General features: G+C 69.8%; 56 protein-coding genes and 3 pseudogenes (1 of these 59 cut by a window edge). 29 read left to right on the top strand and 30 right to left on the bottom strand.

The genetic code is table 11. From position 1 onward, the window contains the following. The 4 genes and pseudogenes from LNK82_RS36355 to LNK82_RS36340 all read left to right on the top strand — a co-directional run. A pseudogene (locus LNK82_RS36355) lies at positions 1-62 on the top strand (response regulator transcription factor); its annotated part reaches 121 nt to the left of the window's first position; the annotation flags it as partial. A 343-nt stretch (positions 63-405) separates the two neighbouring features. Next, positions 406-1512, top strand: coding sequence for a DUF3103 family protein (locus tag LNK82_RS36350; RefSeq protein ID WP_230571469.1), 1107 nt, complete (start codon positions 406-408; stop codon positions 1510-1512). Between the two features lie 584 nt (positions 1513-2096). Beyond that, on the top strand, positions 2097-2273 hold the full coding sequence (locus LNK82_RS36345) for a SpoIIE family protein phosphatase (RefSeq protein WP_372470741.1): 177 nt from the start codon (positions 2097-2099) through the stop codon (positions 2271-2273). A gap of 322 nt (positions 2274-2595) precedes the next feature. Further along, entirely contained in the window at positions 2596-2841 is a 246-nt protein-coding gene (locus LNK82_RS36340) for a hypothetical protein (protein ID WP_230571467.1), read from the top strand. Positions 2842-3001: 160 nt separating this feature from the next. On the opposite strand, the gene LNK82_RS36335 is transcribed toward LNK82_RS36340, so the two are convergent. Continuing rightward, positions 3002-3541, bottom strand: a complete 540-nt coding sequence (locus LNK82_RS36335) for a pyridoxamine 5'-phosphate oxidase family protein (RefSeq protein ID WP_230571532.1) — start codon at positions 3539-3541, stop codon at positions 3002-3004. A 70-nt stretch (positions 3542-3611) separates the two neighbouring features. Between LNK82_RS36335 and LNK82_RS36330 the strand changes: the two genes are divergently transcribed. Then, entirely contained in the window at positions 3612-4391 is a 780-nt protein-coding gene (locus LNK82_RS36330) for a hypothetical protein (protein WP_230571466.1), read from the top strand. Between the two features lie 113 nt (positions 4392-4504). Here the strand turns inward: LNK82_RS36330 and LNK82_RS36325 are convergent, their stop codons facing one another. After that, positions 4505-5017, bottom strand: a complete 513-nt coding sequence (locus LNK82_RS36325; protein ID WP_230571465.1) for a hypothetical protein — start codon at positions 5015-5017, stop codon at positions 4505-4507. Further along, entirely contained in the window at positions 4959-5216 is a 258-nt protein-coding gene (locus LNK82_RS36320; RefSeq protein ID WP_230571464.1) for a hypothetical protein, read from the bottom strand. The genes LNK82_RS36325 and LNK82_RS36320 overlap by 59 nt, the downstream gene beginning before the upstream one ends. A 456-nt stretch (positions 5217-5672) precedes the next feature. On the opposite strand from LNK82_RS36320, the gene LNK82_RS36315 reads away from it, so the two are divergent. Next, positions 5673-6062: a hypothetical protein gene (locus LNK82_RS36315; protein ID WP_230571463.1), complete on the top strand. Its 390-nt coding sequence runs from the start codon at positions 5673-5675 to the stop codon at positions 6060-6062. 224 nt (positions 6063-6286) lie between these two features. On the opposite strand, the gene LNK82_RS36305 is transcribed toward LNK82_RS36315, so the two are convergent. The 5 genes from LNK82_RS36305 to LNK82_RS36285 all read right to left on the bottom strand — a co-directional run bounded on the left by LNK82_RS36305 (position 6287) and on the right by LNK82_RS36285 (position 12844). Beyond that, entirely contained in the window at positions 6287-7408 is a 1122-nt protein-coding gene (locus LNK82_RS36305; RefSeq protein ID WP_230571462.1) for an alpha/beta fold hydrolase, read from the bottom strand. Positions 7409-7416: 8 nt separating this feature from the next. Continuing rightward, positions 7417-8040 carry a DUF1345 domain-containing protein gene (locus LNK82_RS36300; RefSeq protein WP_230571461.1) on the bottom strand — a complete coding sequence of 208 codons (624 nt, stop codon included), beginning with the start codon at positions 8038-8040 and terminating at the stop codon, positions 7417-7419. Between the two features lie 327 nt (positions 8041-8367). Continuing rightward, positions 8368-9099 carry an alpha/beta fold hydrolase gene (locus tag LNK82_RS36295; protein ID WP_230571531.1) on the bottom strand — a complete coding sequence of 244 codons (732 nt, stop codon included), beginning with the start codon at positions 9097-9099 and terminating at the stop codon, positions 8368-8370. Positions 9100-9183: 84 nt separating this feature from the next. Further along, positions 9184-10017 (bottom strand): alpha/beta fold hydrolase, encoded by an 834-nt coding sequence (locus tag LNK82_RS36290; protein WP_230571460.1) that lies wholly within the window; start codon positions 10015-10017, stop codon positions 9184-9186. A gap of 79 nt (positions 10018-10096) precedes the next feature. Further along, positions 10097-12844, bottom strand: coding sequence for an ATP-binding protein (locus tag LNK82_RS36285; RefSeq protein ID WP_230571459.1), 2748 nt, complete (start codon positions 12842-12844; stop codon positions 10097-10099). A gap of 262 nt (positions 12845-13106) precedes the next feature. On the opposite strand from LNK82_RS36285, the gene LNK82_RS36280 reads away from it, so the two are divergent. After that, complete coding sequence (locus LNK82_RS36280; RefSeq protein ID WP_230571458.1) at positions 13107-13331, top strand: hypothetical protein; 225 nt, start codon at positions 13107-13109, stop codon at positions 13329-13331. Positions 13332-13364: 33 nt separating this feature from the next. Here LNK82_RS36280 and LNK82_RS48445 read toward each other — a convergent pair whose 3' ends face one another. Beyond that, on the bottom strand, positions 13365-13748 hold the full coding sequence (locus tag LNK82_RS48445) for a transposase (RefSeq protein ID WP_372470740.1): 384 nt from the start codon (positions 13746-13748) through the stop codon (positions 13365-13367). A gap of 651 nt (positions 13749-14399) precedes the next feature. On the opposite strand from LNK82_RS48445, the gene LNK82_RS36275 reads away from it, so the two are divergent. Continuing rightward, the gene (locus LNK82_RS36275; RefSeq protein ID WP_230571457.1) at positions 14400-14822 is read left to right on the top strand and encodes a site-specific integrase; all 423 of its coding nucleotides are present in this window, start codon (positions 14400-14402) and stop codon (positions 14820-14822) included. Positions 14823-15106: 284 nt separating this feature from the next. On the opposite strand, the gene LNK82_RS36270 is transcribed toward LNK82_RS36275, so the two are convergent. Together LNK82_RS36270 and LNK82_RS36265 are read right to left on the bottom strand one after the other, a co-directional pair. Then, entirely contained in the window at positions 15107-15382 is a 276-nt protein-coding gene (locus tag LNK82_RS36270) for a hypothetical protein (protein ID WP_230571456.1), read from the bottom strand. 34 nt (positions 15383-15416) lie between these two features. Next, a complete protein-coding gene (locus LNK82_RS36265) occupies positions 15417-15812 on the bottom strand; it encodes a DUF6247 family protein (protein ID WP_230571455.1) in 396 nt (131 codons plus the stop codon). Positions 15813-16087: 275 nt separating this feature from the next. On the opposite strand from LNK82_RS36265, the pseudogene LNK82_RS36260 reads away from it, so the two are divergent. Beyond that, positions 16088-16738: pseudogene (locus tag LNK82_RS36260) on the top strand (IS701 family transposase); the annotation flags it as partial. A 193-nt stretch (positions 16739-16931) separates the two neighbouring features. Here LNK82_RS36260 and LNK82_RS36255 read toward each other — a convergent pair. Beyond that, complete coding sequence (locus tag LNK82_RS36255) at positions 16932-17396, bottom strand: S1 domain-containing protein (RefSeq protein ID WP_230571454.1); 465 nt, start codon at positions 17394-17396, stop codon at positions 16932-16934. Positions 17397-17407: 11 nt separating this feature from the next. Beyond that, the gene (locus LNK82_RS36250) at positions 17408-17830 is read right to left on the bottom strand and encodes a hypothetical protein (RefSeq protein ID WP_230571453.1); all 423 of its coding nucleotides are present in this window, start codon (positions 17828-17830) and stop codon (positions 17408-17410) included. A gap of 147 nt (positions 17831-17977) precedes the next feature. On the opposite strand from LNK82_RS36250, the gene LNK82_RS48655 reads away from it, so the two are divergent. Then, positions 17978-19390: an integrase core domain-containing protein gene (locus LNK82_RS48655; RefSeq protein ID WP_443706271.1), complete on the top strand. Its 1413-nt coding sequence runs from the start codon at positions 17978-17980 to the stop codon at positions 19388-19390. Positions 19391-19590: 200 nt separating this feature from the next. Here the strand turns inward: LNK82_RS48655 and LNK82_RS36235 are convergent, their stop codons facing one another. Both LNK82_RS36235 and LNK82_RS36230 read right to left on the bottom strand, forming a co-directional pair. After that, positions 19591-20331, bottom strand: coding sequence for a response regulator transcription factor (locus tag LNK82_RS36235; protein WP_230571452.1), 741 nt, complete (start codon positions 20329-20331; stop codon positions 19591-19593). Further along, positions 20328-21533: a sensor histidine kinase gene (locus LNK82_RS36230; RefSeq protein ID WP_230571451.1), complete on the bottom strand. Its 1206-nt coding sequence runs from the start codon at positions 21531-21533 to the stop codon at positions 20328-20330. Before LNK82_RS36230 ends, LNK82_RS36235 begins: the two co-directional genes overlap by 4 nt. Positions 21534-21736: 203 nt before the next feature. On the opposite strand from LNK82_RS36230, the gene LNK82_RS36225 reads away from it, so the two are divergent. Next, entirely contained in the window at positions 21737-22534 is a 798-nt protein-coding gene (locus tag LNK82_RS36225) for an ABC transporter ATP-binding protein (RefSeq protein ID WP_230571450.1), read from the top strand. Next, positions 22534-24786, top strand: a complete 2253-nt coding sequence (locus LNK82_RS36220) for an ABC transporter permease (RefSeq protein WP_230571449.1) — start codon at positions 22534-22536, stop codon at positions 24784-24786. The genes LNK82_RS36225 and LNK82_RS36220 overlap by 1 nt, the downstream gene beginning before the upstream one ends. 541 nt (positions 24787-25327) lie before the next feature. On the opposite strand, the gene LNK82_RS36215 is transcribed toward LNK82_RS36220, so the two are convergent. Continuing rightward, the gene (locus LNK82_RS36215; RefSeq protein ID WP_230571448.1) at positions 25328-26062 is read right to left on the bottom strand and encodes an SDR family oxidoreductase; all 735 of its coding nucleotides are present in this window, start codon (positions 26060-26062) and stop codon (positions 25328-25330) included. Between the two features lie 114 nt (positions 26063-26176). On the opposite strand from LNK82_RS36215, the gene LNK82_RS36210 reads away from it, so the two are divergent. Together LNK82_RS36210 and LNK82_RS36205 are read left to right on the top strand one after the other, a co-directional pair. After that, on the top strand, positions 26177-26851 hold the full coding sequence (locus LNK82_RS36210) for a TetR/AcrR family transcriptional regulator (RefSeq protein WP_230571447.1): 675 nt from the start codon (positions 26177-26179) through the stop codon (positions 26849-26851). A gap of 921 nt (positions 26852-27772) precedes the next feature. Then, positions 27773-29188 (top strand): MFS transporter, encoded by a 1416-nt coding sequence (locus tag LNK82_RS36205; protein WP_230571446.1) that lies wholly within the window; start codon positions 27773-27775, stop codon positions 29186-29188. Between the two features lies 1 nt (position 29189). Here the strand turns inward: LNK82_RS36205 and LNK82_RS36200 are convergent, their stop codons facing one another. Beyond that, positions 29190-29828: a TetR/AcrR family transcriptional regulator C-terminal domain-containing protein gene (locus LNK82_RS36200; RefSeq protein WP_230571445.1), complete on the bottom strand. Its 639-nt coding sequence runs from the start codon at positions 29826-29828 to the stop codon at positions 29190-29192. A gap of 66 nt (positions 29829-29894) precedes the next feature. Between LNK82_RS36200 and LNK82_RS36195 the strand changes: the two genes are divergently transcribed. Genes LNK82_RS36195 through LNK82_RS36185 form a run of 3 tightly spaced genes read left to right on the top strand, consistent with a single transcriptional unit; the run spans position 29895 to position 33308 of the window. Beyond that, positions 29895-30854 (top strand): quinone oxidoreductase family protein, encoded by a 960-nt coding sequence (locus LNK82_RS36195; protein ID WP_230571444.1) that lies wholly within the window; start codon positions 29895-29897, stop codon positions 30852-30854. 40 nt (positions 30855-30894) lie between these two features. Then, positions 30895-32106: an FAD-dependent monooxygenase gene (locus LNK82_RS36190; RefSeq protein ID WP_230571443.1), complete on the top strand. Its 1212-nt coding sequence runs from the start codon at positions 30895-30897 to the stop codon at positions 32104-32106. Continuing rightward, on the top strand, positions 32076-33308 hold the full coding sequence (locus LNK82_RS36185) for an FAD-dependent monooxygenase (protein WP_230571442.1): 1233 nt from the start codon (positions 32076-32078) through the stop codon (positions 33306-33308). The genes LNK82_RS36190 and LNK82_RS36185 overlap by 31 nt, the downstream gene beginning before the upstream one ends. Before the next feature lie 471 nt (positions 33309-33779). On the opposite strand, the gene LNK82_RS36180 is transcribed toward LNK82_RS36185, so the two are convergent. After that, positions 33780-34628, bottom strand: a complete 849-nt coding sequence (locus LNK82_RS36180) for an NAD(P)H-binding protein (protein ID WP_230571441.1) — start codon at positions 34626-34628, stop codon at positions 33780-33782. Next, on the bottom strand, positions 34625-35068 hold the full coding sequence (locus tag LNK82_RS36175; protein WP_230571440.1) for a nuclear transport factor 2 family protein: 444 nt from the start codon (positions 35066-35068) through the stop codon (positions 34625-34627). The genes LNK82_RS36180 and LNK82_RS36175 overlap by 4 nt, the downstream gene beginning before the upstream one ends. Before the next feature lie 129 nt (positions 35069-35197). On the opposite strand from LNK82_RS36175, the gene LNK82_RS36170 reads away from it, so the two are divergent. After that, the gene (locus LNK82_RS36170; protein WP_230571439.1) at positions 35198-36019 is read left to right on the top strand and encodes a helix-turn-helix transcriptional regulator; all 822 of its coding nucleotides are present in this window, start codon (positions 35198-35200) and stop codon (positions 36017-36019) included. Between the two features lie 268 nt (positions 36020-36287). On the opposite strand, the gene LNK82_RS36165 is transcribed toward LNK82_RS36170, so the two are convergent. Continuing rightward, positions 36288-37199 (bottom strand): helix-turn-helix domain-containing protein, encoded by a 912-nt coding sequence (locus LNK82_RS36165; RefSeq protein ID WP_230571438.1) that lies wholly within the window; start codon positions 37197-37199, stop codon positions 36288-36290. A gap of 138 nt (positions 37200-37337) precedes the next feature. On the opposite strand from LNK82_RS36165, the gene LNK82_RS36160 reads away from it, so the two are divergent. Together LNK82_RS36160 and LNK82_RS36155 are read left to right on the top strand one after the other, a co-directional pair. Next, complete coding sequence (locus LNK82_RS36160; protein WP_230571437.1) at positions 37338-38243, top strand: MBL fold metallo-hydrolase; 906 nt, start codon at positions 37338-37340, stop codon at positions 38241-38243. A gap of 53 nt (positions 38244-38296) precedes the next feature. Continuing rightward, positions 38297-39736: a carboxylesterase/lipase family protein gene (locus LNK82_RS36155; RefSeq protein ID WP_230571436.1), complete on the top strand. Its 1440-nt coding sequence runs from the start codon at positions 38297-38299 to the stop codon at positions 39734-39736. A gap of 375 nt (positions 39737-40111) precedes the next feature. Here LNK82_RS36155 and LNK82_RS36150 read toward each other — a convergent pair whose 3' ends face one another. The 3 genes and pseudogenes from LNK82_RS36150 to LNK82_RS36140 form a co-directional block, all read right to left on the bottom strand. After that, positions 40112-41344, bottom strand: a complete 1233-nt coding sequence (locus LNK82_RS36150) for an FAD-dependent monooxygenase (RefSeq protein WP_230571435.1) — start codon at positions 41342-41344, stop codon at positions 40112-40114. Then, positions 41341-42738, bottom strand: a complete 1398-nt coding sequence (locus tag LNK82_RS36145) for an MFS transporter (RefSeq protein ID WP_230571434.1) — start codon at positions 42736-42738, stop codon at positions 41341-41343. Before LNK82_RS36145 ends, LNK82_RS36150 begins: the two co-directional genes overlap by 4 nt. A gap of 47 nt (positions 42739-42785) precedes the next feature. Next, positions 42786-42971, bottom strand: a pseudogene (locus tag LNK82_RS36140) (ATP-binding cassette domain-containing protein); the annotation flags it as partial. A gap of 376 nt (positions 42972-43347) precedes the next feature. On the opposite strand from LNK82_RS36140, the gene LNK82_RS48440 reads away from it, so the two are divergent. Further along, positions 43348-43446 carry a hypothetical protein gene (locus LNK82_RS48440; RefSeq protein ID WP_372470735.1) on the top strand — a complete coding sequence of 33 codons (99 nt, stop codon included), beginning with the start codon at positions 43348-43350 and terminating at the stop codon, positions 43444-43446. Positions 43447-43477: 31 nt separating this feature from the next. Here LNK82_RS48440 and LNK82_RS36130 read toward each other — a convergent pair whose 3' ends face one another. Next, positions 43478-44452: an AraC family transcriptional regulator gene (locus LNK82_RS36130; protein WP_230571433.1), complete on the bottom strand. Its 975-nt coding sequence runs from the start codon at positions 44450-44452 to the stop codon at positions 43478-43480. Between the two features lie 144 nt (positions 44453-44596). Between LNK82_RS36130 and LNK82_RS36125 the strand changes: the two genes are divergently transcribed. Continuing rightward, the gene (locus LNK82_RS36125) at positions 44597-45487 is read left to right on the top strand and encodes an enoyl-CoA hydratase/isomerase family protein (protein WP_230571432.1); all 891 of its coding nucleotides are present in this window, start codon (positions 44597-44599) and stop codon (positions 45485-45487) included. 255 nt (positions 45488-45742) lie between these two features. Here the strand turns inward: LNK82_RS36125 and LNK82_RS36120 are convergent, their stop codons facing one another. Continuing rightward, positions 45743-46600 (bottom strand): helix-turn-helix transcriptional regulator, encoded by an 858-nt coding sequence (locus LNK82_RS36120; protein ID WP_230571431.1) that lies wholly within the window; start codon positions 46598-46600, stop codon positions 45743-45745. An 86-nt stretch (positions 46601-46686) separates the two neighbouring features. On the opposite strand from LNK82_RS36120, the gene LNK82_RS36115 reads away from it, so the two are divergent. Then, positions 46687-47436 (top strand): SDR family oxidoreductase, encoded by a 750-nt coding sequence (locus LNK82_RS36115; RefSeq protein WP_230571430.1) that lies wholly within the window; start codon positions 46687-46689, stop codon positions 47434-47436. A gap of 32 nt (positions 47437-47468) precedes the next feature. Continuing rightward, positions 47469-47678 carry a 4-oxalocrotonate tautomerase family protein gene (locus LNK82_RS36110; protein ID WP_230571429.1) on the top strand — a complete coding sequence of 70 codons (210 nt, stop codon included), beginning with the start codon at positions 47469-47471 and terminating at the stop codon, positions 47676-47678. A 119-nt stretch (positions 47679-47797) separates the two neighbouring features. On the opposite strand, the gene LNK82_RS36105 is transcribed toward LNK82_RS36110, so the two are convergent. Continuing rightward, positions 47798-47944, bottom strand: a complete 147-nt coding sequence (locus LNK82_RS36105) for a hypothetical protein (protein ID WP_230571428.1) — start codon at positions 47942-47944, stop codon at positions 47798-47800. A 105-nt stretch (positions 47945-48049) separates the two neighbouring features. On the opposite strand from LNK82_RS36105, the gene LNK82_RS36100 reads away from it, so the two are divergent. From LNK82_RS36100 to LNK82_RS36090, 3 genes are all read left to right on the top strand, one after another. Then, positions 48050-48232, top strand: a complete 183-nt coding sequence (locus LNK82_RS36100; RefSeq protein WP_230571427.1) for a site-specific integrase — start codon at positions 48050-48052, stop codon at positions 48230-48232. 91 nt (positions 48233-48323) lie between these two features. Beyond that, positions 48324-48656, top strand: coding sequence for a hypothetical protein (locus tag LNK82_RS36095; RefSeq protein ID WP_230571426.1), 333 nt, complete (start codon positions 48324-48326; stop codon positions 48654-48656). An 882-nt stretch (positions 48657-49538) separates the two neighbouring features. Further along, the gene (locus LNK82_RS36090; RefSeq protein WP_230571425.1) at positions 49539-50291 is read left to right on the top strand and encodes an integrase core domain-containing protein; all 753 of its coding nucleotides are present in this window, start codon (positions 49539-49541) and stop codon (positions 50289-50291) included. Between the two features lie 217 nt (positions 50292-50508). Here LNK82_RS36090 and LNK82_RS36085 read toward each other — a convergent pair whose 3' ends face one another. The 3 genes from LNK82_RS36085 to LNK82_RS36075 all read right to left on the bottom strand — a co-directional run bounded on the left by LNK82_RS36085 (position 50509) and on the right by LNK82_RS36075 (position 54544). Beyond that, positions 50509-53184 (bottom strand): M48 family metalloprotease, encoded by a 2676-nt coding sequence (locus LNK82_RS36085; protein WP_230571424.1) that lies wholly within the window; start codon positions 53182-53184, stop codon positions 50509-50511. Between the two features lie 68 nt (positions 53185-53252). Beyond that, a complete protein-coding gene (locus LNK82_RS36080) occupies positions 53253-53681 on the bottom strand; it encodes a hypothetical protein (RefSeq protein WP_230571423.1) in 429 nt (142 codons plus the stop codon). A 113-nt stretch (positions 53682-53794) separates the two neighbouring features. Next, on the bottom strand, positions 53795-54544 hold the full coding sequence (locus tag LNK82_RS36075) for a hypothetical protein (RefSeq protein WP_230571422.1): 750 nt from the start codon (positions 54542-54544) through the stop codon (positions 53795-53797). A 146-nt stretch (positions 54545-54690) separates the two neighbouring features. Between LNK82_RS36075 and LNK82_RS36070 the strand changes: the two genes are divergently transcribed. Next, the gene (locus LNK82_RS36070; RefSeq protein WP_230571421.1) at positions 54691-55761 is read left to right on the top strand and encodes an integrase core domain-containing protein; all 1071 of its coding nucleotides are present in this window, start codon (positions 54691-54693) and stop codon (positions 55759-55761) included. Positions 55762-55770: 9 nt separating this feature from the next. Continuing rightward, entirely contained in the window at positions 55771-55965 is a 195-nt protein-coding gene (locus LNK82_RS36065; protein ID WP_230571420.1) for a hypothetical protein, read from the top strand. A gap of 843 nt (positions 55966-56808) precedes the next feature. Here LNK82_RS36065 and LNK82_RS47180 read toward each other — a convergent pair. Then, on the bottom strand, positions 56809-57307 hold a 499-nt coding region (locus tag LNK82_RS47180), incomplete at its 5' end, for a transposase (protein ID WP_268997671.1).

Genomic DNA, 57307 nt, shown 5'->3' with positions numbered 1-57307 from the left:
ACGACCGGGCAGCCGCCGTGGCCGCCGCGTTCTCCCGGGGCTACCTGGCACCGCGGGACTGACGGCGGCGGCCCCGAACAGGACCCCGTCACCAAGACCGGGGATGTCGACCGCGCCGGCGACGTCGCGGCGGTCCTCGCCATCGCCGCCCGCACCGCCGCCGCGTCGGGATGCACGTGACCGTCACCTTGGGCGACAGCGCCTGTCTCGCGCACCTCACGCGGACGGGGGTGCTCGACTCGATCGCGGGTCGGCTCCGCGCACTCTTCCGATGCCGCACTGCCTACGTGCGGGCGGTGCGGCATCGGGTTTCCCATTGACAACCGACGACGGACATACGTGTAATTCTTTCAGATGTCACTCTGCCCACCCACCCCTGCACGCAGAGTAAAGGCAGGTACGACCGTGTCGTTGTCGCACCCCACCCGATTACTGGCCTCGACGGTCGGCGCCCTCGCGATCACCGCCGGCCTGGTGGTCGTCCCGGCGCACGCCGCGCCGGCCACGACCACCGTCCCGGCGGGCTCCGTCGCCGCGGTCACCGACCGGATCGCCGCCCGGCTGGCGGGCGAGTTCGCCGACGAGGCCCGGCGGTCCGGTTTGCTCTCGGCCACCTCGACCGATCCCGTGCTCCTGACTCGTGCCGCCGAAGGTACCGAGCTCGGCCGGGCCGTGCGTGACGCCGACCGGGATGTCCTCGCGGCCAAGGCGCTGCCGCAGGACGGCACGTCCCTGCTCACCATCCGCCTCGCGCACGCCGACATGACCGCCGCGCTGCGCCGCGGCGCCTCGCCACTGATCGCGTCCTCCCCCGCCGACGACACGCCGACGACCGTGACGGCCTACGACCGCACGGGCCGGCGGATCGCGCTGGCCGCCGACCGCGTGCCGTCTCGCCCGGTGTACCTGGTCGAGGTCGACACCGCGACCGCGCTGGCCAAGGGCACGGAGGTGCTGCGCTCGACCCTGGCGCAGCGCGGCCTGTCCCCGGCCGCCGCACGCGCCGCCGTCACCCCCGCCTCGGGCTACTGGGCCACGCAGGTCACGTCGATCCGCCTGAACGACGACCATGAGCCGTGGCACAAGGGCGACGCGGAGATCTTCACGATCAGCGCCGGGTTCGGCCTGGACGGCAAGGTCAAGGTCGACACCACCCAGCTCCCCTACCTCGACGACGACGGCAAGACCTACTACCCCAACCAGCTCCTGGTCCACTTCTCCGACTACAAGTACAACCTCGCCGACATCGTCATGATGGAGGAGGACGGCGGCACCAACTACCGCGACCTCGCCCTCGCACTGACCCAGGCGTTGCTCACCATCATCGATGGCGGCGCGTACATCCCGCTGGTCACCGCGATCATCAACGCCCTGCCGGACGACTGGTGGACCGACGACCCGGACTACGTCGAATCCTGGTACACCCTGTCGACCGCCACCAGCGGCACCCTGCACGGAGCGGCGGGCAACGGCACGATGACCGTCACCCCGTACTGGGTCGCCCCGCTGTAGCGCGCCTGCCCGGAGAACCGCGGTCGACCCGGCCACGCACGTCCTGCCCTGGTCTCACCGCAGTTCCGAGCGCTCCACGTCGGGAGGGGCGGAACGACGTGCCGGCCCGTAGCTCGGACCGCCGACCGCCCCTTCCCACGTGACGACGTCGAACCGCTCCCCGCCTTCGACGATCCCGACCCGGACCGTCCAAAGTAGACGAAACGCTCGTCGCCGACGTCATTGCCGGAGATTCTTCGCATGACGGCATGGGTGGGATCGGCAAGACCGCCCTGGCCGGCCCTGCTACCTGGGACACCGGGTTGCGTCGTCGTGGTCACCAGCCGCGACAGCCTGACAGGCCTGGTCATCACCGACGGCGACCCTGCCCTACTCGATCACGCTGGAGAAGCGGCTGGCTCTCACCGGCGCACGGCAGGGCCACCAGTCGGCTGATGAACTGTCAGCGCCCTCCTGAACCCACCGCACAGAGGATGGCTCGGCCACGGGCGGAAGGTCCCGCACGCGGTCGATCACCGAACTGCTGGAGCGCATGCTGAACTGGAACCAAACCCGCCTCCGGTACGCACAACGCTCCTTCGTCGATCTGCTTGGCGCCGGGCGAGACCGGCCTGCTGTACACCGACGGGATCACCGAGTCGGTCGGCGGGCCGGTCGGCGGCGGCGAGATGCTCGGCGAGGACCGGCTGCACCGGGTGCTCGCGGCGTGCGCGGGGATGCCCTCCGACGCGGTCGTCGAGCACGTGCACATGGTCGTGTAGCAGTGGATCGGCGCAGGCGGCCACGACGACATCGCACTGCTGGCGATCACCGCGCCGCGGGGCAGGCACCTGACCTCGGTGGCCGACACGGGACAGGGGGCCGCATGATCACGACCCCCGAGCCCTCGACGTCGGGTTACGTGCACTCGAGCTGTACGAGCTCCCCGGCGACGACACCGGGACCGCCAGTACCGCCAGCCTGCTCGGCCAGGCGTGCCGAGCCCTGCGCGAGCCGGTCGAGGCCAAGCGCTACCACCAGCACGCCGAAGAGCTGTACACCCGGTCGGGCAACCTCTACGGGCTGGCGCACGTCGCCGACTCGATGGCGGACCTGGAGTCGGACGCCGGCCGAGTCGGCCCGGCCGGGACGCACCTCAAGCGGGCGATCGAACTACACCACGAAGTGGGCAACCTGAACTACGCGGCCAAGTCGTGCCGGCAACTGCGCGCGCTGCTGCCCGACTCGGACCCGCTGGCGCAACTGCTGTCCGCAGCGATCGCCGCGCTCGAGGACAACCGCACGGCGGCCGCATCCGCGCTCGTGCAGGCGATTGTTCGGTCCGGTTGACCGACTCGGAAAGCGCGCGGACACCGGATCTGCGCTGCCAAGAAGTCATCTCGGCCGGTACGGCGTGGACTCATGTGGTTCGGCGGCGCACGGCCACCCGACGATGGCAACCTCGGCTGGCCCCGGAGTGACGGCCTGAGCTGGACCCGCTCGAGGTCTTTCAGGCCGGCGGTTGTTGTTCGAGGAGCCCGACGGGGTCGGTGCTGTAGGCGACCATCCAGGTGGGGTCGATGCGATACCAGACGTTCTCGTCCCAGAACGGGTCGTCGCCGTCCCCGTCGTAGTGGTCCACGAGGTAGTCGCGGATCGTCGGCCACGTCGGGTCGCTGCTCGTCCCCTCCGGGTTCAGCGGAACGGCGTGTCCATGCGTGAAGATGCCGAGCAGCTCACCGCGCATGAAGGTCGCGCTGATCCCGGGCCGCGCCGCGAGATGACGGGCTTTGGCGGCCTGACGGTCGGTGCCCACGATCCAACGACCGTGCAGGAAATGCCCGTCGGCGCCGCTGATGCGCGGCTCACCGCTCCGCGTGACCGTGGCGATGGCCAGGGTGCACATACCTTGGCAGACCCGGACGACCTGCTCGGCGTCCAAGGTGCTCTCACCTGGCCGGATGATCGACCTGAGATGGCTGCTGGAGCCGGCCAACGACGTGTCGAGCAGGACCTGGAGACTGCGGAGCTCGTCGGAAGTTTCGAACACCCGGCCAGTCAACCAGCTCCCCCCGACAGTGCCGGCCCAGCGCGCCGTACGAGGTGATCTCGGGCTCACGTTGTCGAGCGGGTCGGCGCCCCGGTGTTCCCGGCCGGTTGCCCGCGGCGGGCACGATGGTGGCGTGCCCCGGACATGGATCTGCGTACGACAGGTTCTGCTGACCTTCGGATACCTGCTCGCCATCGTGGTGACCAGCGGCGGAGTGGCTTTCAGCTACAGCTTCGGCTTCACCTGGCTCACCGTCCTGGTCTCGTTGCCCCTGCTGGCCGGCGTGTTCGCCGGCGGGATGGTGTGGTTCATCGGCGAGCATTCGCTGGATGTCGAACCGAAGTGGATCGTGCCGGTGGCGATCGCCTCGGTCTGCCTGTTCTTCTACGCCCCGATCGGTCTGTCGCTCGCCTATCTGCACACGGCCGCGGATCGGGTGGCCGTCGTGGTCGTCGACGACGTCTACGGCGACTCCGCTCCGGACACCGATCAGAAGATCCGGGTCGCGGACGCCGGCACCGGCGCGGACCTCGGCGAGCTTGCCTACCACGCCGACCGGGACCTGCGGGTCGGCGACCGACTGGAGGTCCTGGTCGATCCGCGGGGCTGGCTGCCGACGGAGGGCCCGGGGATGTCTCCCGCGATGCGCACGATGACCTACCTGTTCGCCGGCACCGGGTTCGGCGTCATGTTCCTGATCACCGGGTTGCGCATGCGCCGGGATCTGCGCCGCTATCGGCTCACCGGCTCCCGCCTGCCGTTCGCGGCGCCGGCGGACGCTGTACCTGGCGACGACATCGTCCATGCAGGTGAGAAGCGTGAGCAGGACAAGGGTTCGGACAGCCCGTAGGGGTGCTCGTGATCCTGTGCCACTCGAAAGTCATCATCGCTGGTGGAGCGAGGGCGGCACCTGGGGGCCTGATCTTCGTCCGGGTCGTCGGCTGGTTGGTTCTGCTCGGTCGGCTACGACACCACCGGCCGGTGACGCCGGGCACCGTCCTGCGGTGGCAACAGCGACTGCTCACAAAGAAGTGGACCTCCGGAGACGGTGCTGCGGTGGCACCGAGACGTCATCGCACGCCGTTGATCGCGCAGCTCGGAGTCGACGGTGACGAGCACCGCTTCGGGGGTGATCATGGCGAAGGTGCGGGCCTTGGCCGCGACGTCCTCGGCGACCTTGACCTGGCCGATCATCTCCACCAGGCGGTCGTCGGTCTCGGGCGCCGCGGTGACGGTGTCGTTGAGCACGGCGCGGGCGGAGGTCGGGCCGGCGCCGGAGGAGCCGGCCTCCTCGATGCCGAACACGAGCCGCTCGGCGCCGAACCCGGCCGCCCAGTCGAGCAGTTGTCGGTAGCCGTCCTGGTCAGCGGTGAAGGAACGGGTGTCGAGGCGTCCGCCGATGTCGTCCAGGTGTTCGTCAGCCCGCGAACGGTCGGTTGAACACGGGTGGGACGTAGGCGACGTAACGGCCGTCACCCGCGAGCCCGTTCATGGCGCGAGGCGAGAGGTCTGGCCAGGCGCCCGTCCGCAACCGCTGCCACATCCGGTCGATCGCGGCGACCTGCTCATCGACGGTGAACGTGCAGTGCCCCGCCGTCCGCACGTACGTCTGACGCACGAGCCGGCCGCTGCCCTCGCGGTGGGCCAGCGCCTCGTAGGACTGCTGCTGTGCCACGGTGGAGATCTGGTCGCCGCGGCCGACGCGAGTTGCCGGCCGTAGTCAACCCCCGTGTTCCAAGACGGGTTCCCGCCGGACATCTGCTCGATGGCGCGCCTGCTGCTCATCGCCTGCCCGATGTAGGGCAGCGGACCTCCGGCCAACGCCTGGTACATGCCGTGCTCGATACCCGCCGCGTCCCACCACTGCCCGGAGAGGAACCCGACGGTGCCCGGCCGCGCAGTCGACCGCGGCCGTGACCGCCACGGCGCCGGGCCCGGCCCCGGGGTCGGGTCGGCCAATTCGGATGCTGTTCCACCTGCCCTGATACACGATCGTGGACGGGGATTCGGCATGCGATCACCGGGACTACGGTGATCCTGCTCTGATCGAGTGTTCCCGGTTCCGCGCGCCCCTGACGCGAGCGATCCTTGCTCCGACCGCGGCTCTGCGGATTCGGAAGGATGGGATTCAGTGTCGAGAACCGTTCAGCGGGTGGCAGTGGTGGTGTTCGCGGTCCTGGCGTTGGCCGGGATGGGCGTGGCGAGCGCGCAGGCATCGGTGGCGTTGGTCGAACGGGAGGTGACGACCCTGCCGGTGCCGCCCCTCCAGCCCGCCGAGGGGAAGATCCAGACTTCGTCGATCAACTGCGTCTGGACGTACACCCCCGGCCGGAACTCGTCGGTCTGGGTCAACTGCTACCAGATCGGCGGTGGCGCGTCCGGCTACTCGGTCTCGGTGTCGTGCAGTGACGGCAGCGTCCACGAAAGCACGGTGGTCCGGTTCGGCGGTTTCGGTTCCGCGACGGCCTTCTGCCCCGGGGCGACGAGGATGCTCAGCTTCACCGTCTGGGCCCACTACTGAGCACCGCGCGACAGCGGTCCGCGCGGCCCGGTGGTCGTGCGGACCGCTGTCCGCGTCGGGGCCGTCCCACCACCCTTCGGACGGGCCTTGAACTCCGGGATCAACGGCTCTGCCAGTGTCCAGAGCGCGTCGGGCACCAACCGCAGCGGCACAGGTCGCACTTGTGGAGTGACCGAGTTCGACAGCAATGAAGCCTTCATCCTCCACCTCCGCGCATCGGAATCCTATTCAGTTTCGATCAAGTCTGTACGGTATTCACGCCGCACATCCTCGACGAAACGCCTCGCCCCGCTCTTCACCATGCCTCGAGCCCACCAGAATTCGTTCGGAATCCCAGGGAAAACATCCGGGATCAGAAGCGCGCGAAACCTGGCATCAATCTCCTCCACGCTTTCGCGCAGCCGTGACATCTCCGGGAATATCTGCAACTCCGCAGAAGTCAGAGCCCGCTCCAACGCATCTCTCGAGGTGAGATCGTTGGCGTAATCTCCGGCGTCGCGCGGATAGCCCTGCTCACACTCGTCAACGAACCTCGACCATCGCCCCAGGAGCGCCTCCGGAGTAGGGTCCCGCCAACGTCCCGACGACTTGGTGAATCTAGAGAATTCCTCATCGAAGGTCAGCAGGACCTGGGTGCCGGAGTGGAGTCGGCCTGCGGCGGTCGGCGGGTGGACCCGGTCGTTGCTGAGGACGAAACGTCGGCCCGGCCCGTAGAACAGCGCTTGGAAGAACTGGACGAAGACGGGCAGCAGACCGGTGGGGTCGAACGGTTCGTTCGCGCGCAGGGCACTGACGGCGCGATCCACGCCCTGGTCGTTGACCAGTTGCTGTTCCGGGGAAATCTGCCCGGCGCGCGCGGCGGCGGCCAGTCGGGCGTGCGGTTGCAGTGCGATCAGGTCCAGCAACCTGACCGCCTGCGGTTGCAGCAGTACCAGGCTGGCCGGGCGCGGGAGGACTTCCTCGGCCAGCAAGAGCCCGGTGAGCGCGCCTTCGCTGTGGCCGGCGACGAACAGGGCACGCGGGTCGGTGACGGGTTCGGCGCGCAGCAGCCGGTAGGCCGCCGCGGCTTGGCGGACGAACGCCGGGTGGTCGAGGTCCTCGGGACGGCCCTCGTAGGCGCCCAGGCCGGTACGACCGCTGCCGTACTGGTCGAAACGCAGGGTGACGACCCCCTGCCGGTCCGGCGCGGCGGAGAGGTGGGACAGGGTGTGGGGCGTGGTCGCGGGCGGCTGGTTCCCGTCGCGTCGGTCGGGCCGCTGCCGGGCAGCAGGAGCGCGGCGGGCAGTCGCCGTCCACGGCGGTGTCGGGTCCCGCGGGCGGGTCGTCGACCGTGACCCCGCGGCCACGCGGGTGGTCAGCCGCTGATCACGCCGATGGCGATGCCGAGCATCGCGGTGTTGTAGATGAACGAGAGCACTCCGTGCGCGAGGACCCGCAGCCGCATCACGGAGGTGCGTGACTCGACGTCGGAGACCGCGAACGTGGTGCCGACGGTGAACGAGAAGTACGCGAAGTCGATGAACGTCGGGTGCTCGGTGCCGGGAAACACCAGCAGCTTCTCGGGCAGGGCGCTGTAGTAGGCCTGCGCGTAGCGGTCGGCGTAGCCGAAGTGCAGGATCGCCCAGGCCAGCAACACGGCGAGCACACCCACGGCCTTGCCGAGCACCGCCGCCTGGGTGCCTTCCTCGATGAGCACGATGGTCAGGCCGGACGTGATCCCGACGAGGCTGGTGAACAGGGTGAACAGGGTGCCGCTACGGCGGCCCAGGGCGCTCTTGACCCACGCGCCCCGGTCGGCGCCCGCCCGCTTTCCGCGACCGAGGCGGATGACGCGGATCGCGAGGTAGACGACGGCGATGAGGTCCCACAACGCGATCCATCTGGTGTCGTCCACGTCCGCAAGGAAGATGGGGACGCCGAGCAGGGCGAGCGTGCCCTCGATGATCCGGGACAGCACGGTTGACGGGCTGAAGCGCATGTCTTTCCTTCATCGGAACGGCAGGGGTGTCGCCCACCTCGTGCGGATGACGACGGTCATTCCGCGGGGAGCGACGTCGGGAGAGGTTGTGGGCCGCACGCGGCCGAAGCGGCTTCGCGGACTTTCGTCACCGCGGCACGCCTCACAGAACGACCCGGAATCACCGACACCGGTGTGCGGGTCGAGTCGCGACACCGACGCACCATCACAGACGAACCGACCCGTCGCAGCGGACAGTCGAGCGATCACCAGTGGCTCCGAGGTCGCCCGCAGAAGCGGCGACCGCCCTGGCTCCGCGGGCCTCCTGCCCGCGGAGCCAGCGGAGGGTCAGCCCGCAGCGCGGGAGATGAGTTCGGCGACCGTGTTCGGACGCGAGACAGCCACGGCGTGCGAGGCTCCCTCGACGGTCACGGTGGCCCGTGAGCCGGCCCGGTCGGCCATGAACTCCTGTGCCCGCAAGGGGATGTTCTTGTCGGCGCCCGCCAGCAGGAACCACGAGGGGATGTGCGTCCAGGCGGGCGTGCCGGACGCCTCGTTCAGCGCAGCGTCGCGGATGGGGCGCTGGGTGCTGGCCATGAGGGCGGCCTGTCGCGCCGGGACGTCGGCTGCGAACTGCTGCCGGAAGAGCGAGGGCTTGATGTAGAGGTCCGTCGAGCCGTCGGGCAGCGACACCGGTTCAAGCGTCTCCCCCAGTGTGCTGCCCGGGTACCTCGCGGCGAGCTGTGCTGCGGCCTCACCCTCGGCGGGGGCGAAGGCGGCGACGTACACCAGCGCCTTCACCTTCGGGGAACGTGCCTTCACGTTCGTGATGACGGCACCGCCGTAGGAGTGGCCGACGAGCACCACGGGGCCGTCGATGGCGGCGAGACGCGTGTCGAGGGCCTCGGCGTCGGAGTGGACTCCGCGCAGGGGGTTGGCCACGGCGACGGCGGTGAAGCCGCGTCGCTGCAGCCGTTCGATGACGGGGTTCCAGCTCGCACCGTCCGCGAACGCGCCGTGGACGAGGACGATCGTGGGCTTCTGCCCGGTCGCCGGGTGGGCGGCCACCGCGTTCGACATGCCGAAAAGGGCGAGCCCGCTGACAGCCGCGAGCACGGCCAGCAGAGCGGTGACGCGGTTCGTGAGCGTGTGCATGTCCGGTTCTCAGTCTGTGAGGAAGGTGATCAGGGCGGCGTTGACCTCGGCCGCGTGGGTGAGCAGCAGGCCGTGCGGGGCACCGTCGATCTCGACGTAACGCGCGTCGGGCAGGCGGCGGCGGAACTCGCGGGCGGTGGCGTCGATCGGCAGGATGCGGTCGGCGGTGCCGTGCAGGATCAGCGACGGCACGTCGATGCGCTCCACGTCGGCGCGGAAGTCCGTCAGCCACGCCGGGACGCACGCGTAGGCCGCTACGGGCGCCGAAGCGATGGCGGTGGCCCAGTTCGCCCGGAGCGCGGCATCGCTGAGACGGGACCCGAGCGTCTCGTCGGTGTTGAAGAAGTCGACGAAGAAGTTCTCGTACCAGGCGTAGCGGTCGGCCTCGGCCTGCTCGGCGATGCCGTCGAACACCGACTGCGGCACGCCGGCGGGGTTGTCCTCCGTCTGGAGCAGGAACGGCTGGAGCGCGCCGAGGAAGGCCGCCTTCGCCACCCGCCGCGAGCCGTAGGTGCCGAGGTAGCGAGCCACCTCGCCCGAGCCCATCGAGAAGCCGACGAGGACGACGTCACGCAGGTCGAGCTGGGTCAGCACCTTGTCCAGGTCCCCGGCGAAGGTGTCGTAGTCGTAGCCGGTCATGGTCTTGCTCGACCGGCCGAAGCCCCGGCGGTCGTAGGTGATGACGCGGTAACCGGCCTTGACCAGCGCGTCGGTCTGCTTCTCCCACGACTGCCCGTCCAGCGGGTAGCCGTGGATCAGGACGACCGGCTGGCCCGAGCCGTGGTCCTCGTAGTACAGCTCGATGTCGGTCGAGCCCTCGGTGCCGACGGTGATGGTTCCCATGGTGCCTTCCCGCCCGTCCGCCGTGTGCGGGACCGGGCATGGCACGAACCTAGGGAGCGAGCAGGGCCGGTCGCGTCCGTCAGACGACGTCTTCGGCGTACGTCATCGTGCCGCGCAGCACCGCGGCGAGCTCGCCGCGCGACGTCACGCCCAGCTTGGGGAACATCCGCTGGAGGTGGGTGCTCACCGTTCTGGGCGAGACGTACAGCCGCTCGCCGATCTCCCGGTTGGTCAGCCCTTGCGCGGCGAGCTGGGCGACGTGCAGCTCGGTCGACGTGAGCCGGTCGACGGCGGCCGGGTCCCGGCGCGGGGAGGACGTCCCCGCGGCGCGCAGCTCCTGACGTGCCCGTTCCGCCCAGGCCGATGCGCCCAGCGCGTCGAAGACCTCGCACGCGGCCTGCAGGACGACGCGGGACTCGGCGGGCCGCCGGTGCCGCCGCAGCCACGCGCCCAGGGCGAGGTGCACCCGCGCCCGCTCGAACGGCCAGTCGACGGGGACGGCGCCGAGGGCCGCCCGGTAGAGCTCCTCGGCCACGTTCGGCGGGCTGAGCAGGGCGCGGGCGAGGCGCAGCCCGCAGAGCAGGGCGGGCGAGGGGGTCAGCTCTTCCAGCGGGGTCAGCTCCCGCAGTACCTCCCGCACCGCTTCGGCGGACTCACTGCGCACGGCCGCCTCGACCAGTTCGGCGACCCCGTAGAAGCGCAGCCAGGGATGGAAAGCGGGGTCGGCCGGCTCGAAGACGCGGAGCAGGTGCCCGAAGGCGTCGCCGTAGCGCCCCTGGCAGAGAGCCGCCTGCCCGCGGGCCATCTGCACGATGGCCAGCACCGGGCGCGCACCGCCGGGCAGAGCGGTGCGCTCGGCCTCCGCCGCCCACTCCTCAGCCCGCGGGTCGCCGCCGACGGCCGCGAGCTGTGCACGGATGGCGTGCACCATCGCGTGCACCAAGGGCTGACCGGTCTCACGGGCCAGCCCGGCGGCCTCTTCGGCGGCGAGGTGAGCAGCGCGCACGTCGCCAAGCCGTGCGGAGCTGCCCGCCTGCACACAGAGCGCCCTGGCCAGCATCGACAGACGGCCCCGTGCCCGCAGGGGGTCCAGCGACCTCCCCGCCAGCCGGCTCGCCAGGGCAGGAGCACCCATCATCACTGCGGCACTGCCCAGGAGCTGGTCCCCCTCGGCGTCCCCGGATGAACGCTCCAGCTGACCGGCCAGGGACTCGAGGACGGCCCGTCCACGCTCGACCGGCGCGCAGTACGCCCGCAGGGCCACCAGGTCGGCGTTGTCCGCGTCCACGGGCATCCGCTCGGCGGCGGCGGCGACCCGCCGGCGGCTCGCCGGTCCCGGCTTTCCCCAGAAGCAGTGCAGGACAGCGCCCCACAGCATGCGCAGTCCCAGCACGGGCTCGCCACCGGCGGCGATCTCGACGGCCAGTTCGGCCAGCTCGGCGGCCGCGGTGCCCTCGCCCTGCGCCCCCTCGACCAGTGCGATGCCGACCCAGGCCGCACGGCCCTGGTCCCGGATCGAGAGCTCCAGCGAGCGCGCCTGGTCCAGCAGGTGCGCCGCGACGTCGCACTGGCCCGACTCCAGGGCGAGCTCGGCCGCGCGCAGCAACCGGTCCGCACGAGCGGAGGGGTCCGCGGTCAGCTCCGCCGCTCGCCGCAGTGCGGCCAGGGCCGCGGCGACACCGCCGCGCCGCAACGCCCTGCCGGCGGTGAGGTCCAGGTCCCGCGCCGCGTGCTCGTCGGGACCGGCGGTGGCGGCAGCCCGGTGCCAGGCCTGCCGGTCGGGCTGCCCATCGAGCTCGGCGACGAGAGCGGCGTGCGCGGCCTGTCGTTCCGCGGCGGTCGCCGCGTGATGCATCGCCGAGCGGACGAGCGGGTGCCGGAAGACCATCCCCCACGGCTCCAGCAGGCCCGCGCCGACCGCCGGCCCGAGCGCGGCGACGTCGACCGCCGTCCCGAGCATCCGGGCAGCGGCGGCAAGGCACTCGTCCATCGTGCCGTCACCGTTGAGGGCCACGAGGAGGAGGACCGCCCTGGTGTCCACCGGAAGACGGGAGACCCGTGCCGTGAAGGTCCTCTCCAGCCGCTCGGTCAACGGCAGCGGCCCCGGCGTGAGCGCGTACGCCCCACCGACCGACCGCAGCGCGACCGGCAGCTCGGTCAACGCCAGCGGGTTCCCGGCCGCCTCCTCCAGCAGCCGCCGCCGGACCTGCTGCCTCAGGCCGGGCGCCACCGCGTCCAGCAGCTCGCCCGACACCTCGTCCGTCAGCGGGTCCAGGCTCAGCACGGGCAGCCCGGCGCCGCCGAGCCGGTCGTCGAGGCAGCGGGTGACGGCAACCAGCGCGAGGGGGTCGGACTCGATCCGCCGCGCGACGAACCCGAGCACGTCCAGGCTGGCCCGGTCCATCCAGTGCGCGTCCTCGACGACCACGAGCAGCGGCGCCTTCACCGCCGCGTCCGACAACAAGGTCAGCGCGGCCAAGCCGACGAGATAGAGGTCGGGCACCGCCTCGTCGACGAGCCCGACGGCCGCGAGCAACGCAGCGCGTTGCGATCCGGGCAAGTCGTCGATCCCGTCACGCAACTGGTGGACCAGCTGGTGCAGGCCGGCGCAGGCTACGTCCTCCTCCGACTCCACCCCCACTGCCGTGATCACCCGGATCCCGCGGTCCACCGCCCGCGCCGCCGCCTCGGCGACCAGCGCCGACTTGCCGATCCCGGGGGCGCCGAGCACGACCGTCGCACCGCCCGACCCGGAGGCGGCCTGCTCGACCAGGGCAGCCAGTGCGCGGCGTTCCGTCTCGCGCCCCAGTAGCGCCCTTCGTTGCATGCCGCGCTCTCTCTTCCGTGTCACTCCCCGCTGCCGGCAAGCGCCGCGACCCCGGCCGAGCCCTGCACGACTCCACAAGCCGACCGGGAGGCCGGTAGGAGACGTGATCCGCAATGGCACGCGTGTCGCTCCGGGGAAAGCGAGGGCTCCAGTGCCTGCGGGAGCATTTGAGCACCAACTCGACCAAACCACGGCCTTGTTGCTCGAGGAGGTGGTGCGCTTCACATCCGGGGCTTGCAGCCACTGATCTCAGGTGGTGTTCGTGGATGAGCAATCGGTCGGTGGCTTCTCGTCGGACGGTGCCGACGAACCGTTCGGCGTGCGCGTTGGCTCGCGGACATCGTGGTGGCATCTTTACGACCTGGATGCCGGTGGCGGAGAAGGCGGCGTCGAACGAGGTGGTGAACTGGCCCGTGGGACTCTGTTGCCCAATTCGGTCATGCGGCGAAGGCCAGCCTTGAGAGGTGGCTGGTGCTTCGCCGGGTGAGTGATGCGCCGCTCCACCATGCGGCCAGGCGGATCAGGTTGAGGGCGGTGGCCGTGAAGACGTGGGCGAGGCGCGTCTTGGCAGCCCGACGTAGCGACAGCGACGGATCCCGGTGACGGCGACCGCCTGGTGGATGGTGCCCTCGACACCGGCCCGTATCGCATAGCGCTGTTTCCACTCGTCGGTCGCCTGCTCTGTTCGGGCGTGCTCGACCGCCTCGTGAACGTCCCGTGTGCGTAGCATCAACTGGCGTCCGGGCCGTGTTGATCGTGTGCATTGTGGACGGACCGGGCACGGCTGGCAGGAGGTGACGGGGAAGCGGGCCACGATCGAGTCCCGGCCGCGTTCGGAGCATTCCGACCAGATCGTGTTACGCACCCCTTGCGGACAGGTGACCTGGCGTCGGTCCCAGTCGATGGTGAACGCTGCGCGGCCGTAACCTGTGCCGCTCGAAAAGTCATCGTCGCTGGTAGGGCGAGGGCTTCACCGTCTTGACAGTATGACCGGGTGATCGTGTCCCTGCTGTACAAGATCACCCGGAAGCTGCTGTCCGTGCCGTCGATGCTGCTACGCAGCGAGATGGTGAAGGACGCCGAACTGCTCGTGCTGCGGCACGAGAACGCGGTCCTGCGTCGACAGCTCGCGGGTCCGGTCGGCTACGAGCCCGCCGATCGGTTCTGGTTCGCCGCTCTCGCCGGGCTGGTGGATCGTCGGCGGTGGCGGGAGGTCTTCCCGTCACGCCAGGCACCCTGCTCTCCTGGCACCGCAGACTCGTGGCCCGTCAGTGGGACTACTCCGCGCGTCGACGCATCGGACGCCCACCGACACGAACCGCCACCAAGTCGCTCGTGCTGCGCCTCGCCAAGGAGAACCCCCGCTGGGGCCACCGCCGGATCCAGGGCGAACTGGCCCGCCTCGGCCATGGCATCGCCCACTCGACCGTCTGGCAGATCCTGCACGACGCCGACATCGACCCGGCACCACGCCGGTCCGGTCCGACCTGGCGGGAATTCCTCACCGCCCAAGCCCAGGGCATCATCGCGGCCGACTTCCTCAACCTCGACACCCGTGCTCGGCAAACGCCTCTACGCACTGGCGTTCCTCGAACACAGCACCAGACGCCTGCACATCACCGGAGTCACCACCCACCCCACCCAGGCATGGACGACCCAGCAGGCCAGGAACCTCGCCACCGACCTCGGCACCCGCATGGAGTCCCTGCGCTTCCTGCTCCGCGACCGCGACGGCAAGTACAGCCAGACGTTCGACACCGTCTTCCAGGCCGACAACCTCCGCATCATCAAAAGCGCACCACAGGCACCGCGGATAAACGCCCACTCACTGCTCGCCGAGTTGGGCGTTCACCCTCGGGTGATCATGCGCATCCTGCGTCACGCGAACATGAAGGTCACGATGGAGATCTACACCGAGGTGTCCGACGAAGCAACGCGAAAGGCACTACAGCAGTTGAGCGAAAGCCTCGACACCTGATCCACTGCTGTACTTCGCTGCTTGCACAACGTCAGAGGCCCGGAACCATGAACGGTTCCGGGCCTCTGACCTGCGTGGGCGATACTGGGATCGAACCAGTGACCTCTTCGGTGTGAATGAAGCCGACATAACGCCCCTACCAGCACGAATAGAATTAGTGCAGGAAAACGCGGCTATTGGGTGCCGTTGAATGCGGTTCGACGCTGTTGGACGCGTCCGGCGGCTCCCATTTTTCTCCCACCGCCCGCTCCTCAATGCCTCAAGACCCCGAACCACCAATCGGATCAGGAACCATGGTCGCGGTCGAAGGACACCCAGGTCACCAGCAGGACGTCCACCCGGTCCTGGGCGGTCAAGAGGAGGTAGGTGATCAATCCGAGCCCCTGGCCGAACGTGAGGTGGAACAGTCCGCCATCCGGATTGTCCGGGTTGAGCGGACTGCCCCGCTCGGGCACCAGGGTTAGGACTTCGAGCGCCTCACCGAGCGCGACGAGCGCCTCGGGTGGAAGCGCGCGGATCTGCTCCTGCGCACCAGGATCGATGTCGAGGGTGTAAGCCATGATCGTCGTCCACCGCCGCCTGGACTACTGGCGACTACAGACCCAACTCCGCCCGCAGCTCGTCCCACGACACACTGCCCGGCCGGGAGGCACCCGCACGACGGACCTCGACGGTGGTGTCCACCAGCCGACGGGCCGCCTCCGGGTTTTCGCGGGTCAGCATCGCGACCCGCCGCCACACCTGCAGGGTCGACCTCAGCTGGTCCAGACGAAGAGTCCGACGGGCCGCGCTCAACGCGGCATCGAAAGCCCCATCGAACTCGCCGGCATGCTCAGGCAGCAACGCTGCACGGATCAGCTCCGGCGAGCCGAACAGTGCGGCCGCCCTGCCATCACCCACCCACTCGGGCGTCGACTCCAGACCATCCACGTCCGCCGCCCGACCAACAGGCCGGTCAGGCTCGGACGAACGGGCAACCGGAGAACTCACACACCGGATAGTAGCCCCACCGCCGCCACCGAACGTCGGGACACCACCGCAACCCACGTGCCGTACACCGAGCTCCTCGCAGGCGAACACGCCGGCCGCAGTGCCGATGCGCCAGACCGCTGTGCACAGCAAGTCGTCCTCTAGGCCGCACACTCGACTGGGGCGCGGCGTCGATCGCCGCCAGACGCGACTGCGGGATACCGACTCCGCGTCGGGAGGTCGAACTGCATGACAAGCATCTGACCTGCATGGATGGAATTTTCGGCAAGCACACGGCCGACGTGCCCGACGAGGTCGGGTTCGCGACCAAGCCGCGCCTGGCGATGGCGATGATCGAACGGGCGTTGGCCGCCGGGGTGCCGTTCGGGTGGGTGACCGCGGACGAGGCCTACGGGCAGGCCAAGTACCTGCGGTTCTGGCTTGAGCAGCACGACATCGCCCACGTGGTGGCGACCAGGGTCAACGACACACTGGTCACCACCGACTTCCGCCAGGTCCGCGCCGACGACCTCGTCGCCGGACTGCCGGCACGGTCCTGGCGCCGGTTGTCGGTGGGCGCCGGTGCACACGGCCCGCGCGAGTACGACTGGGCGAGGGTGCCGCTGCGCATCCTGGGGGAACCGGGCCGCGGACACTGGCTGCTCGCCCGCCGCTCGATCACCGACCCGACCGACATCGCCTACTACGTCTGCTACGGACCACACCGGTCGACCTTGTTGGACCTGGCCTGGATCGCCGGCACCCGCTGGCGCATCGAGGAATGCTTCCAACAGGCCAAGAACGAGGCCGGACTCGACCACTACCAGGTCCGTTCATGGCGGGCCTGGTACGCCCACATCACCCTGTCCATGCTCGCCCACGCCTGGCTCGCCGTTACGCGATCCCTTGTGGCGAAAGGGGAATCGGTGTCCCCCGCGCGGACATGATCGGCTTCACGTTACCCGAGATCCGACGCCTGCTGATCAACCTGGTCTTACGACCGGCGACCAGCGCCGAGCACGTCTAATCCTGGTCGTGTTGGCGCCGACGACGCCAACACCAAGCCCGCCTCAGCCACTACAAACGACGCGGGTACCCACTCATATAAGTGCCGTTGCAGCACTAAGGCATAAGGTAGTGCTAAAACTCTTCCGACGGCAACAACTCTTTCTTCAATTCGCCCGGGGCGGCGTTCAACAGTGAAACAGCTAGTGTGTGATTCGCAGATCCCACGTGCGTTTTCAACGCCCAGGTCAACAATGGGCGAGCGTGATGTGACCCAAAGAAGCGATTCGCCATTTCCCCGCTCCCTTGCGATTCCCGCAACGCTTTCCACTCCTCGAGCGCCAGGCCAGGGTCATCAAGTTCGCGAATCAGGCGAACATATGACGGTGCCGACGCAACACGAATTCTTCCATCTCGCGTGTAACCCAGCACCACACACGGAAGTCGGATGCCGATCGACGGCCAGTCGATCGCCGAGTCATGCCCATCAGAAATGTCGACACTATCGACAAGGCCGGTCTCACCACCCTCAGAGCGCACCAGCAGACCGTAGCGCTGATGCCCAGTTACGACGCATTGCACGATCTCATATCGTGCCATTCTACCGACTGTCACGACCGCCCCTTTGGCACCCACCGAGAACGCGGGGGGTTGTTGAACTCCCCGAACAGTTCCCGAGGAATAACATACTCCACCATGGTCTCATCGATACCTTCCCACGTCTCAATCTCACGGTCCTCGATCCATGAGTTCGGCACGCTGACTCGCATTCCTTGACCATGTGTCTCACCATGCGTGATGAGGAAGTCCTCGACTCGCTCGAGGTTCCCGAAGTGAGCAGCTCCATCGAGTTCGTCGTTCCGGGGGAAGTTGGCAGGGTCCAATCCGTGGTCCGCCTCATCACTACCTCGCCCGACCGGGGAGACACGGTACATGTCGGTGGTGTCGCAGTTGTGAACCAGGAAGTCTGTCGAGCCGACCGCCACGAAGTAGGTGTGGACACCCTCGACCGTGAGATCGTATACCGGTGCCAATCGAACGTAACGACGGACATCAGTCGTTACAGACCTCGATCCGTCAGCCGAAGCGAGGCGGTCACCTGTGGGGTGCCAGAACTCTGCACTGAGGCATCAACCTGCGGCAATCGCGCACCGTGGGCGGTAGGGGCATGATCGCGAGGCGTGACGCTACGTCTGCTGTACCTGGTTCTCGTCCGGGTCGTCGGCTGGTTGGTTCTGCTCGGCCGGTCATCGGCGGCCAAGGACGTAGAGCTGCTGGTGCTACGGCACGAAGTCGCCGTACTGCGCCGTACCAACCCCCGCCCGCGGCTGGAGTGGGCTGATCGCGCGGTGCTCGCCGCGTTGGTGCGCCGACTCCCCCGACTGCTGCGCGAGCACCGATTGGTGACGCCGGGCACCCTTCTTCGATGGCACCGGCGCCTGGTCGTAAAGAAGTGGACCTACCCCCACCGCACGGGCCGCCCGCCTGTCGACGACATCATCGCGGCGTTGATCGAGCGTATGGCCCGCGAGAACGCCGGCTGGGGCTACCGCCGGATCCAGGGCAAGCTGCTCAACCTCGGCCGCCGGGTATCCGCGTCAACGGTTCGCCGCGTGCTCAAGCGCCTGCGGGTACCACCCGCGCCCCACCGCGACACCGACACCTCCTGGCGACAGTTTCTCCGCGCGCAGGCCGCGAGCCTGCTGGCCTGCGACTTCTTCCACGTCGACTGCGCCGTGACGCTCAAGCGGGTCTACGTGTTCTTCGTGATGGAGGTCGCCACCCGCTACGTGCACATCCTCGGCATCACCACGAATCCAAACGGCCCCTGGACCACCCAACAAGCCCGCAACCTACTCATGGACCTCGGCAACCGGGCAGACGACTTCCGGTTCCTCATCCGAGACCGGGCCGGTCAATTCACCGCCTCGTTCGACGCGGCCTTCTCCGGCGCCGGCATCAAGGTCGTGAAGATCCCACCACCGGTCTCCACGAGCCAACGCCCACGCCGAACGGTTCGTCGGGACCGTCAGACGCGAAGTCACCGACCGACTGCTCGTCATCAACGAACACCACCTCCGGACCGTGCTGGACCACTACACGACCCACTACAACCACCGCAGACCACACCGAGCACTGCAACTCGCGCCACCGCGACCAGATCGGCCGACGGCAAAGCCGGGCTACACCTCGATACACCGCCGACCAGTCCTCGGCGGCCTGATCAACGAGTACGAACCTACAGCAGCCTAACCGCAGGTCAGAGCACATGGCCCACTTTTGGCACCCCACAGGTCGTCCTCACCGGTGTCCGCATCCCGCGCATGAACGCGATCATGGAACGCTGGATCCACAGCTGCCACCACGAACTCCTCGACCGCACCCTCATCTGGGACCAACAGCACCTACTCCACGCCCTACGCGAGTACGAGAAGTACTACAACACCCACCGACCCCACCAAGGCATCGGCAACGCCCGACCACTACGCGCCCTGCCACCAGCCGTCACCGATCAAGCAGCGATCACCCGACTCGACATCCGCCGACGGCAACGACTGGGTGGCATCCTCAACGAGTACCACCACGCCGCCTGACCTGCACGGACGACATTTTCGGCTAGCACAACCCCACAGGGAGCGGCTGATCCAGTCACGACTCGGGGCCGCGTTCACCACCGCGAGCACCCTGCTCGGCGCCACGCGACTCGGCTGCCCCGGTCAACTCGTCGAAGTGGACCTCACAGCAGCGCTTCCGGCATGACCGAGCAGCCGAAGTCCTCGCCCCGCGACGGCCGTCACAAGTGGTCGGTGCCGCCGTCGGGAACAGCGCGGGCCAGACCGGTCTGGTAGGCGAGGACGACGAGTTGCGCACGATCGCGTGCCTCCAGCTTGGTCATGGCGCGCTGCACGTGGGCGCGGACGGTGAAAGGGCTGAGATACAGCCGATCGGCGATCTCCAGGTTGGACAGACCGGTCGCGACGAGAGCGACCATCTCGCGTTCGCGCGGGGTGAGGGCGGCGAGTCGTTCGGGATGGCGTGGTGTGGTGTCGGCCGGTGTGGCGAGGAAACGGGCCACCAGGGAGCGGGTCGCCGCCGGGGACAGGAGGGTGTCGCCCGCGGCGATCGTGCGCACGGCGTCGAGCAGGCCGTGCGCCTCGATTCCCTTGCCGATGAAGCCGCTGGCCCCCGCGCGCAGAGCCCGTGCGACGTACTCGTCGGTCTCGTACGTGGTGAGGATCAGTACGCGGGTGGCACGGAGATCCGGATCAGCGCAGATCTCCGCGGTGGCGGCGAGACCGTCCATGGTGGGCATCCGGATGTCCATGATCACCACGTCCGGGCGCAACTCGCGGGTCCGTGCCACCGCCTCCCGGCCGTCGCCCGCCTCCCCGACCACGGCGATGTCGTCCGCACTGTCGAGGAGAGTGCGGAAGGCACCGCGCAGCAGCGCCTGATCGTCGGCGAGGAGAACCCGGAGCGTGTCCCCGGCCGCTTCGTCGGTGCCCTGTCCGTCGGGTGGCGCGTCGTCGGTCATCGGCCCTCGCTGTCGGTCGCTGCGTCGGTTCGTCGTGCCGCGTTCCCGGCAGCGGGCAGGGGCAGGTCGGCGGAGACGAGGAAGCCCCCTTCGGGGCGCACGCCCGCGGTGAGGGTGCCACCGACCGCGGCGGCTCGTTCGCGCATGCCGATCAGACCGTAGCCGGGTGGCCGCTCCGGCCGCGTGCGGGCACCCTCGCCGTCGTCCGCGACCGTGACGGTCACGTGGTCACGGGCCCAGACGAGCCGCACCCGGGCGCTATCGGTGGCGGCGTGGTTGGTCACGTTGGTCAGAGCCTCCTGGATGATGCGGTAGGCGGTGAGGTCCACCGCAGGCGGCAGTGGCCTGGCTGTGCCGTCGTCGTGCATCGACACCTCCAGGCCCGCGCGGCGGAAGGCCGCCAGCAGCGCGGGGACCTGCGACAGCCCGGGCGCCGGGTCGGTGGGTGCGGACGTGTCGTCGGGCTGGCGCAGCAGACCGACGGCGGCCCGCAGCTCGTCGAGGGCATGACGGGTGGTCCGGACCAGTTCGTCCAGGTTCGTGCGGGTCTGCTCGGGGCGGGTGTCGAAGAGGTGGGCGGCGACGGTGGCCTGCGCGTTGGCGAGGGTGATCTGGTGGGCCACCAGGTCGTGCAGCTCGCGGGCGATGCGGACCCGTTCCTCGGCCACCTTCCGGCGTGCTTCGCGGTCCCTGCTTTCCTCGGCCCGGCGTGCCCGCTCCTCCACGACCGCCAGGTAGGCGCGCCGGTGCCGCGTCGAGCGACCCAGCACTGCGGCCACGAGCAGCGACGCGGCCACGGTCACCAGCCTGCTCATGTCCTGCCACGAGAAGTCGGCTTCGAAGAAGGGGACGAAGCCGACCAGCAGCACGGCCGACGGGAGCAGGACCGCGACCGCCACCCGCCGTTCGCTCCGTACGGCGAGCGAGTAGGCGCTGACGACGGCTGGGGCCACGATGAGCGGGGTCAGCAGCAGGCCTGTCGGTGCGACGAGCATGCCGCACGCGGTCGTGGCCATCGTGGTGGCCACGGGCGCGCGGTACCGCGCCAGGAGCAGCCCTGACGACACCGCGGCGATGGGATAGGCCGCCACCAGCGGCGGTGCCACCGTGTCGTCGACGTGCAGCCAGCCGCCGAGCAGGCAGACCACGAACGCCACCGCGACGACCGCGCCCTCCCGCCACCGCTTCCCCGGAGGCGACACACGGTCAGCGTACGGGATAGACACTCCGCACGCGGGCCGAGCAGGCACGTGTAGTGCGTCCGCACCAGAAGCGGGCCGGGCTGGTCCGCGCGCACCAGGCGAGGACGATCCCGGCAAACGATGTGCGAGACCGCGGTTGACGACAGGGTTGGTGACGGAATCGTCCGGCAGCGGGCCGGACGGCGAAGCGGTGGGAAGAAACGTTGCACAACACCGGGAACAGGACCGACGCGGTTCGGCTGACGGCCGTCCGCAAGGTCTACGGACGGCGCGACAACCAGGTGGTGGCGCTCGACGACGTGACGACACGGTTCGGCCGGGGCACGTTCACGGCGATCATGGGGCCGTCGGGTTCCGGCAAGAGCACCCTGCTGCAGTGCGCGGCCGGGCTCGACCAGCCGACGTCGGGTTCGGTGCTGCTCGAGGAACACGAGCTCAGCGAGATGAACGAGACCGAGTTGACGAAGCTGCGGCGGGACCGGATCGGCTTCGTCTTCCAGGCGTTCAACCTGTTGCCGGTCCTGACCGTGCGGCAGAACGTGACGTTGCCGTTGCGGCTCGCCGGCCGCAAACCGGACCGGAGCCGGGTTTCGAACGTCCTCGACCAGGTCGGTCTGGGCCAGCGGGGCAACCACCGGCCGGCCGAGCTGTCCGGCGGGCAGCAGCAGCGGGTCGCCATCGCCCGCGCGTTGATCAGCGACCCCGCCGTCATCTTCGCCGACGAGCCGACCGGCGCGCTGGACACGAGGACCGCGCGGGACGTCCTCACGCTGCTGCGGCACTCGTCGCAGGCCGCCGGTCAGACGATCGTCATGGTGACCCACGATCCGGTCGCGGCGTCGTACGCCGACCGCGTCCTGTTCCTCGCCGACGGGCGGCTGGCCGGTGAGCTGCGCTCGCCGACCCCGCGAACCGTGGCCGACCGGATGACCCACCTGGGTGCCTTCGCCGACGAGGGCCCTCTCCCCCGGTTGGCGACGAACCGGGGAGGGCAGCGCTGATGCTGCGGTTCGCACTGCGCACACTGCGGTTCCGCGCGGGCATGTTCGTGGCGGCCTTCCTCGCCATGTTCTTCGCCGCGGCCATCATGATGGCCTGCGGCGGCCTCATCGAGACCGGCATCCGCACCGCCGTCCCTCCGCAGCAACTGGCCTCGGCCGACGTCGTCGTCGCCGGTGACCAGGAGTACCACGGCTCCGGCGGCGACCCCGACGAACCGCCGATCCTGCCCGAGCGGGTCCGTGTCGACGCGGGGCTGGCGGACACGATCGCGGCGCTGCCTGGCGTGCTGGAGGCCGAGAGCTTCGTCTTCGAAGGTGACGCACCTGCCGGCACGGTCGACGCGATCGGTGTGGTGGCCGAGTCCGGAGTGGACATCGGCGAGCTCCGGGCGCGCATCGACGCCGAGCTGGACAGCGGAACCGTCACGCTGGTCGGTGACGAACGCGGGCAGGCCGAACTGCGCGAGGCCAAGGCGAGCGGCGTCACGGTGATGGCCCTGGCCGGGGTCTTCACCGCCTTCGCGATCCTGGTGTCCGTCTTCGGGGTGGCGGCCATGCTCGGGCTCTCGATCGCCCAGCGCCGGCAGGACCTGGCGTTGCTGCGGGCCGTCGGCGCGACGCCTCGTCAACTGCGCAAGCTGATCTCCCGTGAGACGCTGCTGCTGTCCGTGGTCGCCACCGCGCTGGCCTACTTCCCGGGCCGGTTCCTGGGCGAGTTCGTGTTCGACCGGCTGGCCGAGCGCCGGATCGCCGCGGACGGTGTGGTCTTCCACCAGGGCTGGATCCCGGCCGTGGCCGCCATGGCGGTGGCGATCCTCGCGGCTTTGGCCGGTGCGCTGGGCGCCGGCAGAAGGGCGTCGAGCATCAAGCCGGCCCAGGCGCTCACGGAGGTCTCCGTCGAAAGCAAGCTGATCGGCGGCGGACGCCTGCTCCTGGCGGTGCTCTTCCTCGCCGCCGGGATCGCCCTGACCATCGTGACCATCGCCGTGATCAGTGGACCGCTAACGCCGGCCACCGGCGCACCTGCCGCGATCCTCCTCGCCATCGGGTTCGCCTTGCTGGCACCCGTACTGACGAAGGTCACGACCTTCGCCGTGCAGTGGCCCGTGCGCGCACTGGGTGGTGTGACCGGCCAGCTCGCCGTGCTCAACGCACGTGGCCACAGTGGCCGGCTGGCGGCGGTGATGGGGCCGGTCATCCTGCTGACCGCGGTGTCGACCGGCATGCTGTACCTGCAGACGACGAACGACGAGGCAGATCGGCGGAGCTTCGCCGACACCCTGGTCGCCGACGCCGTGGTGACCGCTCAGGACCGCGTCGACGCAGACCTGGTGGCACGGATCGACGACCTGCCGGGCGTCGCAGGCGCCTCGGCGTACGTCAGCAGTGTCGGCTTCATCGAGCACCCGGAGGACAGCTCACCCGCCAACGAGGGCTGGACCCTCCAGGGCGTCACCGCCGAGGGCGCCGACGCCATCACACCGGTCGAGGTCACCGCGGGCGACATCGCCGACCTGCACGACGACACGGTCGCTGTCGAACACCAGCACGCCGACCGGCTGGGCGTCGACATCGGCGACACGATCACGCTGCGGATGGGCGACAACACCGCGCTCCACGTGCGGGTGGCCGCACTGTTCGCCGCGCAGGACGACTACGACACGCTGTTGCTCCCGGCCGACACCCTGGCGGCGCACACCACCGATGGACACGCGAAGCGCATCCTCGTCAAAGCCGACGAGCACACCGACCCGGAGCGGTTGATCGCCGACCTGACCGAGGTGACCTCCGCCGCGGGCGGACTGACCGTGGCCGGCCGCGACGTCCTGCTCGAGGAGTACGACGACCAGAAGACGACCGCCAACTTCGCGATCTACATCATGGTGCTCATGATCGCGGGCTACGCGGCGATCACGGTGATCAACACGCTGGCGTCGAGCACGACGGCGAGGCGGCGGGAGTTCGGGCTGCAGCGGCTCGCGGGCTCGACCCGTGGTCAGGTGCTGCGGATGGTCGGTCTGGAGGGCGCGATCCTGGCCGTGAGCGGCATCGCGCTCGGCACCGTCGCCGTGCTCGGGATCCTGGTGCCGGTGAGCCTCAAGCGCCTCGACTCGGTACTGCCGGCCGGGTCTCCGTGGGTCTACGTGTCGACGGCCGCACTGACCGTGCTGCTGACGCTCGGAGCCATACTCCTGCCCGCATGGCGCGCGACGCGCGACCGGCCCGCCGAGGCGGCGCTCACCATCGAATAGCCCGCCCCCGAGGGCGAAACCGACGGCGGCCATCGGGCTGGTCGAGCCTCTGGACGATCAGAAAACCAGATCTCGGGTTCAAGGGGACCGTGACGAATTCCTCCGTCCTCGACGACAGTCGGATCGGGATGGTCGATCTGCCCCGCAAAGCCCGACCCGGTGATCGTCGGCGGCTGGTCAGCGGCCAGGATCGTCGACGAGGACCACCTGGTCCCGCGCCTGCGGCCTACGATGCTCGGGCTACCGATCGGCGGTGGGTCACGCGGGCGCCGGTGTCCGAGCACGGTGTCGTCAAGGGACTGGACTGCGGGGAAGCTGGCTGTGGCCATGGGCTGGGCCACAGCACGATGAGCCGCCTCCTGTCGTACCGACGGGGCGTGAGGAACACACGGCTACGAGTTCACGAGTGAGCCCTTGCGGGACGAGGCAGGAAAGCTGCGCCGCGCACTACATACGCAGCGCCTCACCGGCGACCGGGATGCGAACCCGGTCGAGCGCTGATCACGCCGTCAGCGACACGAGCCCGATCCGTCGTCCGTGGTCAGATCTGGCCGATTCCGCCGTCGACGGGGAGGTCGATCCCGCTGACGAAGCTCGAGTCCGCGGAAGCGAGGAAGAGCGCCGCGGTGGCGATCTCGTGCTCGGCGCCGAGGCGGCCCACGGGTACCCGCGCGGCGATCTGTTCCTTGAACCCCGGCGGGAGGTCCGCGAACGCCGGGGTGTCGATCGCGGCAGGACTGAGGACGTTGATCCGGATCCCGCGCTCCTTCAGGTCGGTGGTCCAGGTCCGGGCGAACGACCGCAGCGCCGCTTTGCTCGCGGCGTAGACCGTCGTTCCCGGATCACCCTTCTCCGCAGCGCCCGACCCGATGAGCACGATCGAGGCGCCATCGGACAGCAACGGCAAGAGCTTCTGCACGGTGAAGAACGTCCCCCGCACGTTCACCCCGAACACGGCGTCGAACGACTCCTCGGTCACGTCCCCGATCGCCTCGTTCCACGTCCAGACCCCTGCGCTCGCGACGAGAACGTCGACCCGGCCCAGTTCGGCCGCCACCACATCGGCCAGGCGGACCACGTCGGCGATCTCACCGACGTCACCGACCACACCGGTCACATCGTGGCCGATCGCGGCCACCGCGGCGTCCAACCGGTCCTGACTGCGGCCGGTGATGACCACGTGTGCACCCTCCGCGACGAACAACTTCGCCGTCGCCAGTGCCAGTCCGGAGGTCGCCCCGGTGATCACCGCGACCTTCCCACCGAGCTTCGCCATGTCACTCCCCTGCCTCAAAATGATGGTGCCCTCATTTTCACGCTCGCTGAGCCTAGTGAAAGATGAGGGAACTCTCAAAGTTGAGACATGTCACATCTTGTTAGGGTGCCCCGTATGCCCTCCGGAAAGAACCCACTGCCCACTCGCCGGGACGCCCACCGCAACCGCGAGCGGCTTCTCGAGTGCGCCCGGCGCGCGTTCGCCGAACGAGGCGCCGAGGCCGCCCTCGACGGCATCGCACGGGAGGCGGGTCTGGTGACCGGGACCCTCTACCGGCACTTCCCCACACGTCTGGACCTGCTGTGGGCCGTTCTCGAACCGAAGCTGCGCCGCCTGCTCGACGAGGTACGGGCCTTGCCCGGCCTGGAGCACCCGTGGGAGTCGTTTCGCAGCCTGCTGGAAGTCCTGTGTTCGGCCCAGGCCGGGGATCGGGCGTTCGGCGACTTCCTGGCGAAGCGGTTTCCCGGCGACGACCGCACCGAGGCCGTGCACAGCGAGATCTGCGCACTCGCACAACGTGTTCTGGAGCGAGCACAGGAAGCCGGCGCCGTGCGCTCGGACGTCACCGGCGCCGACCTCTTCCTGTTGTTCTGGGCAAGCGGCCGAGTCGCCGAGGCCACGCGGCACGTTGCCCCGTCGATGTGGCGGCGGCACGTGTACCTGGCGATGGATGGGTTCCGGGCCTCGAACCGGCTCGACCTGCGGGAGCCCGCGTGGGACGCGGACCAGCTCTACCGGGCGATGGCCGTGCCCGGAAAGCAGGCGGCCAGGACTTCCACGGCGAGGTAGCCCGGTTGTTCCGATGGCGGAGGCGACGGTCATGACCGGCGCTGTGATCACCACCTTTGCGGCGACGCACAACGCGCCGGAGTTGGTCGTCGCCCAGTGAGCAGCAGCTGCGGAAGTGGCGGATGCCGTGGGTGCGGTGCAGGTCGCGGGCAGCCGGTCGGGTCGGGATCGCGGCACCCGGACCGAGCCGTCATGCGGACGGATCGACAACAGCCGCGGAAACCGGGTGGTGACCTCTTCGATCCGGTCCAGCTTGGCGTCGAAGTCCGGATTGCGGGTCAGGTGGTCGGCGAGTGTGCGCACGCTCCACCGGTTAGGTCATCCCCTCTCTCCGTATCGGCCCCGTCGGCGGCCGGCTGCCTGCGAGTCCGTTCAGAACGATGCCGGGATGCCGTTCGAGCCGTCTACCGCCGTCGTCGCCCAGGCGTTCGGCGTCCTCGCCCCGAGCGCCCTTCGCCGTGCTTGACACCTTAACAAAGTTCAGGCACGGTCGACGCCAGGCGAGTTGAACTTAGTTAAGGAGTTGCTGGTGCGTGCAGTAGTCAGCAACCCGGACGCCACACCCGTCTGCGCGGACTTCCCCGATCCACAGCAGCAGCCGGGGAAGGAACCCCTGCGGCTGGTGGGTGCGGGTCTGCACCACGTCGTCCGCGCTGGTCACCGGCGGCCACTACGGCACTGGCGGTGCGTATCCGCTGGTTCCGGGAGCGTCCGGGAGCGGGCGCGGTTGCCCGGACCGAGGACGGGCGCCTGGCCCACACGGGTCCGGGACCGCGGCGTCGCCGCCGACCGCATTGCTGCGGAGCGGGCGGGGGTAGTGGCGCCGCAGACCTAGCGCTCCCCGGAACCGGAGGACGAAACCCTCGAGGCGGTCGGGCGCTCCCGGCTGTGGCTACCTGGAGAGAACTCATGGCGCAAGGCATGTCGGTAGCGCGCCCGTCGGGTGGCGCGGAAGACAGGTGGAGCGGTCGACTGGTCGGCTGGTTGGTGATCCTCGTCGGGGCGAACCTGTTGGCCGACGTGGTCATCGTCGCCCCGCTGCTGGCGTTGCCGGACATGATGCGGCACTTCCAGACCGACCAGGCCGCGTGGCTCAACTCGAGCGCGATGCTGGCGGGCGCGATGTGGGCGCCGTTGCTCGGGCGCACCGCCGACATCCACGGCAAGCGCCGGATCCTCGTCGTCACCATGCTCGTCACGCTTGCGGGATCGCTGGTCTGCCTGGTTGCGCCGAACGTCGTCGTCTTCGTGCTCGGGCGGTTCCTGCAGGGGGCGGCCATGGGAGCGGTCCTGCTCACGGTGGCGATCACCCGGCAGGTTTGCACCCCACGGGTCGGGATGGCCGCCGTCGGCGTCGTGACCACAGGCGCGTCGGCACTGGGGATTCCCGCGATGTTCCTGCTGAACCCGGCGATCGACACGTTCGGCTACCGGAGCGTCTTCGTCGTCGCCACCGCTCTCGCGATGGTCTGCGCGGTCACCGTGCGGCTGTTCGTCCCGGAGCCGCCGATCCGCTCCGGCGGGTCGGTCGACCTCGCCGGGGCGCTGCTGCTCGGTTCCGGTCTGGTCGCGGTGCTCGGTGGCGTCAGCATGGGCCCGGACGTGGGCTGGGCGAACCCAGGTCTGCTGGCCGCGCTGGTCGGCGGCGTCATCGCGCTGGCCTCCGGGGTGCGGCACGTGCTGCGGGTCCCCGAGCCGATCGTCGACCTGCGTGGGCACAGCGGGTCGCTGGCGTTGACGCTGGGAGCGGTGGCGCTCACGGCCGGCGCGGTGCAGAGCATGCTGCAGCTGAAGAGCCTCGTCGCGGAAGTGCCGCTCGAGCTCGGCCTCGGCTACGGCCTCGGCAGCGGCGACGTGGTGCTCGCGTTGTTCGTGCTGTCCGCGGTCGGGATCATGATCGGCGGTCCGGTGTCAGGTGTCCTCGCGTCCCGGATCGGTCCGGCGCGCACGCTGCTCGCCGGTATCGCGGTGGGCCTGTTGGCCACGTTCGGGATGCTCGTGGGCGTCTCGGTGCTCCCGGTTGGGCTGGTCTGCGCCACCCTGCTCGGTGTGGCCGCCGGCGCGGGCATCGCCTCCAGCTTCAACCTCGCGACCGTCATGACGCCGCCCGAAAACCACGGTGCGATCGGCAGCCTGGTGGCGGTCGTGCTCTGCGTCGGGTCGGTCGTGCTCAACGTCGTCGGCGTGATGGTGCTCAACGCGACAGCCACCGACACGCTCATCGCGGAGGTCGCCGCGAACTCCCTGATCGGGGTGCAGCTCTACATCCTGATGGGTGGCGCGGCGCTCGTCGCGGCCGCGGCGCTCGCGACGGTGCTGGTGCGCAGGCGTCGGTGAGTCATGCGTCCGGCCGGGCGGCGATCCCGTCGAGGACCATGCCGAGGTGCCGTTCGAACCGCTGGTCGCCCTCGTCCTGGAGGTGCCCGGCCTCCTTGACGAGTGACGCGCCTTCGCCGAGCCAGGCCTCGCGCGCGGTGACCGAGTACCGCGTCGGATCGGTCTCGGCGGCCTGGCGCCGTTCCTGCTCCTCGATGACGAAGCCGACGACGAACGCGGTGACCAGGTCGATGGCGTCGTCGGCGTCGGCGGGCTTCCAGCCGGCTGCGGTCCAGCGTTCGAACAACGGCTCCTTCATGCGGACCACGTTCGGGTCGGTGATCCGGGTGCCGCTGAAGATGCGGGCGCCGTCGCGGTGGAGCAGGTACTCCGCGCGCAGCACGCGGGCGTAGGCGGCGAGATCGTCGCGCCACCCGTCTCCCGGCGGGATCGCGGCGAAGGCGCCGGCCACGCGGCGCATGACCTCGGTGGCCATCTCGTCGAGCAGTTCCTGCTTGTTGCGCACGTGCCAGTAGAGGGCGGGTGCGCGGACGTCGAGCCGGGTGGCGAGCGCGCGGACGGTGAGGGCGTCCATGCCCTGGTCGTCGAGGAGTTCGAGCGCCGCCGTGACGATCCGCTCCCGGGTGATGCCCTTGGTCACGGTTGACACCTTAACGACGTTCAGGGACGCTGGCTACAGCGCTGAACTTAGTTAAGGAGAACTCTGATGCGTGCCGCAGTCATCACTGCCCTCGCCGGGTCACCCGCCTGTGCCGACTTCCCCGAGCCGACGGTCCCGCCCGGTCACGAGCCAATGCACCTCGTCGGAGCCGGCCTGCACAACATCGTCCGCGGACTGGCCACCGGCCAGCACTACGGCCGCGGCCAAATGACGTATCCGCTGGTGCCGGGGATCGACGCGGTCGCCCGCACCGGTGACGGGCGCCTGGTCTACACCGGCTACGCGCGTCCACCATTCGGGACGATGGCCGAGCGGCTGACCGCGCCGTTCCAGGCGGAGGTGCCGGCGGGGGCGGATCCGCTCGCGATCGCCGCGGGCATGAACCCCGGCCTGTCGGGCTGGATGGTCCTCACCGCGCGGCGCGCGGAAGTGGGGGCGCTGGGCACGGTGCTGGTGCTGGGCGCGACGGGGATGTCGGGCAGCCTGGCGGTGCAGGGCGCGCTGGCGCTCGGGGCGGAACGGGTCGTCGCCGCCGGGCGTGACCCGGAGGCGCTGGAGCGGCTGCGTGGTGCCGGGGCGACGACGGTGTCGTTGGCCCAGAACGGGTCCGACGGCCTGGAGAAGGCTCTGGCCGATGCTGTTGCCGAGGCGCAGCCCGGTCTCGTGCTGGACTACCTGTGGGGGCCTGTCGCCGAGGCTGCATTCGCCGTGCTGGGGCGGAGCGGCGAGGACACCGAAGCGGGCACGGCCTACGCGCAGATCGGCTCGCTCGCGGGCCTGGAGGCGTCGTTGCCCGCGGACCTGCTGCGCAGCCGGCGGATCCGGATCACCGGGAGCGGCATCGGATCGGTCTCCCCGGAGGAGATGCTTGCCGAGGCGCCCGAGGTCATGGCCCGCTTCGCCGACGGGTCGCTGCAGGTGCCCTACACCGCGTTCCCGCTGAGCCGGGTCGCTGAGGCGTGGGCGCATACCGGGCGCAGCCGGGCCGTCGTCGTGCCGGATTGAGTCATCCACCAATCGATCGTTGTCGCAGAGGGGAAGAGCCATGCAGAAGAGGGCATTGGTGGTGGGGCTCGGGATCGCGGGGATGTCCGCTGCCATCGGGCTGCGCCGGGCGGGGTGGACGCCGGTGATCTTCGAACGAGCAGCCGAGCGTCGGACGGGGGGCTACTTCATCTTCATGTTCCCGGAGGGTGTGCAGGCCGTGGCCGACCTGGGGATCGCCGACCACCTGCACACCCGCAACCCGGAATGGCGACCGGGCGGGAACTCGTGGTCAGTGGATCGCCGGGGCAGGCGGAAGCCGGCTCTGGGCTTGCTGGACGCGCCCAGCGGCGTGGCCGCGGTGCTGCGCGGCGACATCGAGGCCGCGTTGTGGCACGGCATCACCGGCGACGGGACCGAGGACGCGGTCGAGGTGCGGTTCGGGACCACTCCGGTCGAGATCACCGAAGGCGACGGCGGGGTGCGGGTCCTGCTCGAGGACGTCGGCACCGGGAAGCAGTACCGCGAGGACTTCGATCTCGTGGTCGGTGCGGACGGGATGCGCTCGAGCGTGCGCCGGATGGTGTTCGGTCGGGACGAGGACTACCTGGCGAACTGGAAGGCGATGATCTGCGCGTTCCAGATGAAGGAGCAGGTGCCTTCCTACGAGGCGAGCGACAGCGTCATCGTCTCGCGCCCCAAGCGTGCGATGTGGGTGTTCGGACTCGCCGACCACGCGCCCTGCGCGTGGCTGACCTACCGCACCGAGGACATCCCGGACCGGTTCGCCGGGCCGTCGATCGAGCAGGTGCGCGCGGCCTTCTCCGGGATGGACAACGACCCCGTGGTGCGCCACGTCCTGCACTCCCTGGAGCAGGCCCCTGACCACGTGTTCGACTCGATCCACCAGGTGAAGATGCCCCGGTGGAGCAAGGGTCGGGTAGTGCTGGTGGGGGACGCGGCCTGGTGCATGAACACCTACTCGGCAATGGGTTCCTCGTCCTCGCTGCGCGGCGGCGTCGCACTGGGCGTGGCCCTGCGGGAGCACCCTGGCGACCTCGCCGCCGCTCTGGACGCCTGGGAGACCGGCCTGCGGCCCTACATCACCAGGCAGCAGCGCTCTGCACGGATCAAGCAACAGAGGTTCGTCCCGTCCAGCCGCTTGGCCGAGGCGCTGGGTTCGGTCGTTCTCGATCTGATCCACAGGGTCGTCCACCGCCGGATGGCGGCGGAGTACACCGCATGGTCGGCCCTGTCCGGCACGGCGCGGTGACCGCCATGCGGAAGAGGGCGTTGGTGGTGGGGCTCGGGATCGCGGGGATGTCCGCGGCGATCGGGCTGCGCCGGGCCGGGTGGACGCCGGTGATCGTCGAACGGGCGCCCGAGCGGCGTACCGGAGGCTACTTCGTCGGGCTGTTCCCGGAAGGTCGGCGGGCCGCTATCGACCTGGGCATCGCCGGCGACTTGCACACCCGCAACCCGGAACGGAAGGCGGGCGCGAATACGTGGTCGCTGGATCGCCGCGGCAGGCGCAGACCGGCTCTGGGATTCCTGGACCAGCCCGGCGAACCCGCAGCGGTACTGCGCGGGGACATCGAGACCGCGCTGTGGCAGAGCACCACAGGCGTCGAGGTGCGGTTCGGGACCACTCCGGTCGCGATCACCGAGGGTCCTGCCGACGTGCAGGTCCTGCTCGAGCACGCCGGCACCGGTCCGCAGTACCGCGAGAGCTTCGACCTGGTCGTCGGCGCGGACGGGATGCGCTCGGGCGTGCGCCGGATCGTGTTCGGTCCGCACGAGGACTACCTGACCACGTGGAACGCGATGATCTGCGCCTTCCAACTGAAGGAGCAGGCGCCCTCCTACGAGGCGGGTGACAGCATCATCATCGCGCGTGCGAAGCGGGCGGTGTGGGTCTTCGGGCTCGCCGACCACGCGCCCACCGCACTGCTGACCTACCGGACGACGGACATCCAGGACCAGTTCAGCGGGTCGCGGGTCGATCGGCTGCGCTCGGTCTTCTCGCGCATGGACGATCCCGTGGTGCGGCACGTCCTGGACTCCCTGGAAGAGGCCCCGGACCACCTGTTCGACTCGGTGCACCAGGTGCGGATGCCGCGGTGGAGCAAGGGCCGGGTCGTGCTGGTGGGGGACGCCGCGTGGTGCATGAACCTCTACTCGGGCATGGGTGCCACGTCCTCGCTGCGCGGCGGGGCCGCGCTGGGCGTGGCCCTGCGGGAGCACCCCGACGACCTCACCGCCGCTCTGGACGCCTGGGAGGCCGGCCTGCGGCCGTTCATCACCAGGCACCAGCGCACCACGCGGCTCAAGCAGCAGATGTTCGTCCCGTCCAGCCGTCGGGCCGAGGCGCTACGCTCGGTCCTCCTCGGTCTGGCCCGCCGAATCCGCGGCCGCCGGCAGGCGACTGAGGCGGGCGGTCCGCAAGGCCGGGCGCTGTCCGGCACGTCGCGGTGAGGACGACGTCCGCGTCGAGGAGGAGAAGGGCTCCGCCACGACAAGGCGTGACGCCACGGCCTGGGGCGCTGCGGGCATCGTCGTGGCCGCCGGGCTCCCGCGCCTGCTCGGCCCGGGTTCGGCCTGCCGGGGATGCTCGGACTGTCCTCGTCTCGTCACTCCCGGGCGATGCCGTGGCTTCACCACTCCGAGAGTCGAAACCGGCGCCGCCCGCGAGGACGAACACGCCATCATCGGCTAGGGCACCGTCGGACGTCTCCTGGTCCGGTCGCCGGACGTCGACGGCGCTGACGTGGTCGTCGCCTACCGGGACGACCACCGCCGCGCGCAGGTGGAGACCGACCGTCTCACCTGGACCGCGTCGGACCTGCTGCGGCAGGACCTCGACATCCTCGTGCCCGCTGCCACCGGTGGGTTGCCCAGCCCCGAGACCGTCACCGGCTGCACGATCCGGACCGCCCAGCCACGTGGTCACTTCCCGGGCCATTCGCCCGCGTGCTCCGACACGAACCGCGCGAAGGTGCGGGGCGGCCGGCCGGTCAGGTCGAGTACCGTCGTGCTGACGCGGTCTTCCCGCCCGCGCCGGATCCTGTCCTCGACCGTCGCGAGGGCAGCGGCGAACTCGGCGGGCAGTCCGGCAGCCCGGTACGCCGCGGCCTGCTCGTCCGGCTCGATCCGCCGTACCCGGATCCGGCGGCCTGTGTGGGCGGTGATGGCTTCCGCGGTGTCGCCGTAGCTCAGACCCTCGGGCCCGGTGAGCAGGAAATCGTCGCCCGCAGCGCGAACTTCGGGATCCTCCAGCAAAGCCGCCGCGGAAGCCGCGACGTCCCGGACGTCGATCCATCCCACCTTGCCGTCGCCGGCCGCGGTGCGGATCTCGCCGAGCCGGTGGATGCGTTCTCCCAGCGGGTGCGGGCGCAGGAAGTTCTGCATGAACCCCGATGCGCGCAGCACCACCCAGCCCGGCTCGGCCCGCACCTGTGCCGCCAGTTCCAGCGCGCTGGGCGCGTACGGCAGGACGATGGCGGAACCGAGCAGCACGACCCGGCGCACGCCGGACCGCCTGGCCTGGCGCAGGAAAGGCCCGGCCAAGGGCAAGGGGTCGACGCTTTCCACCGGGGGAACCAGGAAGACACGATCCATGCCGCGCAGCGCGGCTTCGTGCGTACTCGGGTCCTCCCAAGCGAATCGGATCGCGTCGGGATCGCCGGCGGAGGGGCGCCGGCTCGCGATCCGCACCGGTACCCCCGCCCCGCGAAGCTGTTCGACAAGTGCCGCACCGGTCTTCCCGGTGCCTCCGGTCACGAGCACCCCGGTCACGAGGCATCGTCCCGGTCGAGCGAAGCGATCAGCTCGGGCAACCGCCCGGCCGCGCGAGCCGTCGCCAGCGGGCTCCAATAGTCGCGGTACACCGTGATCTGGTCATCGCGCACCGTCAGCACGACGACGTAATCCAGCCGGTAACGCTCGCCGGTGCGAACCGCGCGGCCCTCGGCCGTCCACTCGATCACCGCGGTATCCGCGTCCTCGGTCGGACGCACGGTGAGCGCGGCGACTTCCCGCACATCCAGCAGTTCCGGATATCCGGCCAGGTAACCGCGGACTTCTTCGCGCCCCGTCAGGCGCCGCGGCGCATCGCCGGCGGCGAAGGGGAACTCCGCGGTGCCATCCACCGCCCAAAGATCCGCGACAGCGTCCATCTCCTTCTTCAGCATCAGGTCGAGCAGACGCCGGAAAACTTCCTCCGGTGCACTGGGCACGTCATCCTCCTCGGGAAACTCCGCTTGCCGGACCAGCGTGCCCAGCCGGCAAGCACCCGAGGAACCCACGCCTCAGCCCCGGACTGTCAGGGGGAGGTCACGCCGGATGCCGCATGGGACGATGGCGGTGTGTCCGGACAAGAGCTCGCCGATTTCCTCCGCCGCCGACGGGAGAACCTGCGACCGGAGGCCACCGGGCGGGCGCACGGACCGGGGCAGCGCGCCCGGCGCACCCCTGGTCTGCGCCGCGAGGAGGTGGCGGCCTGGGCGCAGGTGTCGGTCAGCTACTACGAGCGGCTGGAGCAGGCACGCGCCTCACGCCCGTCTCCGCAGGTGCTCGACGCGCTGGCGACAGCCCTTCAGCTCACCGGAGCGGAGCGCGAGCACCTGGCCCGGCTGGCCGGCCAAATCCTGCCCGACGCGCACGGCGAGCCCGAGCGAATCCCCGATGGAGCGCGTGCGCTCCTCGACCGGCTCGGCACCATGCCTGCCTACATCGTGAACAGCAGGCAGGACATCGTCGCCTGGAACCGCGCGGCGATGGCCTTGATCACGGACTTCGGCCTGCTGGCACCCAGCGAACGCAACGCCGTCCGGCTTGCCCTGGTGCTGGCCGGTACCCTTTGCGACGCCGCACCGGAGGCGGAAGCGACGTTCGCGCGGCAATCCGCCTCGCAATTGCGCACGGCCGCCCTGAAGCACCCCGCCGACCATGCGCTGGCTGCGCTGATCAACGAGTTCGCCGCCCACGACGCCGATTTCGCCGCCGGCTGGCGTGACCATGACGTGCGCCCCATCCCCGCCGTCCGCAAGCGGGTGAAGCACCCGGCTTTGGGAGAACTGGAGCTGGATCGGACCACCCTGCTGTTCCCGGGCGGCGGACACACCCTGGTGATGTACACGGCCGAGCCGGGCAGCTCGAGCGCCGCCGCCCTCGATCACATCAGCTGACGAAAGAGCGGAGAGCCCGCAGCGTGGACATCACGTACGCGACTCCGGCCGGACCAGGGCGGCATGGTGAGGTCGGTCAGGTAGTCGTTCAAGGCGAGGGCCGCGGCGGCCGCGGCCGGTCCTCGTCGCCCGCTCCCCCAGTCTCGTCGCGGCTGATCCCGGCGACCTCGCCTGGCGACGGCTGCCGAAATCTGTCCGCGTGCCCCGGCGGCGGACCGCCGTGACGAGGCACCGGTCGGCGCCCATCGCCGACCGGGCTACGAGGTGGCTACCGGGCGGCGGTGGAGCGGTCGGGTCGGGCCGGGCCACCGCTCCGGCCGGACCGCTCCGCCGCACTCGCCTGCCGCAACAGGGCCATGGCCGCCTCCGACGGTGACCCGGCGGGCGTCGTGCACACCACGACGGACTGCCCCGGCGAACGCGCGAGGGCGAGGGTCTGCTGGGTGACCGTCACCGTGCCGACGACCGGATGGCGCAGCTCATAGGTGGCGGCGTCGCACGGCGTCACCCGGTGGTCACCCCACAACGCCACGAATTCCGGGCTCTTCATCGTCAGCTCGCCGATCAGCTCGGCGAGCAGCCGGTCCTCCGGATGACGGCCGACGGCGATCCTCAGATTGCCCACGACCGCGCGCACCTTGCGCCGCCAGTCCCCGTAGAGCTCCCGGCAGTGCGGGTCCAGGAACAGCATCCGGCTCATGTTCGGCCGGCACGCGGGGTCCTCCGGGTCCAGCGGGTCGACGTGGCCGGCGAGCAGGGCGTGGCCGAGTGGGTTCCACGCCAGCACGTCCGTTCGCCGGCCGAGGACGAGCGCCGGGACACTGTCGAACGAGCGCAGCAGGTCCCGCGTCTCGTCGGCGAGCTTCTCGGGGCGGGGCCTTCGCGGCTGCGGTACCCGGCGGGAGGCCCCGGCGAGGCGTTCCAGGTGGTCCCGCTCGTGGTCGTCGAGCAGCAGGGCGCCGGCGATCGCCTCAAGCACCTCCGCCGAAGCGCCACGGGACAGGCCCTGTTCGAGCCGGGTGTAGTAGGACACGCTGACCCCCGCCAGCTGCGCCAGCTCCTCCCGGCGCAGCCCCGCCACCCGCCGGCGCGGCCCGAGGTCGTGGAGCCCCACGTCTTCCGGGCGCAGCCTGGCCCGCCGTGCCTGCAGGAAGTCGCCGAGCGGGCCTGGTCCGTTCATCACTCCACTATCCACGCCCGCGGCACCGCCCAGCCAGACCCTGCCAGGGGTAGGACAAGGCGGGGCTGGTCGGCGTGCGCGGACGCGATCAGGCTCGACCCGGTCAGGGCGGCCGCCCGCGACTCACGAGGAGTGAGCATGGATCAAATCGAACTGGGCGACGTCACCGTCACCCGTGTCAAGGAGTACTACGGCTCGGTCGAGATGGGCCCCGCGGACTTCTTCCCCGGGAGCCCCGATGACGCCTGGGACGAACACCAGAGCTGGCTTGCCCCGGACTTCCTGGACTCCGGCACCGGCGAATGCCGCTCGGCCATCCAGACCTGGATGCTGCGCAGCGAAGGCCGCACCATCCTCGTCGACACCGGAGTCGGCAACCATAAGGACCGCCCCTACGCGCCCGTCTGGAGCCGGCTGGACACGGACTTCCTGGACAACCTCGCCGCCGCCGGAGTCCGGCCCGAAGACGTCGACATCGTCATCAACACGCACCTGCACATCGACCACGTGGGCTGGAACACCTACCTCGACGGCCGGACCTGGGTGCCGACCTTCCCGAACGCCAAGTACCTGATGACGCGGCAGGACTTCGACTTCTGGAACCCGGCCAACAACCACGATCCGGTGCTGGGTCGCGGCAACCAGAACGTCTTCGAGGACAGCGTCGCCCCGGTGCACGAGGCCGGGCTGACCCACCTGTGGGACGGCTCGTACCGGATCGACCGGAACCTCCGGCTGGATCTCGCGCCCGGCCACACCCCGGGGTCGTCCGTGCTGACCCTGGAGTCGGCCGGCGACCGCGCGCTATTCGTCGGCGATCTGGTGCACACCCCGCTGCAGCTCGTGGAGCCGGAGACCAATTCCTGCTTCTGCGAGGACCCGGCCGAGGCCCAGGCGACCCGCCACAAGCTCCTCGGTCGCGCGGCCGAGGACAACACGCTGGTCTTCCCAGCTCACTTCGGTGGCCAGGGCGGTGCCGTGGTCGAGCGTGACGGGTCGAAGTTCGCCATCAAGGAGTGGGCGGGCTTCTCCCGCATCGCCTGAACCCGGTGGGACCGGCCCCTGCCCCGCAGTAACTCGAGAGAGGAAGCGTTTCCGTGCCCCAGCAGGCAGATCCGATCGTCGAGACCCCGGCGGGCGCCGTGCGCGGTGTTCGTGACCGCTTCGGCGAGCTCTACCGCGCCGTCCCGTACGCGGCGGCACCCACGGGCGCCGGCCGGTTCGCGCCACCGGCGTCCCACCCGGGTTGGTCCGGTGTCCGGGACGCCACCGCACCGTCGCCGACCGCGCCGCAGCCGGCCCGGGACTTCGGACGGCTCGACATGATCCCCTACTTCGGTCCGGGCTGGGTGCGCGGCGAGGAGTACCTGACCGTCAACGTCCGCACGCCCGGCACGGACGGCCGGAAGCGGCCGGTCATGGTCTTCGTGCACGGCGGCGGGTTCGTCACCGGCTCCATCCGCGCCGCGCTCTACGACGGCCGGGCGTTCGCCCGCGACGGCGTGGTGCTGGTGACGGTGAACTACCGCCTCGGCATCCCCGGCTTCCTCGACCTGGAGGGTGCCCCCGCCAACCGCGGGCTGCTCGACGTCCTCGCCGCGCTCGGCTGGGTGCGGGACACGATCGCCGCGTTCGGTGGCGATCCCGCGAACGTCACGCTGTTCGGTCAGTCCGCGGGTGCCACCCTCACCGGAGCTCTGCTGGCGACGCCGGAAGCCAAGGGGTTGTTCCGGCGCGCGATCATCCAGAGCGGCAGCGGCACCGGCGCCTTCACCCCCGAGCAGGCGCACCGGGTCACGGCCGTGGCCGCGCGGGCACTGGGCGTGCCGCCCACAGCGGAGGACTTCGCCGAGATCCCGGACGAGAGGTTCCTCGAGATCCTGCCGGATCTTTCGGGGATCGACCTGCGGACCGCGAGGGCCACGGACCCACTCGTCGAGCTGAGCCCGTTCTCCCTGGTCCTGCCCGTGCAGCCGGCCGACGCCCTGGCGGAGGGGCCGGCGGGAGAGGTCGACCTGCTCATCGGCACCAACACCGAGGAGGGCCACCTCTACCTGGTACCGCAAGGCAAGCTGGAATCGTCCACGGACGACGACGTACTCGCCGTCGCGGCGAAGGTCAGCGTGGACCCCGCCGCGGTCGTCGCGGCCCATCGGGCGGCCCGGCCGGGGGCGACCCCCGGCGAGCTGCGCTCCGCGGTGCTGGGCGAAGGCCTGTTCGGGGCCGGCACCGCGCGGCTGACCGATGCCCACGCCCGGCTGTCCGGTGGCCGCACCTACGCCTACTCGTTCGGCTACCGCTCGACGGCATTGGAAGGGCGGCTAGGCGCTACCCACACGGTCGAACTGCCCTTCGTCTTCGACATCGCCGATGAACCGTGGCTGCACGGCGACGCCGGTCTGCTCGGTCCCGGCCCAGCGCCCGCCGGGCTCGCGGCCCGCGTGCACGGCGCGTGGGTCGCCTTCGCGACCCACGGCGACCCTGGCTGGGCCGCGTACGACCCGCGGCGGCCTCAGGCGGAAGCCCTGGGTGGCTGAAAGATCCATCGGGTCAAGTGCAATCGAGTGCCGAGCGGCGGGCAATCGATTGCGCCGGTGGACTCACCGACCACGGCACGGCTGTGCGAATGCGCGTCGGGGACAGCTCCGCGTATGCCGCCGGCAGGATCGAAACCCCGGCTCCGACGAAGGACTCAGCACCGCGGTGGACCTGGCTCGCTTGACGGACCGGAACCCCGCCACCGTGCACCGGCAGCTCGGCCGGCTGTTCGCCTCGGACCTGCCGTCGTTTCGCTGCGAACTCGCCTCGGAAGTCTCGAGCTGGACGGTGAGCAGCGGCCGAGCGACCGGAACGGTGATCCGGCCGACTGCGCTCGCGGCGTGCTGAGCCGGCCCTCGACCGGCCGTGGTCGATCAGCCGGCGGAGGGCTTCCGGGGCATGAATTCGGGCAGCGTGAGGGCCGAATGGGCCGGTCGCGGCTCGGCGGAGGGCGTGGTGCCGAGCTTGCGCAGCCTGTCGTTGCGCTGTTCCAGGGCCTGAGCGGTGATCGGGAAGAGCGTGGCGCCGCCCTCGCCGACCAGCCCCTGGTTCGCGGCCACGAAATCACGCGTGCTGTCTTCATACGCGGCGAGCCCGGTGGTGTGGTCCCGGTCGGCTAGGGAACCGGCGAGCATGTACGCGCCGACGAGCGCGAGGCTGGAGCCCTGTCCGGTGAGGAACGAAGGCGCGTACGCGGCGTCGCCCGCCAGCGCGACCCTGCCGCGGTGCCAGCGGGACATGCGGATCTGGCTGACACCGTCGAAGAACACGTCGTCCGCCTCGTGCATGGCGGCCAGCATTCCGGGGACCTCCCAACCCGCGTCGGCGAAGACCGCGGCGACGAGGTCCCGTTGCGCTTCCGGGTTCGCGAACACGTCGGACGGCGGTTCCGGCCGGGCGAAGTTCAGGAAGGCGTGCACCTCGTCGTCCTCCCCCACAGCGTAGAGCGCAGCTGACCGGCCCGGGGTGTTCCACATGACGGTCTCGTAGGAGAGCCCGAAGGTGTTGCGCATGGGGAACACGGCGAAGCAGTAGCCGAGGTACCGGTGGAACTGCTCTTCGGGGCCGAACACGAGTTCCCGGGTCCGGGAGTGCGTACCGTCCGCACCCAACACCAGGTCGTACGTGCGTTGGCCGCCGCCGCGGAAAGTGACGTCGACCCCGTCGCCGGACTGGACGAGGGTGTCGACGGAGTCGTTGAACAGGAACTCCACATCGTCGCGGACCGCCAGGTGAAGCGCGTCGGTCAGGTCCCCGCGCCGCACCTCCAGGTCCCTTTCCCCGGCACCGCCGGTGACCGCGTGCGGGTGGATCGAGGCCACCTCACCGCCGTTCCCGTCGAGAAAGGTCAGCCGGCGCAGTTCGATGTGCGTGTCACGCAATCGTGGGAGGATCCCCATCCTCCGGACGACCTCCAGCGCGGTGCCGCGGACGTCGATGGGATAACCACCGCTGCGAACCGCGCCCGCCCGCTCCACCACCGTGACCGCGTATCCGTAGCGGGTCAGCCAGTACGCGAGCGTGGGACCGGCGATGCCGGCCCCGGAAACCAGCACCCTGCCCTTCGGGGTGCTGCGAACATCCTTCAGGTGAGCGGTGAAGGTCATGCCTTGACTCCCTTGTGCATGGTGCGGGTGACGAGCAGGGCCAGCGCCGTGACGGCGCTGGCGATCACGAATCCGGTGATGTACGACGATTCGGCCGCGACGTCCGACCCCGACGGGGTCCCGGCGGCGAGCAGCACGCCACCGAACATCCCGCCCGAGGCCATCCCGAGCACGCGGGTCAGCAGGATCAGGCTGGTGGCGACGCCGGTCTCGTTCGGCGCGACGGAGGTCGCGATGCCGGTCGTCATCGCGGTGACAACCAGGCCGTTGGCCAGGGCGACCAGTGCCTTGCCGACGACGAGATGCCACGCCTCGGTGTGCACGACCGCCATGCCGACCAAGGCCAGGGTCATGATGACGACCCCAGCGGTGGCCACGGAACGTGAGCCGGAACGCCGCTCCCAGCTCCCGCCCATCGGTCCGGCCAGGGTCGCAACCACGGTGCCGGGCAACAGGAACAAGCCGATCTCGGTGGCGCCGGCCCCGAAGCCGTACCCGTCACCGGGCGCGCTCCACAGCTGCGTGACGAGGAAGACCGCCATCGACGTGCCGACGCAGATCATGAACGTCAGCACACCCGACTTCCACATCATGGGCCGGGCCAGCAAGCGCAGATCGATCAGCGGCGAGGCCGCGCGACGCTCGACGGCGACCCAGCCGGCCACCAGTGCGACCAGAAGCACGACGAGGCCGCAAAGCGCGAGCGGCTGCGAAGCGAGGTCGAGCGCGAAGTTGATCGTGAGCATGAGCGTGATCAACACCCCGCCCAACAGGACCAGCCCGGGCCAGTCGACCCCGGCGTCGTCCGACCCGTCTGCCGAATCCGCCGGCACCAACCGGTTCACGAGAAGGGTCGCCACGATGACGGCGATCGTCGGCAGCGCGAACATCCAGTGCCGGGACAGCTGTTCCGCCACGGGCCCGGCCAGCAGCATGCCGACCATCCCGCCTCCCACGAACAGTCCACTGACCACCCCGATGGCTGCCTTCGACTCTCCTGCGGACAGGTGCTTGCGCACGACGATGAACGACAGGGGCAACGCGCCGACCATCGCGCCCTGCAGGACCTGGCCGGCCAGCAGCACGGGCAGACCCGGCGCGAGTGCGGACACCGTGCCGCCGACGCACACCACGACCATCAGCCGGATCAGGACACGTTTTCCGCCGTAGCGGTCGCCGAACCTGCCCGCCAACGGTGTGACGAGTGCGCCGGTGATCGGGAGCAGGATGCTGAGCAGTGCCCCTCCGGTGGGCCCCATGTCCAGTTCGCGTTGCAAGAGCGGCACCGTCGGCTGCACCACCGACTCCAGGGCACCACTGGCGAGGGCCAGCACGCCGAGAGCCCCGACCGCGGCCTTTCCGGCCCGCACCGGAGTAGCCGGCGTGGTGGTCATGGGAATCCTTTCTGTGACGGGGAAATGAGTGAGGATCTGCGGGGCTACCCGGCCGCGCACTGCAGCAGGGTGCTCTTGCCGGAACCCGACGGCCCCATGATCGCCGTGAACGTGCCCCGGCCGAACCGTGTCGTCACGTCGTCGAGCGCCACCACCTGGTTGTCGCGCCGTCCGTAGACCTTGCGGACGGCCGTCAGCCGAACCGCGTCGGTCCTGTTCCCGGTGTTGTGCAACGTTTCTTCCCACCGCTTCGCCGTCCGGCCCGCTGCCGGACGATTCCGTCACCAACCCTGTCGTCAACCGCGGTCTCGCACATCGTTTGCCGGGATCGTCCTCGCCTGGTGCGCGCGGACCAGCCCGGCCCGCTTCTGGTGCGGACGCACTACACGCGTACGGGCGGCCCTGCTCTGGCCGGCGGTGGCTGACGCCGAACTCGACAGCGTCGGCCGTGATTTCGGCTTGTGGGGCGAGACGCGGTTCTTCGCATCCTTGAGCGGAACGGTCGGGTGCTGGACGCCGACGGCCGCTCACGGCCGATGACATCGCCGTGGTAGGGAAGGCGGGCGACGGCCGTGAGCGGCGACCCTCACCCGCAAGTTGCGCCCGGACGTGGTGATCACGGACATCCGAATGCCCGGCACCGACGGCCTCGCCGCCACCGCGGAGATCTGCGCTGATCCGGATCTGCGTGCCACCGCGATCTGGTGACCGGAACAGAGAGTCCCGCCTGGACAGGGTCCTAACTGATCGTCAGGCTCGACGGGGCGGGCGTCTCCAACCGGAAGGCCGTACCGCTGTGGCTGCGCGTCTCGCTGCGGTAGCGCCCGGGCGTACGTCCGTGGGCCCGGGTGAAGGCGCGGGTGAACGCCGGCACCGACCCGTAACCGACTGCCTCGGCGATCACTTCGAGGGAGTCATGACTGTCGCGTAACCGCACGGCGGCCAGATCCATGCGCCAGTTCGCCAGATACGCCGCGGGGGTGTGTCCCGTCGCGGCCGGGAAACGGCGGGCGAGGGTCGCGCGGGACACCGAGATGGCTTCCGCGAGCATCGAGGTCGTCCAGGGAGTGGCCGGATTCGCGTGCAGGTGCCGTAGTGCCTTGCCGATGACAGGGTCGTAGAGCGCGCCCAGCCAGGTGCCGAAGCACTCGGGAGGGTTCACCGCAAGCCAGGCACGCAGCATCTGCACGAGCACGATGTCGACAAGGCTCTTCAGCACGGCAGACGTGGCGAGCTGCGGGTGGGCGAGTTCCCGGGCGAGCATGCGCACCGTATCGGCCAGTCCCGGTGTCCCCGCTTCGGCCCGCACGTGCACGAAACCGGGTAGCAGGGTCAGGATCTGGGTGAGCGCGGCCGGATCGCAGTCGTAGTGAATGGTGACGATCCGCGTGGTCGCGGGCTGGGACCCGAGGCTGATCACCTCACCGGTACCGCGCCCGCGAGCGGCTACGTGTTCGCACCGGTCGCGAGTGTCCGTGGGATCGTCGGTGAGGCCGTGCGGGGCGCCCGCGGACAGCAGGACCACGTCACCGGCCGCCAGTTCCACCGGTTCGCGGCCGACGACCGTGAGCCAGGCACTGCCCGCGGTCACGGCGTGCAAGGCCACCCCGGGATAGTCGTCCAGGGTGATCGCCCATCGACCACCCGCCTCGACGCGGGTGCTCAGCGCCCCTTTGACGCCCGAGATCGCCAGGGCGTCGCTCAGTGGATCCACAAGGTGACCCTAGCACCTTGATCAGATGCGGATGAGGCAGAGAATCAATCATCTGAGCCATGCGGACATGGTTCGCCTCACTGGTCGTTACATATGGTCTTGGGAGCCGGGACGCACATCCGGCCTCGTCGAGAAGGAGTCACCATGGACTACCACAGCTGGGCAGGCCTCAAGATCACCGTCGCGCACGGTGTGGCCACCGTGTCGCTCGACCACCCGCCCCTCAATCTGATGGACGGCGTGCTGCTGCCGTCATTGCGTGGGTTCGCGCATCATGTGCGCACCGACGCGGACGTCCGGGTGATCGTGTTTCAGAGCGCCGATCCGGAGTTCTTCAGCGCTCACGGCGACATGGCCTACCTCACCGACCCGGAGGCCCTGCCCGCCGCCACCCAGGCCGCGATCGACGCCGCGCCGGGCGCCGTGATCCCCCACGGCATGAACATCCTCCAGGCCATGGGAGCGGAGATCCGTGACCTCCCGCAGGTCACCATCGGCAAGGTGGCCGGTTTCGCCCGTGGCGCCGGCAACGAGTTCCTGATGTCCCTCGACATGCGGTTCGCCGCGATCGGCGAATCGGGCCAGGCACAGCCCGAGTCCACCCTGGCGATCCTCCCCGGGGGCGGTGGCACGGTGAACATGACCCGTCTGCTCGGCCCGGCCAGGGCCCTGGAACTGCTCATCGGTGGCCAGCTCGTCGGCGCAGAAGTGGCCGAGCGCTACGGCCTGGTGAACCGGGCTCTGCCCGCCGACGAGCTCGATGCCTTCGTCGACACCCTGGCTCGCCGAATGGCGGGAGTGCGCCCCGAGGTCGTCGCCGCGATCAAGGCCACCGTCAGGGCCGCGACCCCGCCCGCCTCCGACACGGCCTACGTCGCCGAAAACGCCTTCCTGTACTCACTGTTCACCGAGGACATGGTCGAGGTCGCCCGCAAGCAGCTGGCAGCGGGCGTGCAGACCCGTGAGGGCGAGCGGGATCTCGAGGGGCTCGTCGACAGTCTGTCACCTGGCTTCCGGCACGCAGCTCAGCAGTAGGGCCTCACGTCCCGGCGAAGCTCAACTGAGTCTCGTCGTTCGTGGTTCCGTTGACGTGGAAGAAGTTCTGCGCTCGTCGCCAGAACGCGGCGACGGTTTCCTCGTTCTCGTCGGCTCGACCGCGGGTGTGCGGACTGGCCGGCCACGGCCGACCAGTGCGGATGTCGCTATCCACACCGAACCCGGAGGCCGTCCCTCATTCCAAGATCATCCGACTACGTGTCGGACCGGTCGCAACCACGCTGGGCAGTACAACTAGTCGGGGTGCGGCGTGAACTCCTGGGTGCCGATGACAGCGAGCAGCTCCAATTTGTCGACGCTGTCGGTGCCCAGCGCGGGGGTGAACCACAGCAGGCGCTGACGACCGTCCTCGCTGAACAGGGTGAGGCAGTTGACCACGACCAGGCCGAGCCTGGGATGGTCGATGCGCTTGCGGTCGTCGCGGCGGAACGCCACGTCGTGCTCGGCCCACAGCCGGGCGAAGGCGGCGGAGCGGTCGAGGAGTTCGGCGACGAGCGCGCTCGCCTCGGTGTCCTTGGCGTCCCGGCGTGCGGCGGCGGCCCGCAGGTCGGCGGCGAACGCCCGGGACTGGGCCGGGTGGTCCTCCTCGGGGTAGAGCCGCCGCGCCTCGGGGTCGGTGAACCAGCGGTGGACGAAGCTGGCTTCCTTGCCCCGGAAGCGGGAGTGATCCCCGAGCAGCGCGATGGCGAGCGGATTCTGCACAAGCGTCACGTGCAGGTCGGTGATCACCTGCGCGGGGGTGGAGGTCAGCCGGGTGAGCAGGTCGAGCATTCCGGGGTGCACGTGCGAGCCCGCGCCGCCACGCGGCACCGGCCGGTTGGCCAGGTGGTAGAGGTGGTCGCGCTCGTCGGCGGTCAGGCGCAACGCACGCGCCAGCGCCGCCAGCATCTGTTCCGACGGCTGCGACCCGGCTCCGCGTTCCAGCTCGTTGTAGTAGTCCGCCGAGGCCCCGGCGAGCTGGGCGACCTCCTCGCGACGCAGTCCCGGCACGCGCCGCCGCGGCCCGGAGGCCAGTCCGACCTCCTCGGGGCGGATGCGCTCACGCCGCGAGCGGAGGAACGCGCCCAGCTCGGCGTACTTCGTCGAGTTCATGTCCGCCAGTCTGCAGCGGAGCGGGCCACGGACACATGGGACGGCGTCCCCTGTCACCGGTCCGCACGGTCCTGCACGGTGGAGACATGACAAACACCGACCCCACTGTCGGACGAGTCGCCATCGTCACCGGGGGTTCGCGCGGCATCGGCCGGGCGGTCGCCCGCAGACTCGCCGCGGACGGACTGGCCGTCGTCGTCAACTACGCCGGAGACGACAACGCCGCGGCGGAGACCGTGCGCGCGATCACCGCCGCGGGTGGGAACGCGACCGCGGTCCGTGCCGACGTGGCCGACGAGACCGCGGTGGCGGAGCTGTTCGACCGAGCCGAAAGCGAGTACGGGGGCGTTGACGTCGTAATCAGCTCCGCAGGCCGCCTCGCCCTGTCCCCCATCGCCGAACTTGACCTGGACGTGCTGGACCGGTTGCACCGCGTCAACATCCGCGGCACCTTCGTCGTCGCGCGGCAGGCCGCTCAACGGCTGCGCACGGGCGGCGCCTTCGTCAGCTTCTCGACCTCCGTGGTGGGCACGCAGTTCCCCGGCTACGGCGCGTACGTCGCGAGCAAGGGCGCTGTCGAGGCGATCACCCTGATCCTCGCCCGCGAGCTGCGCGGACGCGGGATCACCGTCAACACGGTCGCACCCGGCCCGACGGCCACCGAGCTGTTCCTGGACGGCAAAACCGAGGAACAGGTGGCGGCGCTAACCAAGGCGCCGCCACTGGAGCGACTGGGTACCCCGGAGGACATCGCGGGCGTCGTCGCCTTCCTGACCGGTCCCGAGGGCCGCTGGGCCAACGGCCAGATCCTGCGCGCCAACGGCGGCCTGGTTTGACACTGCACTGAACAACAACGAGGAGAACACCTGTGCCATTCGCCAACTTCAAGGTCCCTTCGGGCACCATCAGCGCCGAGAACAAAAAGAAGATCGTCGAGCGAACCACCGAGCTGTACGTCGAGATCTACGGAGAACGCGCCCGGCCGACCACGGTCGTACTCGTCGACGAGGTCGAGGACGGCGGCTGGGGCGTCGGAGGCAACGTCCTGACCGCCGCGATGCTCAACAGCGACGCCTGACACGCCCCCACGTAGGTCGGCGGACGGGTAGGGCACGGCGCCCGAGCTTGACCGGGCCGCCCTGATCGGCTGGGAGGCCGCCGAAGCGCTGCTCGGCTTCGACGGCCACCCCACCCCGTCTACGAGCGGTCGCACGACAACGTGGTGCAGCGGATCGCCGACCTGCTGCCGGGCATGGTCAACCCGCAGAACCCGAACGAGGTCGAGGTCAGCCGCCCGTCCGACGCCCTGGAGGCGAAGAAACCGACCGTGCGGTTCGTGTTCACCGGGCAGGACGGCGGGCTGCACCGGCGGTCCAACTTCCGCCGCCGGGTCTGGCTACCGGCCGTGCGGGGCGATGCGACCTTGGGTGGTCGCCGATCAAGCCGCACATGCACTTCCACGACCTGCGCCACACCCACAAGACCTGGATGATCGAGGACGGCGTGCCGGAGCTCCTGCAGCACAAGAGGATCGGACACAAGTTCCGCGGAGTCATGGGCGTCTACTCCCACGTCACCCGCCCGATGATCGACGCGATGCTCGCCGGCTTGCAGGTCCGGTGGGAGCAGTGAATGTGGCTGTGCCTATGGTGGATGCTGTTGGTGCTGTATCCGTCGCGGGTGGCGTGGTCGACTGGTCTGCCGATGATGACTTGGAGGTGTTGTGCGCGAGGGTGGTGCGACATTCCTCGAGGGGGATCGGGTTGGACGTTTGGAGAACCCGGACCGCGGCCGGATAGAGGCAGCTGTGCTTGCTCTGGCCCGGGACAGCGTGCTGGTCCTGTCAGCGGAGCGGGACGACGTCTACATCCAGGTGTGGCAGCGCCCGGATGGCATCTTTCAGCTCGAACACCGCGCGGGCTCGCCGTCGGAGCACTACCAGACGCTGACTGTGTCGGCGGAAAAGGTCTATACGGCGTTCGATGCCTGGCGGCGGGCCGCGGACGGCTGGGAATCCCCGTTCACCTGGCGCTTGATCGACACCGAGGTTGAGTGACCAGGCACCTTCGGGTAGCGGCACATTGGCGTCGGGACTGCATGATGTTGCTCGGGTCGTGGATGCCGATTGATGCCGCCGCCCTCACCCGTGACCTCGTGCACTGCACCTGCTCGGTTGCGAACTCGACGAGGGCGACGGGAACTTGGTCGTGGTGGTCGATCAGTTCGAAGAGGTCTTCACCCTCTGCCCGAACCTTGTGCCTGCCGATAATCCCATCCATGCAGGTGAGAGCACGGTCGGGACAAGGCTCGGGATGGCCGATGAGGGTGCTCGTGTTCCACGGACTCGGCGACGGGCGCGGCACGATGGCCAGCTGTGCTGCTTCGACTGGCCTACCTGGGCATGACCAACACGTTCGCGCTGTTGCGCCTGCTGCCCATGAGCGACCGGGACAAAGGCACTGAGATCCTGGCGTCACGCCACCAAATCACCATCCTGAAACGCCAACTCGGAGACCCCTTACACGGTTCTCCCTGTGCCGCTCGGAAAACCGTCGCTGCTGGTAGAGCGAGGTGTCGCCGCGTTGAGACCATGTCCGGGTGATCGTGTCCCTGCTGTACAAGGTGACCCGCAGGTTGCTGTCCATCCCGTCGGTGCTGCTGCGCAGCGAGGCCGCGAAGGACGCCGAGCTGCTCGTGCTGCGGCACGAGAACGCGGTCCTTAGTCGACAACTGGGGTCCGGTCCGCTACGAGCCCGCGGACCGGTTCTGGTTCGCCGCTCTGGCCGGGCTGGTGGATCGCCGTCGGTGGCGGGAGGTCTTCCCGGTCACGCCGGGTACCCTGCTCGCCTGGCACCGCAAACTCACAGCCCGTAAGTGGGACTACTCCGCGCATCGACGCACCGGGCGCCCACCGACACGAACGGCGATCAGATCGCTCGTGCTGCGGCTCGCCAGGGAGAACCCGCGATGGGGTCATCGGCGAATCCAGGGTGAACTGGCCCGACTCGGACACCGCATCGCCTACTCGACGGTCTGGCGGATCCTGCACGACGCCGGCACCGACCCGGCGCCACGCCGTTGCGGCCCGACCTGGCGACAGTTCCTCACCGCCCAGGCCAAGGGCATTATCGCGGCCGACTTCTTCCACCTCGACACCGTGCTCGGCACACGTCTGTACGCGCTCGCGTTCCTCGAACACGGCACCAGACGCCTGCACATCACCGGCCTCACCGCCCACCCCACCCAGGCGTGGACCACGCAACAGGCCAGGAACCTCGCCGCCGACCTCGGACACCGGACGCAGTCCCTACGCTTCCTGCTCCGCGACCGCGACGGCAAGTACAGCCAGACGTTCGACACCGTCTTCCAGGCCGACGATCTGCACGTGATCAAGAGCGCGCCGCAGGCGCCTCGGATGAACGCCCACTGCGAACGGGTCATCGGCACCATCAGACGCGAACTCCTCGACCACATCCTGACCACCGGCGAAGCCCACGCACGACAAGTCCTCACGACCTACGAAGACCACTACAACCGACACCGACCCCACCAAGCCCGCGACCAACTACCACCCGAAGCCCGACAGCACCCTGCGCCAGTACACGACCTCGACACCCACAGACCGCTCCGCACCCGCATCCTCGGCGGCCTCATCAACGAAATCAAAACGCCGCCTGACCAGCAGCGATGACTTTTCGAGCGGCACAACATCCAGCGCTGTACCGGCACCAACGGCACCTGCCGCTGGTCGAAGATGATCTACTCGCCCCTCGCTCGGCGTGTCCGCCCAGCGGATCAGCCCGCCGGGCAGCGTCGGCACGTCCTGCTCGTGATCGAGCGCGGGAGGCGCTGCGGGGGCCGCCTCGCGCGGCCACGACCGCTCAGGGACCGGTCGCCCGGTATCCGGCTCACAGCTTCACGGCGATGACGTTCATCGCGCTCGTCACGAGCCGGTCGGTTTCGTCGAGGACCGCTTGCGGTGGGGCTGTGGCGAGGTAGAACCAATCGACGGCGACGTCGATGCGGGTGGAGCCGAAGATCGCCGCGTAGTGGTGGATGGTGACGACGAGGGCTGTTCCCTTCACCTGTCCCAGTGCGGTGAGGGTCCGCTTTCGTGCCAGGGGGAAGTCGGACGCGGGTCGTGGGGTGATGTAGCAGTCCAGGTAGCCGTTGCCCTCCGTGCTGCGTTGTCGGAAGTTGGCGCATGCCTGGTTCTCGGCGTCGAGGTCGGCGAAGCCGGGGTGCGCAGCCGAGTACGAGGTGACGGCCACCCTGATCCCAGCGCCGTTCGGGATGTCACCCATCGGGAAGGTGAACCGCTGCTCGACCTCCGCTGTCCGAGGCAGGGCCTTCTCGTTCACCGTCGCCCGTTTGACGGCTTCATCGCAGGTGGCGGGAGTGCGGGTCGACGAGCTGTCCGGGAGGGTGGGCACGTTCTGCGCGCCGGGCGGCAGCACGGCGGGCACGTCGGCCAGGGCTGCGGTGGCGGCGTCCTGGTCCAGGGGGCGCGGGGTGTTCGCGGGGGCGACCGGAGGGGTCTTCGCAGCCGCGGACGGGGTGGCGAGGTCTGAGAGGTCGCGCTCGGCCACCGTGACGCTCGTCAGGCCGCCCGCCACGAGCAGCAGGGCCAGCAGCGCGGTGAGACCTGCCGTGCCCGTGGCCCAGCGGACCGCCCCACGTCGTGGTTGCGGGCGTCGCACCGCGGCCGCGAGCAGCGCGGTCAGCGGTGTGGTGCCGATCAGTGCCAGCAACAGCAGCCAGCCCGGTTGTTGCAGTGTGCCCCGGAAGAGGTCCGAGCGGACGCCGTAGCCGAACCGCAGCACCGCGTACTGGACGGCACCGGCCGACGCCGCCGCGAGTAGTCCACACAGGACTGATGTGGGCGCGGCGGACAGCGCGCCGCCGTTGACCACGGCCACGACCACGGCGGTGACCAACCCGGCGAGTGCGCAGACCCACCAGGCCTGGTAGGTCAGGAAGCCGTTCCGGGGATCGGAAAGATCACCGCCCGAGCGGGAGTACCACGACAACGCCGAGGCCGTGCCACCGGTCACGGCGGCCATCCCGATCACCGCCGGGACGGGGCCTCGCAGGTGGGAGCGCGGGACGACGAGCGCCAGCCCGACGAGCGCCAAGGCCGCCGTGTAGCGCCAGATCCCGTGGTGGCCGTTGACGACAAGCAACCACCGGATCGACTCGACACCCCCGATCGCGACGTGGATCACCGCGGCCGAGGTGATCGTGCCCCAGGCAGCCGCGAGGGCGGCCGTCACGGCGAGCACCGCGCCGAACCCGCCCAGGCGCGGGCGGTTGTGCCTGGCGAGGCGGGTGGCCATCCCCGCGGTGAGCAGGGCGACCGCGAACGCGATGACCACCAGGCCGGGCACCGACAGCAGCAGGCCACGTCCCGAGAGGGCGACGATGGTGGTGATCACGCCAGGTGGTTGGAGAAAGTAACCGACGACCAGCCCCACCACGGCGCCGGCCAGCGGACCGGTCCACCCGGACGGCCCGGACATCGCCCGTCCGGTCCACGCCGGCACCACCACCGACGCCCACAGCAGGGCCGCCACGACCGGGGCCCAGGTGGTCGTATCGGTGTCGATGGTCCACTGCAGGCTGGTCGAGGCGGTGAAAACGACATGGTAGGCCGCCATGGCCACGACGCCGACCGCGGCGGTGAAGACGAATCCACCTTCCCGCTCGCGCGCGTCCGGGTCGAGGGCGAGCCGGTCGGCGGCTGTGGGATGGGTGGCGAACACGCCCGCCCTGCGTTTCCCCGAAGGCCGGATCAGGGCGGTCAACGCGGTCGGGTCGGCCGTCACCTCCAGCACGTGGCGGTCCGCGGCCAGTTCGCGACGGCGCAGCAGCCCGGCACGCAGCACGAACATCACCAGCGCCACGACCACCGCTGCGACCAGCGCCCCTCCATAGAGCTCCCACACCACCGCGGGTATGCCGGCCAACGGGAGCAGGGCCAGCAGCAGGGCGGGTACCGCCAGCCACCCCGCCCACCACACGGCCGAAGCCCACAGCACGTCGCGCGACCGGACGTGGCCCAGCTCGTGGACCGCCACCGCGTCGAACGCGGCCGGGTCGGTGTAGGCGTAGGCCAGCGGGACCACCACCCACGGGCGCGTTCCGGGCAGGCCCGTGGTGAACGCCTGCGTCACACCGGTCCCCGGTGGCGCGGGCACGAGGCGTGGTCGGTTCCGCCCGGTCAGCCCTTGGCTGTCGCACAGCACGGCGAACCGATCGGCCAGCCGCTGCGAGGCTGCAGGCGCCCCGGCGATCCGGCCCGGTCGCAACCGCCACCGCGTGCCGATGCCGCCCACCAGCATGAGCAGCCACGCGGTCACCGGCAGTGCGACCGCACCCGCGAGGGCGGCGAGGGCTTGCACACGCGAGTAGTCCCCCATGCACGACCCGTACGCGGCCTGGTCGAGCGTCACCGGGTCGCCGCCGTACACCGAGATCCCGTTGCGCACCAGGCAAGCGTGCGAGGGTGCGACGTCACCGAGGTCGAGGGTGATGGACAGGACCTGGCCGGCGCCCGCCCCGATGACGGCCAACGCGGTACCCACCAGGACGTAGACCCACCACAAGCGGGGCGGTGCGGCAGCCCGCGCTGGCACACCCGCGGCGGGGGTGTTCACTCGTCGCCGGTCCTCTGTAATGCGCCGTGCACGGCGTCGGCCAGCATGGTCGCCTCCGCCTCCGACAGACCCAGCGTCATGCCGTGCTCGATGCAGGCGGTCCGTGCCCGTTCGACCTGCTCGGGGGTCAGGAAGATCCGCGTCGACGGCGGGACCTCACGCTTGCGCCGCCACCACCGCCTGCGCTGGAGACGGGCGAACGCGGTCGCGCCGAGCACCTGCGCGAACGTCCCGGCCAGCAACGGGTACACGAGGTCGGCCAGCACCCATGGCTGCACCCCGGAGCCGACGGTGCCCCCGGTCCAGTTCCGGGAACCCGGTGCCGTGCCACGACCTTCCCGGTCCACGGTCACGAGATCCAGGTAGTCGAGCTGCGCCGGTTCGATCTTCCCCACGACGTGCCGGGCGAGGTCGGCGATGGTCATCGGTCTCGCTGACGAGCCGACGTTGTCAGGAGGAGCCATCTCCGTCATCCGACCATCCGATCAGTTCGCGCGACAGCGGCCTGGGTGATCCGGACTCCCCATCGTAGTCGAAGTCAGGTTCGGCACGGGGGAGTTGAGCACGGTCCGGACCACCGCGGCCGTCCGCCCGCACGAGGCGGAACGGACCCCGCGGGATGGTCGCGACATTCCAGTCCGGCACGCATGGCGCTCGGCGCCGAGACCATGCCCGGGAACGAGGCGCGACCTCGACGTTGAAGACGTAGACCGCGCCGGCCGTCGACCGGTTGCCGGCGCGGTCGAACGCCGTCACGTACAACGTGTTCAGCCCGGCCTTCGTCGGGGTGACCGGCACCGTCACCGTGCCGTCGGACGACTGCACGGCGACCGAGTGCGTGATGGCGGTGTCGTCGTTGAGGGACCAGCCGTAACGACGGACCGTCCATCGTGTTGTTGCGCCCGGTCAGGGTGCCGATGTTGAAAGTGAAGGTGCCTGTCCGGCCGACGCTGCCGTGCGGGCCTCCGGTGGCCGGGTAGTCGGTCGAGGTGACGACAGGTGTGTCCGGCGCTCTGCTGTCCACTTCGAACTCGCAGTCGACGTAGCCCGTGAGCAAACCGTGGTCACTGCCCCACACCCGCCACGGGTAGAGGTCGTCGCGCGTGATGCGGTTCGGCGGAATGGTCACCTCCGCGTACGAACCCGCGGGGATTCCGTTCACGTAGATGTCGGTGCCCGTCTCGGCCGAGACCGGCGCGATACCGTCGAACACCCGGAACATCGCGTCCATGATGCCGCCGTCCGGGTCGTTCATCCGCGCCCGCAACCGCGGCGTGCGGGTGAACACCGCGGGCCGACCCTATGCCTGCCAATAATCCCATCCATGCAGGTGAGAGCACGGTCGGGACAAGGTCTCGGGATGGCCGATGAGGGTGCTCGTGTTCCACGGGCTCGGCATGGCTGGCTGTGCTGCTTCGACTGGCCTACCTGGGCATGACCAACACGTTCGCGCTGCTGCGCCTGCTGCCCATGAGCGACCGGGACAAAGACACGGAGATCCTGGCGCTACGCCACCAGATCACCATCCTGCAACGCCAACTCGGAGACGCCCGTCCACGGTTCTCCCCCGCCGACCGGGCGTTCCTCGCGGCACTGCTGCAGCGACTCCCGACCACCACGCTTCATCGGCTCCGACTGCTGGTCCGTCAGGAGACGGTGCTGCGATGGCACCGCGACCTCCTCGCGCGCCGCCACGCTGCCAGGTCCCGCCCCAAGCGGCCCGGCCGAACACGGACCATCCACTCGATCCGACTCCTGGTGCTGCGCCTGGCACGGGAAAACCCCACGTGGGGCTACCGCCGCATCCACGGCGAACTCCTCGTCCTCGGCATCAAGATCGCCGCGTCCACCGTCTGGCAGATCCTCCAGGACGCCGGAATCGACCCGGCACCCGAACGCACCGCGACGACCTGGCCGGCCTTCCTCCGCTCGCAGGCCGAGGCGCTACTGGCCTGCGACTTCTTCGAGACCTCCACGTTGAGCGGCACCCGCCTGAACGTACTCGCGGTGATCGAGCACACCAGCCGCCGAATCAGAATTCTCGGCGCCACCGCACACCCGACCACCTCCTGGGTCACCCAAGCCGCCAGGAACCTCACCATGGACCTTGAAGACGAAGGCCGACACGTGCGCTTTCTGATCCGCGACCGAGACGGCAAGTTCCCCGCCCAGTTCGACACCGTCCTCGCCGACTGTGGCGTCCAAGTCGTGCTCAGCGGAGTCCGAACCCCACGAATGAACGCGATCATGGAACGCTGGATCCGGACCTGCCGACGCGAACTACTCGACCACACCCTCATCTGGAACCAACCGCACCTGCTACACGCCCTGCGCCAGTACGAAAAGTTCTACAACACCCACCGACCCCACCAAGGCATCGCCAACGCCCGCCCACTGCGCACACTGCCACCAACCGTCACCAATCAAGCAGCCCTCACCCAACTCGACATCCGCCGACGGCAACGACTCGGCGGCATCCTCAACGAGTACCGCCACGCCTCCTGACCTGCACGGATGACATTTTTCGACAAGCACAACGTCCAGACGCAGTTGATCGACGAAGTCTGGATCTTCCCCTCGGCGGGCTGGAGGGGCGGCACCGGCAGGGTCGTCACCTCCCGTTCGACCAACGCCACCGATGCCTGTGCGCTCGCCACGCCCATCCCGGCCAACGCCAGGACCGCGAACACCACCACTGCCACCCGCTGAACGGTTCTCGACACTGAATCCCATCCCTTCCGAATCCGCAGAGCCGCGGTCGGAGCAAGGATCGCTCGCGTCAGGGGCGCGCGGAACCGGGAACACTCGATCAGAGCAGGATCACCGTAGCCCCGGTGATCGCATGCCGAATCCCCGTCCACGATCGTGTATCAGGGCAGGTGGAACAGCATCCGAATTGGCCGACCCGACCCCAGGGCCCGAGCCCGATGCCGTGGCGGTCACGACACCGGTCGACTGCGCAGCCGGGCACCGTCGGGTTCCTCTCGGGCGCGGTGGGCGCCCGTTTCGCGGAGGGGGTGCCTCGGTTTTCCACACTGCACCTGAGCACCGACCACAGGTGAAGGCAGGAGCGCATGTCGCACGGTGACTACGGCACTGCGGAGCGTCCGGGCTGCCAGAGCTCTGCACTCGGGCGTTGAACTGCGGTGATCGCGCATGACGGGCTGCAGGGGCACGATCGTGAGGCGTGGAGTCACGACCGCTGTACATGATCTTCGCCCGGCTCGCCCGCTGACTGATTCTGCTCGGCCGGTCCTCCGCCGCGACGGAGGTGGAGTCACTGGCGATGCGGCACGAACTCGCCGTGCCGCGCCGAGCCGATCTTTGTCCGGGGTGGGGAGCGGGCCGATCGCGCGGTGCTTGCCGCAACGGTGCGCCAAATCCCCCGACTGCTGCGCGAGCAGCGGTTTGGTGACACCGGGAACCCTCCAACGCTGGCCCCAGGGCCCGGCCGCGAAGAAGTGGACCTACCCGAACCGCACTGGGCGTCCACCGATCGACGACACCGTGGTGGCGTTGATCGAGCGATGGCCCGGGAGAACGCCGGGCGGGCTACCGCAGGATCCAGGGCGAGCTACTCAAGCTCAGCCACCGCGTAGCAGACCCATCGGTCCAGGTGCGGATGGGTGAGTCGGTGGCGAAGCCGGTCTTGGGGCGGGCGTGGGCGTTGCGCCAGCGGATGAACGAGGCGATGGCGGCGTTCTGTTCGGCGTGGCTGTGGTGGTCGGTGCCGTTGAGGGCGAAGTAGCGCAGGGCGGCGAACTCGGCCTCGATCCAGTTCAGCCAACTGGAGTAGGTCGGCAGGAACACCAACTCGGCGTCGTTGTCCGCGGCCCAGTCGCGGACGTCGGGGTGCCGGTGCGGGGAGGAGAAGTTGTCCATGACCAGGTAAAGCCGCTGGTCGGGCCACCGGACGCGCAGGGTCTTGAGCAGGTCGAGGAACTCGCGGTGGCGTGTGCGGCGCCGGATCCGGTAGTGGATCTTCCCGGTGGTCAGGTCGAGTGCGGCGAGCATGTGCATCACGCCGTGGTGGCGGTTGTAGGTGGCCCGT

Source organism: Saccharothrix luteola, assembly GCF_020859565.1.
GTDB classification, from domain to species: domain Bacteria; phylum Actinomycetota; class Actinomycetes; order Mycobacteriales; family Pseudonocardiaceae; genus Actinosynnema; species Actinosynnema luteola.
This window is presented reverse-complemented; position numbering and strand designations above follow the sequence as displayed.

Coding starts and splice junctions, on each gene's coding strand:
- LNK82_RS36340 (WP_230571467.1), top strand. CDS start 2,596: ATGGCGGACCTGGAGTCGGACGCCGGCCGAGTCGGCCCGGCCGGGACG.
- LNK82_RS36300 (WP_230571461.1), bottom strand. CDS start 8,040: ATGCGCTTCAGCCCGTCAACCGTGCTGTCCCGGATCATCGAGGGCACG.
- LNK82_RS36295 (WP_230571531.1), bottom strand. CDS start 9,099: ATGTCGAACGCGGTGGCCGCCCACCCGGCGACCGGGCAGAAGCCCACG.
- LNK82_RS36290 (WP_230571460.1), bottom strand. CDS start 10,017: ATGGGAACCATCACCGTCGGCACCGAGGGCTCGACCGACATCGAGCTG.
- LNK82_RS36285 (WP_230571459.1), bottom strand. CDS start 12,844: ATGCAACGAAGGGCGCTACTGGGGCGCGAGACGGAACGCCGCGCACTG.
- LNK82_RS36270 (WP_230571456.1), bottom strand. CDS start 15,382: ATGGCTTACACCCTCGACATCGATCCTGGTGCGCAGGAGCAGATCCGC.
- LNK82_RS36255 (WP_230571454.1), bottom strand. CDS start 17,396: ATGGCACGATATGAGATCGTGCAATGCGTCGTAACTGGGCATCAGCGC.
- LNK82_RS36235 (WP_230571452.1), bottom strand. CDS start 20,331: ATGACCGACGACGCGCCACCCGACGGACAGGGCACCGACGAAGCGGCC.
- LNK82_RS36220 (WP_230571449.1), top strand. CDS start 22,534: ATGCTGCGGTTCGCACTGCGCACACTGCGGTTCCGCGCGGGCATGTTC.
- LNK82_RS36215 (WP_230571448.1), bottom strand. CDS start 26,062: ATGGCGAAGCTCGGTGGGAAGGTCGCGGTGATCACCGGGGCGACCTCC.
- LNK82_RS36210 (WP_230571447.1), top strand. CDS start 26,177: ATGCCCTCCGGAAAGAACCCACTGCCCACTCGCCGGGACGCCCACCGC.
- LNK82_RS36205 (WP_230571446.1), top strand. CDS start 27,773: ATGTCGGTAGCGCGCCCGTCGGGTGGCGCGGAAGACAGGTGGAGCGGT.
- LNK82_RS36195 (WP_230571444.1), top strand. CDS start 29,895: ATGCGTGCCGCAGTCATCACTGCCCTCGCCGGGTCACCCGCCTGTGCC.
- LNK82_RS36190 (WP_230571443.1), top strand. CDS start 30,895: ATGCAGAAGAGGGCATTGGTGGTGGGGCTCGGGATCGCGGGGATGTCC.
- LNK82_RS36185 (WP_230571442.1), top strand. CDS start 32,076: ATGGTCGGCCCTGTCCGGCACGGCGCGGTGACCGCCATGCGGAAGAGG.
- LNK82_RS36165 (WP_230571438.1), bottom strand. CDS start 37,199: ATGAACGGACCAGGCCCGCTCGGCGACTTCCTGCAGGCACGGCGGGCC.
- LNK82_RS36160 (WP_230571437.1), top strand. CDS start 37,338: ATGGATCAAATCGAACTGGGCGACGTCACCGTCACCCGTGTCAAGGAG.
- LNK82_RS36150 (WP_230571435.1), bottom strand. CDS start 41,344: ATGACCTTCACCGCTCACCTGAAGGATGTTCGCAGCACCCCGAAGGGC.
- LNK82_RS36145 (WP_230571434.1), bottom strand. CDS start 42,738: ATGACCACCACGCCGGCTACTCCGGTGCGGGCCGGAAAGGCCGCGGTC.
- LNK82_RS36125 (WP_230571432.1), top strand. CDS start 44,597: ATGGACTACCACAGCTGGGCAGGCCTCAAGATCACCGTCGCGCACGGT.
- LNK82_RS36120 (WP_230571431.1), bottom strand. CDS start 46,600: ATGAACTCGACGAAGTACGCCGAGCTGGGCGCGTTCCTCCGCTCGCGG.
- LNK82_RS36115 (WP_230571430.1), top strand. CDS start 46,687: ATGACAAACACCGACCCCACTGTCGGACGAGTCGCCATCGTCACCGGG.
- LNK82_RS36100 (WP_230571427.1), top strand. CDS start 48,050: ATGCACTTCCACGACCTGCGCCACACCCACAAGACCTGGATGATCGAG.
- LNK82_RS36080 (WP_230571423.1), bottom strand. CDS start 53,681: ATGACCATCGCCGACCTCGCCCGGCACGTCGTGGGGAAGATCGAACCG.
- LNK82_RS36070 (WP_230571421.1), top strand. CDS start 54,691: ATGACCAACACGTTCGCGCTGCTGCGCCTGCTGCCCATGAGCGACCGG.
- LNK82_RS36065 (WP_230571420.1), top strand. CDS start 55,771: ATGACATTTTTCGACAAGCACAACGTCCAGACGCAGTTGATCGACGAA.